Origin of the sequence: Aquincola sp. J276 (assembly GCF_024700035.1) — a bacterium.
Classification (GTDB): Bacteria; Pseudomonadota; Gammaproteobacteria; order Burkholderiales; family Burkholderiaceae_C; genus Aquincola; species Aquincola tertiaricarbonis.
In genome coordinates this window covers 837,880-895,042 of record NZ_JAJONC010000002.1, presented here as the reverse complement: position 1 = coordinate 895,042, position 57,163 = coordinate 837,880, and the positions used below count along the sequence as shown (strand labels likewise).

47 protein-coding genes and 1 pseudogene (2 of these 48 running past the window's edge) are annotated in these 57,163 nt (G+C 70.9%); 19 read left to right on the top strand and 29 right to left on the bottom strand.

Annotated elements, in window-relative coordinates; genetic code table 11:
* The 4 genes in view from LRS14_RS22005 to LRS14_RS21990 are tightly spaced (at most 47 nt apart) and all read right to left on the bottom strand, a layout consistent with a single transcriptional unit that may run on beyond the window.
* Positions 1-574, bottom strand: the start of a protein-coding gene (locus LRS14_RS22005) for a hypothetical protein (protein ID WP_257801114.1). Its footprint begins 2,150 nt before the window's first position; only the first 574 of its 2,724 coding nucleotides appear in the window; its start codon is at positions 572-574; its stop codon lies off the left edge, out of view.
* Positions 575-621: 47 nt separating this feature from the next.
* Positions 622-5,673: a hypothetical protein gene (locus LRS14_RS22000; RefSeq protein ID WP_257801113.1), complete on the bottom strand. Its 5,052-nt coding sequence runs from the start codon at positions 5,671-5,673 to the stop codon at positions 622-624.
* A gap of 23 nt (positions 5,674-5,696) precedes the next feature.
* Positions 5,697-8,318 carry a hypothetical protein gene (locus LRS14_RS21995; RefSeq protein WP_257801112.1) on the bottom strand — a complete coding sequence of 874 codons (2,622 nt, stop codon included), beginning with the start codon at positions 8,316-8,318 and terminating at the stop codon, positions 5,697-5,699.
* Between the two features lie 11 nt (positions 8,319-8,329).
* Positions 8,330-8,794: a hypothetical protein gene (locus LRS14_RS21990; protein WP_257801111.1), complete on the bottom strand. Its 465-nt coding sequence runs from the start codon at positions 8,792-8,794 to the stop codon at positions 8,330-8,332.
* A gap of 378 nt (positions 8,795-9,172) precedes the next feature.
* Between LRS14_RS21990 and LRS14_RS21985 the strand changes: the two genes are divergently transcribed.
* A complete protein-coding gene (locus LRS14_RS21985) occupies positions 9,173-9,817 on the top strand; it encodes a response regulator transcription factor (protein WP_257801110.1) in 645 nt (214 codons plus the stop codon).
* Positions 9,818-9,855: 38 nt separating this feature from the next.
* Here LRS14_RS21985 and LRS14_RS30400 read toward each other — a convergent pair whose 3' ends face one another.
* The 18 genes from LRS14_RS30400 to LRS14_RS21890 form a co-directional block, all read right to left on the bottom strand.
* A complete protein-coding gene (locus LRS14_RS30400; RefSeq protein ID WP_310740866.1) occupies positions 9,856-12,078 on the bottom strand; it encodes an ATP-binding protein in 2,223 nt (740 codons plus the stop codon).
* Between the two features lie 47 nt (positions 12,079-12,125).
* Positions 12,126-12,932: a hypothetical protein gene (locus LRS14_RS21970; protein WP_257801109.1), complete on the bottom strand. Its 807-nt coding sequence runs from the start codon at positions 12,930-12,932 to the stop codon at positions 12,126-12,128.
* A gap of 84 nt (positions 12,933-13,016) precedes the next feature.
* A complete protein-coding gene (locus LRS14_RS21965; protein ID WP_052736206.1) occupies positions 13,017-13,397 on the bottom strand; it encodes a hypothetical protein in 381 nt (126 codons plus the stop codon).
* Between the two features lie 549 nt (positions 13,398-13,946).
* Positions 13,947-14,732 carry a crotonase/enoyl-CoA hydratase family protein gene (locus tag LRS14_RS21960; RefSeq protein WP_046112488.1) on the bottom strand — a complete coding sequence of 262 codons (786 nt, stop codon included), beginning with the start codon at positions 14,730-14,732 and terminating at the stop codon, positions 13,947-13,949.
* Between the two features lie 24 nt (positions 14,733-14,756).
* Positions 14,757-15,581 (bottom strand): acyl-CoA dehydrogenase family protein, encoded by an 825-nt coding sequence (locus LRS14_RS21955; RefSeq protein WP_257801108.1) that lies wholly within the window; start codon positions 15,579-15,581, stop codon positions 14,757-14,759.
* A 20-nt stretch (positions 15,582-15,601) separates the two neighbouring features.
* Positions 15,602-16,753: an acyl-CoA dehydrogenase family protein gene (locus LRS14_RS21950; RefSeq protein ID WP_257802198.1), complete on the bottom strand. Its 1,152-nt coding sequence runs from the start codon at positions 16,751-16,753 to the stop codon at positions 15,602-15,604.
* 15 nt (positions 16,754-16,768) lie between these two features.
* On the bottom strand, positions 16,769-17,992 hold the full coding sequence (locus LRS14_RS21945; RefSeq protein WP_257801107.1) for a CaiB/BaiF CoA-transferase family protein: 1,224 nt from the start codon (positions 17,990-17,992) through the stop codon (positions 16,769-16,771).
* 3 nt (positions 17,993-17,995) lie between these two features.
* The gene (locus tag LRS14_RS21940; RefSeq protein WP_257801106.1) at positions 17,996-18,799 is read right to left on the bottom strand and encodes an SDR family NAD(P)-dependent oxidoreductase; all 804 of its coding nucleotides are present in this window, start codon (positions 18,797-18,799) and stop codon (positions 17,996-17,998) included.
* A gap of 11 nt (positions 18,800-18,810) precedes the next feature.
* Complete coding sequence (locus tag LRS14_RS21935; protein WP_257801105.1) at positions 18,811-19,908, bottom strand: CoA transferase; 1,098 nt, start codon at positions 19,906-19,908, stop codon at positions 18,811-18,813.
* A gap of 5 nt (positions 19,909-19,913) precedes the next feature.
* Complete coding sequence (locus LRS14_RS21930) at positions 19,914-21,251, bottom strand: phenylacetate--CoA ligase family protein (protein ID WP_257801104.1); 1,338 nt, start codon at positions 21,249-21,251, stop codon at positions 19,914-19,916.
* Positions 21,205-21,882 carry a TetR/AcrR family transcriptional regulator gene (locus tag LRS14_RS21925; protein ID WP_257801103.1) on the bottom strand — a complete coding sequence of 226 codons (678 nt, stop codon included), beginning with the start codon at positions 21,880-21,882 and terminating at the stop codon, positions 21,205-21,207. The genes LRS14_RS21930 and LRS14_RS21925 overlap by 47 nt, the downstream gene beginning before the upstream one ends.
* A gap of 26 nt (positions 21,883-21,908) precedes the next feature.
* Positions 21,909-23,072 (bottom strand): acyl-CoA dehydrogenase family protein, encoded by a 1,164-nt coding sequence (locus LRS14_RS21920; protein ID WP_257801102.1) that lies wholly within the window; start codon positions 23,070-23,072, stop codon positions 21,909-21,911.
* On the bottom strand, positions 23,069-24,094 hold the full coding sequence (locus tag LRS14_RS21915) for a branched-chain amino acid ABC transporter permease (RefSeq protein ID WP_257801101.1): 1,026 nt from the start codon (positions 24,092-24,094) through the stop codon (positions 23,069-23,071). The genes LRS14_RS21920 and LRS14_RS21915 overlap by 4 nt, the downstream gene beginning before the upstream one ends.
* Positions 24,094-24,963: a branched-chain amino acid ABC transporter permease gene (locus LRS14_RS21910; RefSeq protein ID WP_046112480.1), complete on the bottom strand. Its 870-nt coding sequence runs from the start codon at positions 24,961-24,963 to the stop codon at positions 24,094-24,096. The genes LRS14_RS21915 and LRS14_RS21910 overlap by 1 nt, the downstream gene beginning before the upstream one ends.
* A complete protein-coding gene (locus LRS14_RS21905) occupies positions 24,960-25,691 on the bottom strand; it encodes an ABC transporter ATP-binding protein (RefSeq protein ID WP_257801100.1) in 732 nt (243 codons plus the stop codon). The genes LRS14_RS21910 and LRS14_RS21905 overlap by 4 nt, the downstream gene beginning before the upstream one ends.
* Positions 25,688-26,482, bottom strand: a complete 795-nt coding sequence (locus LRS14_RS21900; RefSeq protein WP_257801099.1) for an ABC transporter ATP-binding protein — start codon at positions 26,480-26,482, stop codon at positions 25,688-25,690. Before LRS14_RS21900 ends, LRS14_RS21905 begins: the two co-directional genes overlap by 4 nt.
* A gap of 2 nt (positions 26,483-26,484) precedes the next feature.
* Complete coding sequence (locus LRS14_RS21895; protein ID WP_257801098.1) at positions 26,485-27,642, bottom strand: ABC transporter substrate-binding protein; 1,158 nt, start codon at positions 27,640-27,642, stop codon at positions 26,485-26,487.
* 19 nt (positions 27,643-27,661) lie between these two features.
* Complete coding sequence (locus LRS14_RS21890; protein WP_257801097.1) at positions 27,662-28,822, bottom strand: ABC transporter substrate-binding protein; 1,161 nt, start codon at positions 28,820-28,822, stop codon at positions 27,662-27,664.
* A 196-nt stretch (positions 28,823-29,018) separates the two neighbouring features.
* On the opposite strand from LRS14_RS21890, the gene LRS14_RS21885 reads away from it, so the two are divergent.
* From LRS14_RS21885 to LRS14_RS21840, 10 genes are read left to right on the top strand one after another with little or no spacing between them, the layout of a single operon-like run.
* Positions 29,019-29,786, top strand: a complete 768-nt coding sequence (locus LRS14_RS21885; RefSeq protein WP_257801096.1) for an SDR family NAD(P)-dependent oxidoreductase — start codon at positions 29,019-29,021, stop codon at positions 29,784-29,786.
* A gap of 16 nt (positions 29,787-29,802) precedes the next feature.
* Entirely contained in the window at positions 29,803-30,570 is a 768-nt protein-coding gene (locus tag LRS14_RS21880) for a crotonase/enoyl-CoA hydratase family protein (RefSeq protein WP_257801095.1), read from the top strand.
* A 5-nt stretch (positions 30,571-30,575) separates the two neighbouring features.
* The gene (locus LRS14_RS21875; RefSeq protein WP_257801094.1) at positions 30,576-30,977 is read left to right on the top strand and encodes a Zn-ribbon domain-containing OB-fold protein; all 402 of its coding nucleotides are present in this window, start codon (positions 30,576-30,578) and stop codon (positions 30,975-30,977) included.
* A complete protein-coding gene (locus tag LRS14_RS21870) occupies positions 30,974-32,128 on the top strand; it encodes a thiolase (protein WP_257801093.1) in 1,155 nt (384 codons plus the stop codon). The genes LRS14_RS21875 and LRS14_RS21870 overlap by 4 nt, the downstream gene beginning before the upstream one ends.
* Positions 32,129-33,004 carry a MaoC/PaaZ C-terminal domain-containing protein gene (locus LRS14_RS21865; protein WP_257801092.1) on the top strand — a complete coding sequence of 292 codons (876 nt, stop codon included), beginning with the start codon at positions 32,129-32,131 and terminating at the stop codon, positions 33,002-33,004.
* The gene (locus tag LRS14_RS21860; protein WP_257801091.1) at positions 33,001-34,254 is read left to right on the top strand and encodes a CaiB/BaiF CoA-transferase family protein; all 1,254 of its coding nucleotides are present in this window, start codon (positions 33,001-33,003) and stop codon (positions 34,252-34,254) included. Before LRS14_RS21865 ends, LRS14_RS21860 begins: the two co-directional genes overlap by 4 nt.
* Entirely contained in the window at positions 34,251-35,231 is a 981-nt protein-coding gene (locus tag LRS14_RS21855) for an NADPH:quinone oxidoreductase family protein (RefSeq protein ID WP_257801090.1), read from the top strand. The genes LRS14_RS21860 and LRS14_RS21855 overlap by 4 nt, the downstream gene beginning before the upstream one ends.
* A gap of 1 nt (position 35,232) precedes the next feature.
* Positions 35,233-36,315, top strand: coding sequence for an SDR family oxidoreductase (locus LRS14_RS21850; RefSeq protein WP_257801089.1), 1,083 nt, complete (start codon positions 35,233-35,235; stop codon positions 36,313-36,315).
* Positions 36,316-36,364: 49 nt separating this feature from the next.
* Positions 36,365-36,583, top strand: a complete 219-nt coding sequence (locus tag LRS14_RS21845; protein ID WP_046112469.1) for an AbrB/MazE/SpoVT family DNA-binding domain-containing protein — start codon at positions 36,365-36,367, stop codon at positions 36,581-36,583.
* On the top strand, positions 36,580-36,987 hold the full coding sequence (locus tag LRS14_RS21840; RefSeq protein WP_257801088.1) for a PIN domain-containing protein: 408 nt from the start codon (positions 36,580-36,582) through the stop codon (positions 36,985-36,987). The genes LRS14_RS21845 and LRS14_RS21840 overlap by 4 nt, the downstream gene beginning before the upstream one ends.
* A 13-nt stretch (positions 36,988-37,000) precedes the next feature.
* On the opposite strand, the gene LRS14_RS21835 is transcribed toward LRS14_RS21840, so the two are convergent.
* From LRS14_RS21835 to LRS14_RS21815, 5 genes and pseudogenes are all read right to left on the bottom strand, one after another.
* On the bottom strand, positions 37,001-37,987 hold the full coding sequence (locus LRS14_RS21835) for a tripartite tricarboxylate transporter substrate binding protein (RefSeq protein WP_257801087.1): 987 nt from the start codon (positions 37,985-37,987) through the stop codon (positions 37,001-37,003).
* An 8-nt stretch (positions 37,988-37,995) separates the two neighbouring features.
* Positions 37,996-39,018 (bottom strand): cyclase family protein, encoded by a 1,023-nt coding sequence (locus LRS14_RS21830; protein WP_257801086.1) that lies wholly within the window; start codon positions 39,016-39,018, stop codon positions 37,996-37,998.
* A 132-nt stretch (positions 39,019-39,150) separates the two neighbouring features.
* Positions 39,151-40,167, bottom strand: a complete 1,017-nt coding sequence (locus tag LRS14_RS21825) for a TerC family protein (protein WP_257801084.1) — start codon at positions 40,165-40,167, stop codon at positions 39,151-39,153.
* Between the two features lie 257 nt (positions 40,168-40,424).
* A pseudogene (locus LRS14_RS21820) lies at positions 40,425-40,997 on the bottom strand (MFS transporter); the annotation flags it as partial.
* 61 nt (positions 40,998-41,058) lie between these two features.
* Complete coding sequence (locus LRS14_RS21815) at positions 41,059-41,979, bottom strand: LysR substrate-binding domain-containing protein (RefSeq protein ID WP_257801082.1); 921 nt, start codon at positions 41,977-41,979, stop codon at positions 41,059-41,061.
* A 111-nt stretch (positions 41,980-42,090) separates the two neighbouring features.
* Here LRS14_RS21815 and LRS14_RS21810 point away from each other — a divergent pair, with 111 nt between their 5' ends.
* The 8 genes from LRS14_RS21810 (at position 42,091) to LRS14_RS21775 (ending at position 50,272) form a co-directional block, all read left to right on the top strand.
* Positions 42,091-42,840, top strand: a complete 750-nt coding sequence (locus LRS14_RS21810; RefSeq protein ID WP_046112464.1) for an SDR family NAD(P)-dependent oxidoreductase — start codon at positions 42,091-42,093, stop codon at positions 42,838-42,840.
* A 28-nt stretch (positions 42,841-42,868) separates the two neighbouring features.
* On the top strand, positions 42,869-43,858 hold the full coding sequence (locus tag LRS14_RS21805) for a TRAP transporter substrate-binding protein (RefSeq protein WP_257801081.1): 990 nt from the start codon (positions 42,869-42,871) through the stop codon (positions 43,856-43,858).
* 15 nt (positions 43,859-43,873) lie between these two features.
* Positions 43,874-44,389 carry a TRAP transporter small permease gene (locus LRS14_RS21800; RefSeq protein WP_257801079.1) on the top strand — a complete coding sequence of 172 codons (516 nt, stop codon included), beginning with the start codon at positions 43,874-43,876 and terminating at the stop codon, positions 44,387-44,389.
* A gap of 16 nt (positions 44,390-44,405) precedes the next feature.
* A complete protein-coding gene (locus tag LRS14_RS21795) occupies positions 44,406-45,665 on the top strand; it encodes a TRAP transporter large permease (RefSeq protein ID WP_046112461.1) in 1,260 nt (419 codons plus the stop codon).
* 20 nt (positions 45,666-45,685) lie between these two features.
* Complete coding sequence (locus LRS14_RS21790) at positions 45,686-46,540, top strand: transketolase (RefSeq protein ID WP_257801077.1); 855 nt, start codon at positions 45,686-45,688, stop codon at positions 46,538-46,540.
* A complete protein-coding gene (locus LRS14_RS21785; RefSeq protein ID WP_257801075.1) occupies positions 46,537-47,541 on the top strand; it encodes a transketolase family protein in 1,005 nt (334 codons plus the stop codon). Before LRS14_RS21790 ends, LRS14_RS21785 begins: the two co-directional genes overlap by 4 nt.
* Before the next feature lie 86 nt (positions 47,542-47,627).
* Positions 47,628-49,859, top strand: a complete 2,232-nt coding sequence (locus LRS14_RS21780) for a catalase (RefSeq protein ID WP_257801074.1) — start codon at positions 47,628-47,630, stop codon at positions 49,857-49,859.
* Between the two features lie 116 nt (positions 49,860-49,975).
* Positions 49,976-50,272: a hypothetical protein gene (locus tag LRS14_RS21775; RefSeq protein ID WP_257801073.1), complete on the top strand. Its 297-nt coding sequence runs from the start codon at positions 49,976-49,978 to the stop codon at positions 50,270-50,272.
* Here LRS14_RS21775 and LRS14_RS21770 read toward each other — a convergent pair.
* Both LRS14_RS21770 and LRS14_RS21765 read right to left on the bottom strand, forming a co-directional pair.
* Positions 50,220-52,268 (bottom strand): response regulator, encoded by a 2,049-nt coding sequence (locus LRS14_RS21770; protein ID WP_257801072.1) that lies wholly within the window; start codon positions 52,266-52,268, stop codon positions 50,220-50,222. The two genes, LRS14_RS21775 and LRS14_RS21770, sit on opposite strands and share 53 nt — an antisense overlap.
* Positions 52,265-57,163, bottom strand: partial view of a HAMP domain-containing protein gene (locus LRS14_RS21765; protein WP_257801071.1) — the 3' portion only. 1,647 nt of this gene lie beyond the right edge of the window; 4,899 of the gene's 6,546 nt are visible here — the last part of the coding sequence; its start codon lies off the right edge, out of view; its stop codon occupies positions 52,265-52,267. The genes LRS14_RS21770 and LRS14_RS21765 overlap by 4 nt, the downstream gene beginning before the upstream one ends.

Here is a 57,163-nt window from a genome sequence, read left to right as displayed (position 1 = left end):
TGCCCGACAGGCCCACCGGCACCGGCGTGGTCAACAGGTTGCGGTGGTTGTAGAGCTGCACCGCCCCTGTCACCAGCGCCAGGGCGTTGATGCGTGTCTCGCCCAGGCCGCCATCGGTCACCAGCAGGTCGCCCAGCCGCAGCGTGCCGGCCGCCAGCGCCAGCTGAGGCTGCAGTGCACCGAGTGCCGCGGCCACGCCGGTGTGGCCGCTGGCGGTGGCGGCGCTGGCGGCAGCGGCCAGCACCTGGCCCAGGCCGATGCTGCTGTGGAGGGCGGTGGTGGGCGAGGACACGCCCAGCTGCGCCTGCAGCGCGCCCAGCACTGGCAGCAGGTTCAGCTCGCCGCTGGCCAGGGCCTGCCAGTCGGCCACGCCCAGGTTCACGCTGCTGCCGGCGAGCTGGCCGAGCAGGCCGTTGAGCAGCACCGCGCGCGTGCTGCTGATGCTGGCCAGCCGAGGGCCGGCCGACACGCAGCCGCCATCGGCGCAGGCCTGGGCCGGCGGGGAGAGCAGCGCCAGGCACAGCAGCCAGGGCAGCAGCCACAGCGGCAACGCCAGGCGCAGGCCATGCCGCAAGCGTCGGGAACCGACGTGTGGAGGGCGGTGATGGGCCGCGGCCGGCATCAGGAATCCCCTCCGGCCAGCAGCCGCTCGTCGAATTTGAAACGCAGCTTGAGGTAGCTGCCGCGGCGGGTGGTGTCGGCACCCGACAGGTCGCGGTCGTGGAAGCCGCGCAGGTTGTGGCCGACCGACAGCCACAGGTTGTCCTGCAGCTGCCAGCCCAGCTCGCCTCCCACGGCGGTGGCGCGCTGGTTCAGCCGGGCATCGCCCAGCATGCTGCCGGCCAGGCTGGCGTCCCAGCGCGGCGCAAAGCTCCAGCTCACGCGGCCGCCGATGCGCTGGGCGTTCGCCTGCAGCCGCCGGCCGTCCACCTGCTCCTGCGCATGCTTGGCGGCGTAGTGCCCGCTGAGCACCCAATCGCGCGACAGCTGCCGCGCCGCATGCACCGAGAGGCTGTGGGCGCTGCGCTCAGCCGACGGTTGCGCTGCGGGGCCCGCGACGGCGGGGTCGGTGGCAGGCAGGCTGCCGGCGGCCAAGCCCTGCTCACGCTTGAATTCATAGCGGGCCAGCGCGTCCAGCGGGCGTGCGCCGGTCTGGCGATAGGCGGCCCCCAGCTGCAGGCGCTGCTGAAGCCGCTGCGGCGGCGCGCTGCCCGCCTCGGCGCCGCGTTCGGATTGCGCATGCACCAGGCGGCCCAGCAGCGTCCAGTCCTGCGACAGCTTGCGGGCCAGGCCCAGCGAGCCCAGCAGGCCGTCGCCGCCCGCGGCACGGCGCCACTCCAGCCGTGCGGTGCCCTTCCACAGCGGGCTGGCGGTGTAGGCCACGGCGGCGGTGGCCGCGGTGGCAGCGGTGGAGGCGAGGTTGGCGGCGGCGGGCGTGCCGCCGCCGGCCAGCGGATGCACGCGCTCCAGGCTGGTGTCCAGCCGCAGCCCTTCGGCCAGCGGCCAGCGGTTGCGCAGGCCGATGGCGGCCTCGGCCTCGCGGCCGCTCAGCGCATCCCGCGCGCGGTACTCGCCGAAGCCGCGGCCCTCGCCACCGGCCGGCGCGTCGATGCCCAGCAGCGTGCTGTGGCGGCGCTGCGTCGCATCCAGCGCATAGGGCCCGGTGAGGGAGGACACCAGCTCATGCCGGGCATACAGCCGCGCCTGGTGCGGCAGCGCCAGGTCGCCGCCCACGGCCAGCAGGCGGCGGCGGGCGTCGTGCACGTCCTGCTCGGCTTCCAGGAAGGCGGTGGCACCGGTGAGCACCGGCAGCGCGCCGGAGAGCTTGGCGCGCACGGTCTGCGTGCGTGTGTCCTGCGGCGCGGTGCCGTCGCCGGTCATCGCCGCGCCCCGTGCCTCCACATGGCGGGCCCCGACCTCGAGCTTCATCTGGTGGTCCAGGCTGCGCTCGATGCCAGCCAGCATGCCGTGCCGCTGCGCATCGCTGCTCGCATCGGCGGTGTGCAGCAGCTCGGCCAGCAGCCGGGTGCGGGCATCCAGCGCCCAGGCGGCTTTCACCCCGGCCTCGCTGCGGCCGGCGCTCAGCGTGGCGGAGGCATTGTCGAAACCCTGCTGGCTGCGGCCGACATGCGCGCGCAGCTGCAGCTGCGGGCCCTGGTGCTGCAGCTCCAGGCGGGCGGCATCGCCGCTGCGGCGGCCTTCGTCGGCAGTGTCTTGCCCGGTCGGCAGGCCCAGGCCGATGTCGTCGGCCTGGCTGCGGGTGCGGGCCGCCTCGGCCAGCAGCTGAGTGTTCGGGCCCAGCCCCACGCTGCCGTGCAACCCTGCCATCTGGAACGGCGCCAGCGGATTCCAGTCGCGCACCACCGTGCCGCCCACCTGCGCCTGCTCGCCCACTGCCAGCCGCGCTTCCACCCCGGCCACGGTGAAGGCAGGCCCGCCTTGCTCCACCTCCAGCGTCACGCGCAGGAACAGGGGGTTCAGGTCCGCATCCAGGCTGGGCAGCGGCGTGCGCAGCAGCACGGTGGCACCGAAGGCATCGAAGTCGTAGTCGACGAAGCGCTGCAGCGGCGTGCGGCGCAGCACCAGCGACGGCTGGTGGCGGTCGCGCACCAGCACCTCCAGCTGCTCGCCATTGGCGCGCGGCAGGCCGGCCAGCCGCAGCGCGTAAGGGCCGGAGGTGCCGTTGCCGCGCATCTCGATCACCTGCTGGCGGGCGTTGTCCCGGCTGGCAAAGGCACTGCCGCGCAGCGCGCCCTGCTCATGCTGCAGCCGCAGGCCGGTGAGGCTGCGCTGGTAGGCGGCCAGCTGGCGCGCCGGCTGCTGCATCGGCTGGGTGTTGAAGTCGCCATAGAGCACCGACGAGCCGCCGCGCTCCAGCTTGACGTACAGCGCGCCGGTGGACTGCGCATCGAAGCCCTTGACCGAGGCATCGCCATACACCGGGTAGAAGGCATCGGGCTGGATGTCGCGGAACAGGCGTTCCTGGCTGCGCTTGTCGCTGTCGTAGGCGAGGGTCAGCAGCGCGTCGCCACGCACCTGTCCTTTGAGGTAGAGGGCAGCGCGGCCGCCGCTGCGTTCGTCGGCGGCCTGCGCCTGCAGCGCCTGGGCGAAGCCGTCGTCGGCGCTGGCCGGCCGCAGCGCACCGGCGCCCAGGCGGCGCAGGTCCAACGTGCCTTCCACCAGGCCCACCGCCAGCAGCGGCCGCAGCGTCGGCACGAACGGCAGCCGCAGCCGTTGCTGCAGCCCGCCAATCTGCACCAGCAGCTCGGCCTCGCCGGCCTCGGCAGGAGCCTGCAGCGCCAGCGTGGCCTGGCCGCCGTCGATGAAGGCCTGCACGCCCGGCGTGGCGGCGTCCAGGTCGGCCAGCGCCCAGTGACCATGGCTGGCCTGCAGCGTGACGGCATGGCGGCCGCTCACCGGCAGGCCTTCGGCATCCAGCACCGACAACGCCAGCGGCAGCAGCCCGCCATCGGCCCGCAGGGCGCCGGCCGGTGCCTCCAGCTGCAGCCGGGCCGGCGCGCCGGGGGCCCGCACCACGAGGGATTGGCGCGCTCGTTCGTTGCCAAAGGCATCGGTCTCGGTGAGCAGCAGCTGGTTGGTGCCGGGCTGCAGCTGCACGCCCACGTATTCGCGCAGCTCGATGGCGCGGGCCGCATGCAGCACGCGCTCGCCGATGCGCTGCTCCGGCACCGGCACGCCATTGACCTGCAGCGCCAGCAAGGCGCCGGCGCGCAGCTTCACCCGCAGCAGCAGCGTGCGGCCGGCCACGGCTTGGCCATCCTGCAGGTCGATGAAGCCGGGTGCGGGGTCCAGGCGCTCGGCCAGGGCTTGCAAGGTGTCGGCATCGGCCTGGGCCGGGATGTCGTCGTCGAGCGGCGCCCGGGCAGCCACCGCCGGCTGCGCGGCCGTGACCGGGGCGAGGGCTTCCGGCGCCACGGCGCCCAGGCCCACCACGCCGGCGGCGGGCAGCGCGCGCCGGTCGACCGGTGCACGGGGCTGGCCATCGGGCGTCAGCTCGCTGCGCAGGGCGGCGTCCAGCTCGTCCGCTGCGTGCTGTGCGGCTAAGCGGGTGGCCAGCACTGGCTGCAGCGCCGGGCTGCAGCCGGACAGCGGAAAGTCGGCCCGCTGCAGCTCGCCGGGCCGCGGGTCGAGGAAGCGGCTGCCGCCGTCGCCGGCATGGCGGGCCTCGGTGGCCAGCGGCTGGGTGCCGGCGGGCAGGCTGGTGCGGTCGATCTTCAGCACCTGGGTGCGCGCGCGCAGGCCATAGAGGCTGTAGCGGCCGGCACCATCGGTGCTCACGCGGGTGCCGTCCTGCAGCACCAGGCGCACACCCGGCACGCCCGGCTCGCCGTCGTCGGCCAGGCCGTTGGCATTGCAGTCGGCGAACACGCGGCCCAGCACCATGGCCTGGTCGGTGAACACGCCGGGCTGCACCTCCACCCGCACCCGCGCCGTATTGCTGCGGGTGGGCCCGGGCTGCTCGGCCGTGGCCTGCAGCGCATGGCGGCCGTCACCCTGCAAGCCGAGGGCGCCGATCAAGGCGCGGTAGGTGAAGGTCTGGCTGCTGCCGGGGGCCATGGCGCCGAGCGGCCACTGCAGCAGCGGGCCAGGCCCGGGCTCGGGCGGCGTGGCGCTGACGCCGCTGGCCCGCAGGCTGCCGGGTACGTAGGCAAAGCCGGTGGGCAGACGGGCTTGCAGCCGCACGCCGTCCAGCGGTGCATCGCCCGCATTGCGCACGGTGGCGGTGTACACCACCGATTCGGCCACCTCGGCCACGGCTCGCGAGGCGCTGAGCTGCACCCGCAGCACGCGCGGCAGGGGGTCCAGCGGCACGTCCACCAGCGGCGTCATGCCATCGGCCTGCACCTCGAACACCGCGCCGTAGGAGGCCTGGGCATGCAGCCGGCGGCGGCTGGCCGCAGCGGCATCCGCCTTGGCCGGGTAGCTGTGGGCGGCCGCCTGCAGCTGCAGCGCATACCGCCCGGGCACCACCTGCGGGAAGCTGAAGCGGCCGTCCGGCGCGGTGGTGGTCTCGCTGGGCGCGGGGCTCACGCCGTCGTGCGCCAGCACCTGCGCCGGCGCGCCGGGCTGGCCGCCATTGCCCACGCCATCCACGTCGATCAGCCGCACCCGCACGCCGCCCAGCGGGCTGTCGGCCTCGCTGTCGAACACGATGCCGGCCGGCTCCACCAGCGTGCGGGCCTCGGCCTGCACGCTGCAGCCCTGCAGCGTGGCCGACAGGGTGTCGTCCACCATCACCGCGCTGCCGTCGGTCCAGCCGCGGAACACGCCGGAGCCGCTGGCGGTCTCCATCGCCTCGATCGGCCCGCCCCGCTGCAGGCCTTGCGAGAACAGCTGCAGCTGAACCGCATCGGCACCGCTGCTGGTGTTGCAGGAGGGTGCCTCGGCCTGCAGGTAGATGCGCTGGTTCAGGCCCACGCTGCCGGCCACGCGGCTGAAGCTGGCATCGGTGAAAAAGCGCACCCGCGCACTTGGCGCGGCCAGCATCGCCATCACCCGGTTGGACACCAGCGCGCTGCGGGCCTGGCCCTGGCCGTCGGTGTAGTCGGCGTGCGCCGCCGCCTCCACGTGGCGGCCGTGGGCCGGAGCGGTGCCCGCCAGCGCGCACGCCAGCAGGGCCGCCAGCGCCGCGGCCTGGGTCCGGAGCCTCATCAGCCGCCGCCGCTCGCCTGCCGTCAGGGCAGGATGCGCACGCCGAAGCGCAGCACCACCGACTGGCCCGGGGCCAGCGAAGCGACCGCCACCTGCACGAGGCCAGCGCTGCCGTCGGCCGGCGCGGTGATGGTGCCGCTGCTGCCGCTGGCCGCCAGCGTGGCGCTGTAGACGGTGTAGGCCGGCACGGCGTCGCTGAGCACCAGGTCGGTCACGGCCACCGGGCCGGCGTTGGTGGCCGTCACCTCGTAGCGCAGGCACATGCCTGGCTGGGCACCGGCGGTGATGGGCGCCACCGCGTACGGGCCCTCGGGCGTGCCGTCGCAGTTGGCGTCCAGCGCCTGCTGCTTGAGCAGCGTCACGTGGGAGCTGATCACGGTGGTGGCCGAGGTGGCCACCGCCGCGGCGGGCGCCGCCACGCCGGCCAGCGCACCCACCGCCGCCGCGGTGACGGTGGTGGTATTGGCGGTGCCTGCCGCCGCACCGGCCGGCGTGGTCACCTTGACCAGCAGGCGCACGCTCTCGCCGGCGTCCAGGCCGGCGGCGGTGCTGGCGCCGTTGCTGCCGCCGCTGAGTTGCGACAGGTCGGTGACCACCGGGTCGGCGGGATCGAGCACGCCGTTGTTGTTGCGGTCCCAGTGCAGCACGGCGCTGAAGCCTGGGGCGCTGTTGGCCACCGTCAGCGGCACGTTGCCGGCCACGCCGTCGCCTTCCAGCGCACCGCCGGTGTTCACCAGCATGTGGCTGTAGACGATGGTGCCCCCGGCCGTGGCCTGGCCGCTGTGGTCGGGCGTCAGGGCCAGGCCGCGCTGCAGGCCCACCACCACCGCGTCGTGCAGCCGGTCTGCAGCGCCGGTGGTGGGCGAGACCACGCGGAAATACAGCGCGGTTGTGCCGGGCAGGGCACCGGAGGGCAGGGTCACGTCGGCATGCACGGTGGCCTGGCCGCCGCTGGCCACCATGCCGGTGTTGTCCACCACGGCGCCATCGGCCCGCTTGAACACCACGCTCCAGCCCGCGGGCAGCACGCGGGTGGCGAAGCTGGGGTCGGTGCTGGCCTGCAGCTGGTAGCTGTCGGCCACGCTGGCGCCGTTGGCGGCCACCAGCGTGAAGCGCACGGTGGCGCCGGGCGCGGCCGGCAGCAGCAGCACCGGCGCGGGCTCCAGGCCCGGGCCGTGGCCGGGCGCGGTGGGCGCGGCGCTGTTGTTGCTAAGGTCGACGCCGCTGCTGCTCACAGCCTGCAGGGTGTTGGTGGCGGTGGCCTTCACCGCCGTGTCGTTGCCCGAGGTGGCCTGCGCCACCATGGCATAGGGGCCGCCGCTGGCGCCGGGCGGCAGGGTGGCCCGGACCACGATCGCCAGGCTGGCGCCGGGGGTCAGCGGGCCGGTGTCGGGCGACTGGTTGCCGTTGGTGTCCAGCAGCGGCGTCAGGCCGCCGGGCTGGAAGAACTGGAAGGTGGTGCCGGCCGGGAAGTTGCTGCTCAAGGTGGCCAGGTCGAAGCTGTCCACCGCATTGCCGGTGTTGGTGACCAGGTCGGTGAACTGCACCACGCCGCCCTGTGGCACGGCGGTGACGGTGCTGCCGCTGAAGGTGAGCGCGGCGCCGGCCTGCACCCGGTACTGCACCGTGTTGGCGGCGGCCGGCGGCAGCAGCACCGCGCCGTCGTGGTAGCCGTAGCGCACGGTGGCGGCGGTGGCCGGCAGCGCGCCGGCGGGCAGGCCGGGTGCGATGTCCACCCGGAAGCTCAGCGTGCCGGTGGCACCTGCCGGCACCGAGGCGATGGTGGCGGTGACCCGGTTGCCCAGCGTCGCGCCGAAGTCGTAGACGATGCCGGACTGGTTGTCGGCCGCATCCGCATCGGTGAGCACCGTGGCGCCAGTGGAACTCCAGCGTGCGCTGCCGGGCACGTACTGCATGCCGGCGGGCAGGGCCTCGGTCAGCAGCAGGCTGCCTGCGGCGGTGTTGCCGGTGTTGGAGTAGGTGATGGTGATGATGCGGCCGGCCGATGGCGATGGCCCGGCGGTGACGTCCAGCGCCTGCGTGACGCTGAGCACCGCCTGCCCGGTGACGGTGGTGGTGTCGGTCACCGCCGCCTGGGCGCCGGGCGTGAGGCTGCTGCTGGCGGTGATCACCAGCGCATTCACGTTGCCCGAGACGGCCGACGACGGCACGCTGCCCACCGCCACGAAATGCACCGCCTGGCCCATGGTCAGCGTGCCGGTGCTGGTGATGGGCGTGGCGTTGTCGGGCACGCCGTCTCCGTTGGCGTCGGCAAAGAACTGCAGGCTGGCGAAGGCCAGGCTGCCGCTCTGCACGCCGGCCAGGTTGAAGCTGTCAGGCCCGTTGCCAGTGTTGACCAGGGTGTGGGCATACACCACCTGGCCGCCGACCGACACCGTCTTGGCCGCGTTGGCCGCCAGGCTGACGCTGGCCACCTGCTGCACCGTGGTAAGCACGGTGTTGGAGGTGACGGTGCGGGTGACGCTGCCACTGTCGGAGTAGGTGGCCGTGGCCTGGTTGCCGATGGTGATGCCGGCGGGGGCCGCGGCGCCGGCCTCGTGGCCCACGCACAGGGCCAGCAGGCCCACCAGCCACAGCGCCGCCACGTCGGCCAGCGCGCGGCGCAGGAATTGGATCCAGCTCATCTCGGGTTCCTTCAGCGGGCCATCTGCATGCGGGCCCGCACCGTGCGGGTGGCGCCGGCGGGCACGTCGCCCAGCTGCCAGCGCAGGTAGCGGTAGTCAGCCACCGGCACGGGGCGCAGCACGCGTCGGCCGTCGGGCAGGGTGTGCGGGCGCAGCAGCGGCAGCGGCTCGAAGCGCTCGCCGTCCAGGCTCGCCAGCGTGGGCGCCGGCTCGGCGCTGCTGCCCGGCGCTGGCGGCAACCAGGCCAGTCCCTGGGCCGGCACCGGGATGGTGAGCTGCACGCCGCGCGCCACGGCAGCGGCGCCGTTCACATAGGTGGCGTGGTATTCCACCCGGTCGCCCGGCTGCACCCGCTGCAGCGGCTCCAGCCGTTCGGCACCGGGGTCGGCGCCCCGGGCCGGCTCCGCCACCACCTGCCACCCGGTCAACCGCACCTCGGCACCGGGCGGCGCCGCGTGGGCCGCCAGCGCCAGCATCCCGGCCATTCCTGCAAAGACAAACCGCTCGAACAACACCGTCTCCCGCGGCGGACACGGTGCCCACCTTCATGGGCCGCCAGTGTTTTGGAAACGGCCTGCCGGGGTTATCCGAAACCGGCTGATGCGGCCGTCTCGGCGCGGCTGCGAACCCGCGGAGCAGATGGCCCGCGCAGCCTTGGGAAGTTTTCCCGATGCACCGAACAGGGTTGGAAATACCGGACAGACGCCGCCGTCCAAACCTTGCTCAGCACCGCGAAGTTCTCATGAGCCGCATCAGCATCCGCGGGGTTTCCAACAACTGCATCTGGTAGATATTTGCCAGCGGGGAACTTAGATCGCCGGTCGTCCACCACCCCCAAACTAAATTGGAGACCGATGAATGCGCTGATCGTCGAAGACCTGGCCATCGTCCGAGCGGGCCTGCGCCGCATCATCGAGCTGCGCTGGCATGCCGCCACGGTGTGGGAGGCTGCCAGCCTGGCCGAAGGGCTGGCGCGGCTGGGCGAGCTAAAGCCCGACTTCATCCTGATGGATTCGTCGCTGCCCGACGCACAGGCCGCCGAAGGATTGGAACGGCTGCATGCAGCAGCCGATGGCACCCCCATCCTGATACTCAGCCTGAACAAGGATCTGACTTTCGCCCAGCAGCTGATGCTGCGCGGCGCCGCCGGCCACCTGGGCAAGGACACCACCGGCGAGGAACTGGTGCGCGCCATCGAGCGAATACTCACCGGGCTGAAATACGTCTCACCGGAATTGGCAGAGCGCATGCTGGCGCATTTGGAACAGGGCCGATCATTTTCCACCCAGCCGCATGAGCGGCTGACGGCCCAGGAATTCCGGGTGATGCTGCTGATCTGCGAAGGGCAGAAACCCGGCGAAATCGCCGCGGCGATGCGGCTGTCGCCCAAGACAGTTTCGAACTACCGCACCCGCATCCTGGAGAAGACCGGCTGGCGCAGCGATGCGGAGGTGGCGCGTTACTGCCTGCTGCACGGGCTGGTGGCGGGGCCGCGCTGAGCGCGGGCAGCCCCGCGAGGGCCGGCGCGGGTAGGTGCTCAGGGCCGGGGCGCCGGCTGCGGCCCGACGGCCGCCTGCTGCAGCGCGGCCAGCAGCGCGTCGATGGCGTAGGGCTTGCGCAGCACCCGCAGCTCGGTGTCCAGCGCCTGCGCGGTGAAGCCGGTGGCCACCAGGGCCGGCAGCCCCGGGCGGGCCTGGCGGGCCCAGCGCACCAGGTCGATGCCGTCCATGCGGCCCGGCATCACCACGTCGGTGAACAGCACGTCGAAGTGCTCCGGGCCCTCCAGCACCGTGCGGGCCAGGTCCGCGTTCTCGCACAGCCGCACCTGGTGGCCGGCCTCGGCCAGCGCCGGCATCACCACCGAGGCGGCCAGCGTGTCGTCCTCCACCATCAGCACCGCCAGGCCGCGCTCGGCCTGGCCGGCAGGCTGCGCCGCGGCGGGTGCGGCCGGCGCTGGCGGCGCCATGCCGCTGCGGGCCTCTGCCTGCGCCACCGGCAGCACCAGCATGGCCTGGGTGCCTGCACCGGGCGCGCTGGCCAGCCGCAGGTCGCCGCCCGACTGCCGTGCGAAGGCGCGCACCTGCGCCAGCCCCAGGCCGCTGCCCTGGCCCACCGGCTTGGTCGTGAAGTAGGGCTCCACTGCCTTGGCCAGCGTGTGCGCGTCCATGCCCTCGCCGGTGTCGGAGACGGTCAGGCTCAGGTACTCGCCGGGCGCCAGGCCCTGGATGTGCGCCGGCTCGGCGCGCTGGGCGGCCAGGGTCAGCTGTCCACCCTGCGGCATCGCGTCGCGTGCGTTGAAGATCAGGTTCAGCAGCGCCAGCTCCAGCTGCGTGGGGTCCACCAGCAGGGCCGGCAGCCCGGGCGGGATCTGCGCCTGCAGCGTGATGCGGTCCTGCAGCGACTTGCGCAGCAGCTCCTGCGCGCCCAGCAGCCAGTCGGCCAGCCGCACCGGCCGCGCCTCGGTGGCGGTCTCGCGGCCGAAGGCCTGCATCTGCCGCACCAGCCCGGCGGCCTTGGCGCTGGCGCCCAGCGCGGCTTCCAGGGCCCGCCGCTGCGGGCCTTCGGGCAGCTTGCGCAGCGTGAGCTGGATGCCGGCGCTGATGGTCTGCAGCAGGTTGTTGAAGTCGTGCGCAATGCCGCCGGTCAGCCGGCCGATGGCCTCGTGCTTCTGTGCATCCAGCAGCTTGCGCTGCGCCTGCTGGGCCTGCTGCACCGCGTCGGCCACGCGGCTGCGCAGCTCCTGCCGCGCCCGCTGCGAATGCACGCCGGCCCGGTGCAGCGCGCTGGCCACCGCATCGGCCTCGCGCACGCCGGTGGACAGCGGCGGCGGAACCGCGTCGTCTTCCAGCTGCCTGGCGGCGTCGCGCAGCTGCTCCATCGGCCGGCTGATGCGCCGGCTGGCCAGCAGCGCCACCGCCAGGCCCACCAGCAGCAGCGCGGCCGACGCGGCGGCGCCCTGCACCGTCAGCCGGTTGGCGGTCTGCGCCAGCGTGGCCAGCGGCAGCCCCACGGCGATGGTCCAGCCATGCCGGTTGGGCGGGCTCAGGTAGGTGAGGGAGGCCACGCCGTCCAGCGTCACCGATTCCGCGAAGCCCGACTGGCGCGCCTGCAGCCGCTGCAGCAGGCTGGCGTTGACGGGCATGCCCACCCAGCGCGCCGGATCGCGGTTGCGGGCGGCCACGGTATGGAACTGGTCGATGACCGCGGCCACCGCGCCGGCAGGGGTCTGGCTGCCTTCCAGCAGCGACTGCAGCACCGCCGCCCGGAAGCCCACGCCGATCTCGTAGCGCGGCTGCGGCGACATCTCGGCCGCGAACACACCCACCACCGGCTCGGTGCTCAGCGGCCCGCGGCGTGCGAAGCGCACCTGCGGCGGGCCCGGCAGCAGCGCGCGGCCCGGGTTCAGCCGGGGCACGCCCTCGCTGTCGAACGGGAAGCGGGTGTTGAGCAGCTGGCGGTCGCTGGAATTGAGCAGCACCCAGCTGTCGGTGCCGCGGGTAGCATCGCCCGCCTCGGCATGGAAGGCGCGCAGCGCATCGGCCCGCAGCGCAGCCGAAGCGCTCAGCGTGCGCGCCATCACCACCCGCAGGTCCAGCTCGCGTTCCACCTGCGCATTCAGCCGGTCGGCCTGCTGCTGGATGCGCTGCTGGGCGGCATCGGCCTCGCGCAGGTAGGTGCTGCGCGCCAGCAGGCCGAAGCCGGCGGCGGCCGGCAGCCAGGCGGCGAAGACGAGGAGGAGAAGGCGGGTGCGGATGCTCACGTGGACGACGGCGGGCCGTGGCGAAGCGCGCAGTGTCGCCGCGAGGCTCAGGCCGCCCGGCCGGCGCCGAGCAAGGCCTTGGCCGCCTCGATGCGCAGGGCCAGCGGTGCGGCGCCATCGTCCATCACCGAGCGCAGGAACCGCTCGGCCGCCGCCGGGGCGCCGTCTCCGCAGGCAGCGGGCGCCAGCGCGGGGGCGGAGGCGGAGGCGGGCAGGTCGCGGTTGGCCGGCGCGGGCGACCCGGCGGGCGGTGCCAGCGTCTGCAGCGCGGCCTGCCAGGCCTGCGGCGGCAGGCTGCGCAGGCCGGCCAGCAGGTCGGCCTGGCCTTCCGCGCTGGGCTGCAGGTCCAGCCAGGGGGTGTCTGCGAACACCGCGGCCAGGTCGGGCGCGATGAAGGCAGGCCAGCAGCCCGGCGACTGCGCCTGCTGGGACAGCACCGCGGCCGCGTTGCCCCAGTGCGGCGCTGCCCCGGCCGCGGCATCGGACGCGCGCGGCAACAGGGCCAGGCGCGGCGCCGCCACTTCGGACAGCCAGCGCCGGCGCAGGCCCTGCAGGAAGGCCTGGGCCTGCTCCACCGGCACCGGCTGCACCAGCGAGAACCACAGCTGCAGGCCTTCGCTGCCGTTGACGGCCACGGCCGGCGCCGGCAGGCCCAGCTCGGCCTGCACGCCCTGCCACACCGCGGCCAGCGCCGGCCAGTCGGCCGGCCGTGCCAGCTCCAGCACCAGCGCGCGCACCCGGCCCTGGTCGTCGGCCAAGGCGGAGGTGTCGACGGGGCTGCCCGGCGGGCGGGCTTCCGCGACCGGCGCGGCGGGCTGGAAGAGGCGGCGGAACTCGTCGTGCAGGCGGCTCATGTCAGGGCGCCGGAGGGCGCGGCGGCAACGGAGGACGGGCTGCACTGTAGCCAGCCCCGGCGCGCCTTGCCGGCGGCCGGCCGACTACAGCGGCGGATAGGCCGACAGCGGCTCGCCGGCCAGCACCTCGTAGGCGCCATGGTTGGCCAGGCTGAGCACCTGGCGGCGCGTGTACACCTGGTGCGGGCCGGGCACGAACACGCCGGCCGGCACCTCGGGCGCGCCGCCCATCGCCTCACGCGCGCGGAAATCGATCACGTAGCCGGGGTACTGCCAGCCCAGCTCCACCCACCAGTGGTTGGACAGCGTGCCCACGCCCTGCACGGCCAGCTCGCCGCGGCAGGTGCTGTGGGCCAGGCCTTCGCGCTGCAGCAGCGTGGAAGTCACCTGGGCCATGCCGTCGCAGCCCACCCGGAAACGCGAGGCGCGGGCCAGCCAGGCTGTGATTTCTTCGATGGTGGGCATGGGCGGGCATCCTCGGTTGGTAGCCGCCGCACGCAGCAACGGCCATGCCCTGCCACCCCCTAAATTGCCGGCGTGGCAGGCACGCCAAGTAGGCAGGCCACCTCCGCCAGGCTCACGGCAGGGTGCGCAGCCCTCGGGCGATGGTGGCCGACTGGCTGAGCAGCGCGTCCGCCGCCGTGGCGGTGAGGCGGCCGCCGGTGGCGGGCCGCCAGGGCCAGCGCATCGAAGCGCTGCAGCGCCGCCGATGCGAAATTGACGCTGTACGGCGCGGCCGGACCTGTCTCGGTGCCCGCCTGGGCCACCCGTGAAGGGCACCCACGCACCGATGTTGCCGCACTGCAGGCCATCAGCGCGGGCCACCGGCACGTCCGCCATCGCCAGGCGTCGGCAATGCTCGCCGTCGAAGCCGTCGGTGACGTCCAGCCATTCCACGACCCCGGTGCCGTTGAACCTGGCCGGTGGCGACCACGTTGGCATTGGCGGCACGGTGCTGGTCACCGTTGCGTCATAGGTCTTGGCCTGGCCTTCCAGGTTGAACTCGTCCTCCACCTACTTGCGCGAGCGGTTGACGAATCCCATGACCGCCGCCTTGTGCTCTGCCGTCTTGTGGGCCAGCGCCTGCGCGCCGGCCGACAGCTCCAGCACCGTGTCCAGGTTGTGCTGCTGGCCTTCGCGCAGCAGCCGCTTGGTCAGGCGCAGCGTGGGCCCGGGGTTGGCGGCGATGCGCTCGGCCAGCCTCATCGCCTCGGCCCGCAGCGCATCGGGCGCCACCACCCGCGAGACCAGGCCGCATTGCAGTGCCTCGGCCGCGCCGATGGCGTCGCCGGTGAAGCTCATCTCCAGCGCCTTCGACAGGCCCACCACCCGCGGCAGCAACCAGGCCCCGCCGTCGCCGGGCACGATGCCCACCTTGATGAAGCTCTCGGCAAAGCTGGCGGTGTCGCTGGCGATGCGGATGTCGCACATGCAGGCCAGGTCGCAGCCGGCGCCCACCGCCGGGCCGTTGACGGCGGCAATGGTCGGCACCTCCAGGTTGTAGAGCGCCTTGGTCAGCCGCTGGATGCCGAAGCGGTACTCGTCGCGGATCATCGCGGGCGTGATGGCGTCGTCGAAGAAGCGCTGCATGTCCTTCACGTTGCCGCCGGAGGAAAACACCGGCCCGGCGCCGGTGAGCACCACCACCTGGATGCCGGCGTCGCGCGCCACCTGCTCGGCCAGCGCGACGAACTCGGCCACCGCGCTGTTGCCGGTGAGCGCATTGCGCGTCTCGGGCTGGTTCATCGTGACGGTGAGGATGCCGCCGGCTCGTTCGGTGTGCAGGAAGGGTAGGGTCATGGGTGACTTGTCTAGACAGGTGATTCAGAGGACCGCGGCGCGGGCCGTGGTGGCCAGCACGAAGTCGACCGCGGGCGGGCCGCCGGCGGCCTGCCAGTGGCGGGCCACCTGCTGGGCCCAGTGGCCGGGCGAGCCGGCCGCGGTGCGCCAGGCCAGCAGCCGTCGGGTGTAGAGCTGCAGGTCGAACTCGGCGGTGACGCCGATGGCGCCGTGCACCGCATGGGCGCTGGCGGCCAGCACCGCGGCGGCTTCGCCGGCCACGCTCATCGCCATCGCCGCCAGCGTCCGGTCGGGCCGGATGCCTTCGGCGGCAAACGCCATCTGCGCGGCCATGCGGGCGCTGCAGGCCTGCTCGGCCATCACGGCCAGCTGGTGCTGCACCGCCTGGAAGCTGCCGATCGGCTTGCCGAACTGCACCCGCTGCTGCGCATGGGCGATGGCCATGGCCAGCACCTGGGCGCCGGCACCGGCGATCAGCGCGCTGTGGATCGCCGCCTGCAGCAGCCGGCGTTCGTCGGCGGCCAGCAGGTCCGCCGCAGCGTCGAGGCTCAGCGGGCCGTCGGGCGCGCTGCGGCCGGCCTGGGCGAACAGCGCCCGCACCAGCATCGTCTCGGAAAAGGGCAGCGGCAGCGCATGGCGGCCGCAGGCCTGCACCAGCGGGCCCACGTCGCGCAGGGCCAGGCCGGCGCCGCCCTGGGCCTCGGGCACCAGCGCATCGGCAAAGCCGGAGTCGTGCAGCGCCTGCCACAGCGCGTCGGTGGGCCCGCCCGCGTCGATGCGGCGAACCGCGTCGGGCGTGCACACACCGGCCAGCAAGGTGTCGAAGGCAGCTTCGAATTCGTCGTGCATGGGTTGTCCTTGCAGGCGCTTCAGCGCAGGCCGAGGCCGCGGGCGATCATGCCGCGCAGCACCTCGCGCGTGCCGCCGCGCAGTGAATAAGTGGGTGCGATCTGGGCCACGTAGGCCAGCGTGCGCAGCAGGCCGTCGGGCAGCACCGCGTCGGGCTCGTCGCCCAGCACGTCGGCGATGGCCTCGGGCAGCAGCTGTTCCAGCGTGGTGCCGGCGTCCTTCACCAGCGCAGCCTCGATCACCGGGCTGTGGCCCTGCGCCAGCAGGCCGTTGACCGAGACCGACAGCCCGCGCAGCACCGTCATGGCCGACAGCACCCGGCCGGCCAGCGCCATCGAGCGCTGCGACGGCGTGGGCTGCGTGCGCAGGTGCTTCAGCCACTCGTCCAGCAGCACCACGCTGGAGTAGATGCGCTCCGGGCCCGATCGTTCGTAGGCCAGCTCCGAGGTCACCTGCATCCAGCCGTCGCCCTCGTTGCCGATGAGCGCGTCTTCGGCCAGTTCCACGCCGTCGAAGAACACCTCGCAGAAGTGCGCATCGCCGGTCAGGTCGGTGATCGGGCGGATGGTGATGCCCGGCAGCTTCAGGTCCACGATCACCTGTGAAAGGCCCTGGTGCCGGCTGCCGGCATCGCCCGAGGTGCGCACCAGCGCGATCATGTAGTGCGAGTGATGGGCATTGGTGGTCCAGATCTTCTGGCCATCGAGCCGCCAGCCGCTGGCGGTGCGGGTGGCGCGGGTGCGCACGCTGGCCAGGTCCGAGCCGCTGCCCGGCTCGCTCATGCCGATGCAGAAGAAGGCCTCGCCGCGGCAGATGCGCGGCAGGTAGAAGGCGGCCTGCGCGGGCGTGCCGAACTTCAGGATGTGCGGAGCGCTTTGCCGGTCGGCGATCCAGTGCGCGGCCACCGGTGCGCCGGCGCGCAGCAGTTCTTCCACCAGCACGAAGCGCGCGAACAGGCTGCGGCCGGCGCCGCCGTGTTCCTTCGGCAGCGTCAGGCCGATCCAGCCGCGCTCGCCCAGTGCGCGGCTGAAGGCGGCGTCGAAGCCGCTCCACGAGCGTGCGCGGCGCTCGGGCGGCATGCCGGCGGTGGCTTCTTCAAGAAAGGCCCGCACCGGCGCGCGCAGCGCTTCGTCCTCGGCGGGCAGGGCGGTGAGGCCCAGGTTGTCGAACATCATGGTCGGGGCTCTTCAGATGACTTTTTGCGCACGCAGCGCGTCGATGCGAGCGGGCTCCAGGCCCAGCGTGTGCTGCAACACCTGCGTGGTGTGCTGCCCCAGCGTGGGCGGCGCCTGCCGGTAGTCCACCGGCGTGGCCGAGAGCTTGATCGGGTTGGCCACCAAGGGAATAGGGCCGGCGGTGGCATGCGTCACCTCGACCTTCATGCCCCGCTGTTGCACCTGCGGGTCGGCGAACACCTGGGCCATGTTGTTGATCGGGCCGCAGGGCACCTCGGCGGCCTCCAGCGCGGCCACCCAGTCGGCGGTGCTTCGCTCGAGCGTCAGCTCGCGCAGCAGCCGCACCAGCTCCACCCGGTTCGCGACCCGGGCCAGGTTGGTGGCAAAACGTTCGTCCTTCGCCCACTCGGTCCGCCCCAGCACGCCGGCCAGCCGCGCGAACTGCGCATCGTTGCCCACCGCGATGATCACGTCGCCATCGGCGGTCGGAAAGTCCTGGTACGGCACCACGTTCGGATGGCCGTTGCCAAGCCGGCGCGGTGGCGTGCCGCCGTACAGGTAGTTCATCGCCTGGTTGGCCATGCAGGCCACCTGCACGTCGAGCAGGGCCAGGTCGATGTGCTGGCCTTCGCCGGTGCGGTCCCGGTGCGCCAGCGCGGCCTGGATGGCGTTGGCGGCATACAGGCCGGTGAGGATGTCGGTCACCGCCACGCCCACCTTCAGCGGGCCGGCGCCTTCCTCGGCATCGGCGCGGCCGGTCACGCTCATCAGGCCGCCCATGGCCTGCACCAGGAAGTCGTAACCCGCGCGCGGCGCATAGGGCCCGGTCTGGCCGAAGCCGGTGATCGAGCAGTACACCAGCCTGGGGAACTCGGCTTTCAGCGAGGCGTAGTCCAGCCCGTACTGCGCCAGGCCGCCGAGCTTGTAGTTCTCGATCAGCACGTCGGCCTGCGCCACCAGCGCACGCACCAGCTGCTGGCCTTCGGGCTGGGTGATGTCGATGGTCACCGACTGCTTGTTGCGGTTGGTGCACAGGTAGTAGGCCGCGTCGCGGGTGGGCTGGCCCTGGCTGTCCTGCAGGAAGGGCGGGCCCCAGCTGCGGGTGTCGTCGCCCACGCCGGGGCGTTCCACCTTGATGACTTCCGCGCCCAGGTCGGCCAGCAGCTGGGCCGCCCAGGGGCCGGCCAGCACGCGGGACAGGTCCAGCACCTTGAGATGGGAGAGTGCGCCGGCCATGCGTCAGGCCGCCAGCATGTGCAGGCCGCTGCCCAGGTGGGCCGCACCGTCGATCTGGATGAGCTGGCCGGTCATCAGCTTGCCCGCCGGGCTCGCGAGAAATGCCACCAGCTCGGCCACCTCGTCCACCTGCGTGGGCCGGCCCATCGGCGTGGCCTTGACCAGTTGGTCGAGCATGGCCTGCGCGGCTTCGCCGGCCAGCCCTTCGGTGATCACCGCGCCGGGGCCGATGCAGTTGAGCGAGATGCGGTCGCAAGCCCATTCCAGCGCCAGCGTGCGCATCAGGCCCAGCACGCCGGCCCGCGCGGCGATGGAATGGGCGATGCCCATTGAGCCGCGGTCCACACCCGACAGCGAGATGTTGACCACCGCACCCTGCCGCGCCTTCAGGTACGGATAGGCCGCCTTGGTGACGACGAAGATGGCCGACAGGTTGACGTCGATCACCGCATCCCAGCCGCGGCGGCTGATGCCGGTGGCCGGCGCGAAGAACTGGCCGCCCGCGTTGTTGACCAGCAGGTCGATGCCGTGCGCCTCGCCCACCTGGCGCACCAGCGCCTCGATGGCCTCGGTCTCGCGCACGTTGCACGGCGCATGGCGGAAGGTGCCGGGCAGGCCGGCGGCCAGATCGGCCGTCTCGGCCAGCGCCTCGGGCCGGCGGCCGGTGCCGAACACGTCCATGCCCAGGCCCAGCAGCCGCAGCGCGATGCCGCGGCCGATGCCGGAGCCGGCGCCGGTGATGAAGGCGCTGCGGCCGGCATGCAGGCCGGGGCGCAGCACGTGGAAGTCGGTCGGGATGTCGGTCATGCTCGGTTCCTTCAATCCAGATCAGGCAGCGGCCGGCGTGGGCCGCCGATGGCAGGCGTGGCGCTGCGCGGCAGGCGCCGGCCATCGAAGAGGGCGGGCGCGGCGGGCACATGCTCGCCGCTGGGCAGCGCCTGGCTCACGGCGCCCGGTCGCATGGCACGGATGAGCTGCAACGCTTCTTCCGGCGGGCGCACGTTGCCGGCCGGAATCTGCAGCGCCTGCATGCGGCGCAGCACGTCTTCGCGCGCTTGCGGCAGCGTCCAGGCTTCCACCAGCGCATCGAACTCGCCGGCGCGGTGGATGCGTTCGGCAATCGGGGCGTCAGCCGCATCGGGCGCCACCAGCGGCTTCAGCCGCGCCCAGTAGGCATCCAGCCCGCCCAGGATGTAGACGAAGCCGTCGGCGCAGCGGTAGATGCTGGAAGGTGCCGAGGCGCGGTCGCGGTTGCCCATCGGCGGCGCCAGCGCATCGCCTTCGCTCATGGCCAGCACCATCGGGCCGACCATCATCGCCACCGCGGCTTCCATCATCGACAGGTCGATCAGGCAGCCGCCGCGGGCCGGGTCCAGCATCGCCATCGCGCAGACGAAGCCGGCATACAGGCCGCTGAACATGTCCACCGGCCAGCCGGTGGCCAGGCGCGGCGTGCCGTCCTCGTTGCCGTTGAGCAAAGCGAAGCCCGATTCGCATTGCGCGATGGTGTCCATGCACACGCGGCTGTCCTGCTGGCCGTAGCCGGAGATCAGCACCACCACCAGGTGTGGAAACCGCGCCCGCAGCGTGGGCCCGTCCAAGCCCAGGCCCTGCAGCGAACCGGGTGCCAGGTTGCAGACGAAGGCGTCGGCTTCCTGCAGCAGCGCATCGAAGGCCGCGCGCTCCGCCGGCTCGCGCAGGTTCAGCACCCGGCTTTGCTTGCCGGTGTTAAAGCTGCGGGCGTAGTAGCTGCCGAAGGCATTGCCCGGCAGCGTTCGCGCGCCGTCACCGGCAGCGGATTCCACCTTGGTGACCTCGGCGCCGAAGTCGGCGAGGTACATCGCCGCGGTGGGCCCGGCGATGAACTGCGACAGGTCGACCACCTTGCGGCCGGCCAGGGTGCGGGGCAGCGGCATGCGGCCTACTCGTGGATGACGCGCTTGGCCTTGTGCACCGTGCGCGGCAGCGTGCCGGTCGGCACCACCTCCACATGGAAGCGCACCTGCAGCTTCTCGCGCAGCCGCTGCGACAGGCGTTCGCCCAGGTCGGCGCTGGGCTCGCCGGAAGCGGGCTCCACCCGCAGCTTCACCCCGGTGAGGAAGCCGGTCTTCGGGTCCTTCACGCTGGCATCGGTCACCAGCAGGTATTCATTGCTCAGGCCGGGGAAGGCCCGCACGATGTCTTCCACCGCGGTGGGAAACAGGTTCACGCCGCGGATGATCATCATGTCGTCGGCGCGGCCCAGCACGCCGCCCTTCAGCCGCGCATGGGTGCGGCCGTCGGGCGCGGTGCCGCTGTCGCGCACCACCATGTCGCCGGTCCACCAGCGCACCAGCGGGCAGGCCTGCTTGTCGAGGTGGGTCAGCACCAGCACGCCGCGTTCGCCGTCGGCCACCGGCTCCTGGGTGTCGGGGTGCAGGATCTCGACGTAGATGAAGTCCTCGGCCAGCGTGGGGCCGAGCTGCAGTGCGGTGTCCCAGCCGATGGGCTGGCATTCCAGCGCGCCGTAGCAGTCGAACATCTTCGCGCCCCATTGCCGCTCGATGCGCTCGCGCGTGCCGGGGATGCTGGCGCCGGGCTCGCCGCCCACGCACACCATCTTCACCTGCGAGGTGGTGAGGTCGCGGCCCAGCTTCTCGGCCGCCTCGGCCATGTGCGCCATGAAGGACGGCGTGCCGATCACGCAGCGGCTGCCGTAGTGGAAGATGCTGTCGATCTGCCGTTCGGTGTCGCCGGACGAGGCCGGGATCACCAGCGCGCCCAGGTGCTGCGCGGCCAGCGTGGCGCCCAGGCCGCCGACGAACCAGGCGTAATTGAACATGCACTGGAACACGTCGCCGCGGCGCAGGCCCTGGGCGTAGAGGTAGCGGGCGTAGAGGTCGGCCCAGCGGTCGATGTCCGCCTGGGTCCACAGCACCGGCGCGGGTGCCGCGGTGGTGCCGGAGCTGAAGTGCACCCGCACCGCCTCGCCGGGTTGGACGGCGGCCAGGTTGCCGAAGGGCGGCTCGGCGGCCAGGCCGGCCACGTAGTCGGACTTGCGGGTGAAGGGCAGCTTGCGCAGGTCGGCAAAGCTCTTGAAGTCGCCGGGCTGGAAGCCGTGGTCGGCGAACACCTTCCTGTAGTGCGTGCTGGTCTGGCCTACACGCTGCAGCTGGTGGCGCAAGGCATCGAGCTGGAAGCTTTCGATGCGGTCGCGCGACCAGGTCTCTCGTTCATCCCAGATCGTGTCGGAGAAGGGGGCTTTGTCGTGCTGCTTCATGGGGTGGCACTTTCAGGAGCCCGCGCAGCGCATAGGCGGCGAGCACATGGGCGATCTCGTCGATGGCTTCGGCGCTTTGCAGCCGGCGCTGGCTGAACCACACGGTGGCCCAGTTCAGCGCCCCGAAGAAGGGCTTGGTGGCCAGCTTGGCCGGCAGGTCGATGAACACGCCTTCGCGGATGCCCGCGTCGATCACCTCGGCGAACAGGGTCTCGTAGTCGTCGCGCATCTTCACCACCGAGCGCAGCCGCTTGGTGGCGGCCGAGGCGCCCAGCAGGTGGCGCTCCAGGCCCTGCACGGCCACCTTCTGCATCGGCAGCTCGTTCAGGATGATCTGCGTGTGGCGCAGCGCCATGGCCGACAACCGCTCGATCGCGCTGCCGGCGCTGCGGGCGATCGGCTCCACCTCGTCGTTCAGCCGGGTCATCGCGGCCACCTGCACATCGAAGAACAGGTCGGCCTTGCTGCGGTAATGGTGGTAGATGCGGCCCTTGGTGGCGCCCAGCTTCTCGGCCACCGCGTCGATGGAGGTGGCGGCGAAGCCGTACTCCATGAAGAGTTCGGCCGCCGCGCGCAGGATCTCCTCGCGCGAATCGTTGCCCGTTGCCTTTTGCAGCGCCTGTTCCGCCATGTTCGCTTCGCCTGTGGTGTCGTGGGTCAATGGGCCCGTTCTTCGGCCTCCTTGCGCACCGCGCGCGACAGCACGAGCCGCTGGATCTCGGAGGAGCCCTCGTAGATCTCGAGGATGCGCTGGTCGCGGTACAGCCGCTCGGCCACCGTCGGCTTGCAGTACCCCAGCCCACCCCAGATCTGCACCGCATTGTCGGCCGCCCGGTGGGCCACCTCGCTGGTGAAGAGCTTGGCCATCGCGCCCAGGTTGGACACGTCCTCGCCGCGGTCATACGCCCGTGCGGCCTCGTACAGCACCATGCGGGCGGCGGAGATCTCGGTGGCCATGTCGGCCAGCTTGAAGCCGATGCCCTGGTTCTCGCCGATCGGCTGGCCGAAGGTCTTGCGGGCCACGGCGCGGCTCGAAGCCTCGCGGTAGGCGGCCAGCGCCAGGCCCAGGCTCTGGGCCGAGACCATGATGCGGCCGACGTTCAGCGTCTGCAGCGCGAGCCGCAGCGCGCGGTTGGGCTCGCCGATGCGGGCACTCTCGGGCACCACCAGGTCCACCTTGAGGTTGCTGGTCTGGGTGCCGCGGATGCCCATCTTGTCGTTCAGCTCGTCGATGACGGCGCCGGGCTCTTCCTTGTCGACCATGAAGGCGCTGATGCCCCGGCCGCCCGCGGCCGGGTCGGTCTTGACGAACACCACGTAGTAGCGCGATGCACCGCCGTTGCCGATCCAGTACTTCTCGCCCTTCAGGCGCCAGCCGTCGCCTTCCTGCGTGCCGGTGGCCTCGATGGCCGCGGCGTCGGAGCCGGCGATGCGCTCGGACAGCGCGAAGCTGGTGGCGCGGCCCTGCGTCATCTCGCGCAGGTAGAAGTCCTTCTGCGCATCGGTGCCGGCCAGCAGGATGGGGAAGGCGCCCAGCTGATAGGCGCACATGATGGCGGCGGTGGAGGCACAGTGCATGCCCAGCGTCTCCACCGCGGCCACGGTGGCCACCAGGCTGGCGCCTTCACCGCCCCACTGCCTGGGCAGGAACAGGCCGGTGAACTTGTGCTCCACCAGCGCCTCGATGGTTTCCCAGGGGTAGCGCTGGTCGCGGTCCAGCTCGGGGGCCAGCGGTGCGAAGCGTTCGCGGCCGAGCTGGTCGGCCAGCGCTTGCCAGCGCGCCGAGGTGTCGTCGAGGGCGGGTTTCCAGATGACGCTCACTTGAGTTCTCCAACGGGGGGTGGGGTGGCGGCCGTGCGGGGTGCCGCGGGGCGCGGGCCGAACAGGCGCTTGAGGGGCCGCGCCAGGCCCATCAGGCCCTGCGGGAAGAAGGCGAGCACGGCGATGAGCACGGTGCCCAGGATGATCTTGTCGACGTAGCCGCCCAGCGAGAAGAACTTCTCCTGCACCAGCACCAGCGCGGTGGCCAGCAGCGGCCCCAGCAACTGGCGGCGGCCCACCAGCACCACGGCGGTGAGCATCAGGATGAGGAAGTAGTTCTCCAGCACGTCGGCGCTGACGTAGGCGCGCTGGTAGGCATACAACCAGCCGGCCGCGGCGCTGATCGGCGCCGACAGCAGGAACACCTGCAGCCGCACCCGCGCCGGGTCGATGCCGCCCATGGTGGCCAGCCGCGGATTCAGGTGGGTCATGATGGCCGCCGCGCCCAGCCTTGAATGGCGGAAGCGGTCCACCAGGTACACCGTGGCCAGCAGCAGCGCAAAGGCATAGGGCCACAGCTCGCGGTCGTTGCGCGCAGTGAGCGTGAGGCCGGCGAAGGAGAGGTCCAGCAGCGGGATGCCGCGCAGACCGTCGGAGCCGCCGAGGAACTGCCAGTTGGCCGCCAGCGACATCGCCACCACCGCCACCGCATAGGTGACCAGCGAGAACACGAACTCGCGCAGCCGCAGCGTCACCAGGCCGATCAGCAGCGCGAGCAGCAGTGCCACCACGATGGTGCCGCCCAGCGTGGCCCAGGCACCGAAGCCGCCGCGCGTGGCCAGCAGTGCGGTGGTGTAGCTGCCCGAGGCGAAGAACACGGTGTGCGCCAGGCTCACCTCGCCCAGGTCGGACACCACGATGTCCAGGCCATAGGCCATCACCGCGAAGATGGCGATCAGCACCGCGGCGCTGTAGACCGAGCCACTGCCGCCGAACAGCATCGGCGCGGCCAGCACGAGGGCGGCGGCCAGCGGCAGGCCGACGGTGCGCGCCATGGAGCGCGGGTGTTGTGCGTGCTGCATCAGTGCGCTCCTGCCGGGCCGGCGCTCAGGCCGCGGGGCCGCAGCACCAGCAGCGCGATCAGCACCAGGAAGGCCGCGGCGGTGGTGTAGGCGGGTGACACCAGCGCACCGAACAGCGCGGTGAACAGGCCCAGCGCCACGCCGGCGAAGTAGCTGCCCTTGACGCTGCCGATGCCGCCGAACACCACCACCACGAAGGTCATGATCACTTCCTCGAAGCCCATGGAGGTGAGGATGGGCGTGCGCGGCGCCACCATGCCGGCGGCGAAGGCCACGGCCGCCCCTTCGAAGGCGAACACGCCGTAGTACACCCGCCGCACGTTCACGCCGGCCAGCTGCGCCAGCTTGGGGTCCTCGGCCACCATGTGCACCAGGCGGCCGATGCGGGTGCCGTCCAGCAGCCACTTCAGGCCGATGAACACCACGATGGCGGCGATGACGATGGCCGCGTCCTGCCAGGTGAGCCACAGCTCGCCGAAGTTGATCTCGCGGCGCGACAGCGGCGTGTCCAGGATCTGCCCGGTGGAGCCGAAGATGAGCGCCGCCGCGCCGTGCAGCACATGGCCGAAGCCCAGCGTCATGATCATGATCGACACCAGGTTCTGCTCGAAGGTGGCCTTGAGCATCACCCGCTGCATCAGCAGCCCGAACAGCGCGCCGATGACCATGGCCACGGGCACCGCCAGCAGGTAGGGCACGCCGGCCTTGGCCACCGCCCACCAGGTGACGAAGGCGCCCAGCATGTACATCTGGCCGTGGCCGAAGTTGACCAGCCGCGCCACGCCCAGCAGCAGCGTCCAGCCGATGGCCACCAGCGCATAGGCATGGCCCAGCACCAGGCCGTTGATGACTTGTTGCGAGAGGTTCATGCGTGCGCCCCCAGGTAGGCCTGCGCGATGCGCGGGTCGCTGCCCATCGTGGCGGCGGGGCCTTCCAGCACCACGCGGCCGCGTTCCAGCAGCACCAGGCGGTCCACCACCTCGATGGCGGCGCGCACGTTCTGCTCCACCAGCAGGATGGTCAGGCCGGCGGCGGCCAGGGTGCGCAGGGTCTGCAGCACCTGCGCCACCAGCTGCGGCGCCAGGCCGATGGAGGGCTCGTCCAGCAGCAGCAGCTGCGGGCCCATCATCAGCGCACGGCCGATGCCCAGCATCTGCCGCTCGCCGCCCGACAGCTGCGACCCGAGGTGGCCACGGCGTTCCTTCAGCCGCGGGAACAGCATGTAGATCTCGTCGCGGCTGTAGATGCGCCGCCCTTCGGCCGCCACCGGCGCGAAGGCGGTGGACAGGTTGTCCTCCACCGTCATGCGGCTGAACACCAGCCGGCCCTCGGGCACCAGCGCCAGCCCGGCGCGGATGCGCTCGTGCGGCGCCCAGCCGTCGATGCGGCGGCCGGCCAGCGACACCTCGCCGCCCACCGTCGGCTCGCCGCGCGACCAGCCGGCCAGCGCGTTCACCAGCGTCGACTTGCCCGCGCCGTTGGCGCCGACCACGCCCACCACCTCGCCGCGCTGCACCCGCAGGCCCGCCACGTCGAGCGCCTGGTTGCCGGCATAGGCCACCTGCAAACGCTTCACCTCCAGCAGCGGGCCGTTCATGCCGCCACCTCTTCGGCCCGCGGCGTGGCGGCGCCCAGGTAGGCTTCCAGCACGCGAGGGTCGTTGCGCACCTCGGCCGGCGTGCCGTAGGCCAGTTGGCGGCCGAGGTCGAGCACGCAGATGCGGTCGGCCACGGCCATGATCAGCTCCATGTGGTGCTCGATCACGACCAGCGCCACGCCCTCGCGCTTGAGCTCGCCCAGCAGCTTCACCAGCTGCGCCATGTCCTCGCCGCCCAGGCCGGCAGCCGGCTCGTCCAGCAGCAGCACGGCCGCGCCGTCGCCATAGGCGAGCGCGATCGACAGCATGCGCTGCACGCCGTAGGGAATCTCCTTCGGGCTCATCGCGTGATAGGCCTCCGGCACGCCGAAGCGCACCAACTGCCGGGTGGCGAAGTCGGCCGCGGCATGCCGGCGGCGCGCCGCCCCGACCGGGTTGAACACGCTGCCCGCCAGGCCGGCATGGGCGCGCTGGCCCAGCACGGCCACCAGGTTGTCGCGCACGCTCAGGTCGTCGAAGAAGGCGTTCTGCTGGAAGGCGCGCTTCAGTCCCAGCGCGGCCAGGCCATAGGGCGGCACGGCGGTCACGTCCTGACCGCCCAGCGTCACCCGGCCGACGCGGCGCACCATCGCCGTCACCGCGTCGTAGCAGCTGCTTTTGCCGGCGCCGTTGGGGCCGATGATGCCGAGCAGCTCGCCCGGCGCCACCGACCAGCTCACGCCGTCCAGCGCCACCAGCGCGCCGTAGCGCACGCCCAGGCCTTCCACGGCCAGGGCCGTGGTGGAAGGCATGCTCACTTCTGCACCACCATCTTGCCGCCCTGCACCGTGAACAGGTAGTGCTGGGAGCTGAGCTGACCGTTCGGCTCGAAGGTGACGTCGCCCATCACCGTGCCCTTGAAGCTGCCGCCGCGGATGCGCTTGGCGATGGCCTCGCGCTCCAGCGTCTTCAGCTCGTTGGCGGCCATGGCCCACACCTGCAGCGCGGTGGCGCCCAGCGCCATGAACTTGTCGGGCGTGTACTTGAACATCTCCTGCGTCTTGGCCACGAAGCGCTGGTTGGCCGGGTTGGAGGCAAAGGGCTCCACCGCGGGGAAGTAGATGTCGGCGCCGATCAGGCCGTTGGCCGCATCGCCGGCCACCTCGAGCACGCTGGGCGCCACCGTGCCCACCGCGGCCACCAGCGCGCCGGGCAGCCGGCTCTGGCGGGCCTGGCGGATGATGGCCGGCATGCCCAGGCCCTCGTTGGCATTGATGGCCACCGTCAGGTCCGGGTTGGCCGCGCGCACGTTGGTCATCGCCACGCGGAAGTCGGCCTGCGCGAAGGGAAACTTCTCCTCGGCCACCTTCTCGTAGGCGTGGTTCAGCTTCTTCAGCTCGGCCTCGATGGAGGCCTGCGCACCATTGCCATAGGCATCGTTCTCGGTGAGGAAGGCCACGCGCTTGGCCTTGGCCACGTTGGCGATGTAGTTGGCGATCACCGCGCCGTCCTGGCTGTTGGAGCTGTTCAGCCGCACCGCCAGCGGATTGCCCTCGCCCGACAGGATGGGGTCGGCCTTGCTGATGGCGGTGATGTCGAGGATGCCGGCTCGCGCCAGCACCGGCTGCATCGCCAGCGTGACCGGGCTGTTCCAGCCCTCGATCACCACCGACACGCCGGCGCTGGCCAGCTCGGTGGCGCGCGAGATGCCCACCGCCGGCGTCGATTCGTCGTCGCGCGAGACGATCTCGATCTTGCGGCCCATCACGCCGCCGCTCTCGTTGATCACCGCGGCCATGGCCTGGATGGCCTGGGTGACATGCTGGCCCTGCGGCCCGGCGCCGCCCGACAGCGGAAAGATGGTGCCGACCTTGACGGGCGCGCCGCCGGCAGGCTGGGCCTGCGTGGGCGCGGTGCCGGCCAGGGCCAGGCCCAGGGCGGCGGTGGTGAGGAGCGTGCGGATCAGCTTCATGCGGTGGTCTCCTGCTTGTCTACTTCTGTACGACGATGCGGCCGTCGCGGACCTGGAACACGTGGGTGCGCGACTGCAGCTGGCCATCGGGCGCGAAGCTCACGTCGCCGAACACCGTGCCCTGGAAGCTGCCGCCGCGGATGCGCCGGGCGACCGGCTCGCGCTCCAGCGTCTTCAGTTCGCTGGCGGCCATCGCCCACATCTGCAGCGCCGCGGCGCCCACGGCCATGAACTTGTCCGGCGTGTTGCCGTGCAGCGCCTGCACCTTGGCCACGAAGCGCTTGTTCACCGGGTTGGAGGCAAAGGGCTCGACATCCGGGAAGTAGATGTCCACGCCCATCGCGCCGTTGGCTGCGTCGCCCGCCACCGAGATCACGCTGGGCGCCACCGTGCCCAGCGCGGCCAGCAGCTGGCCTGGCACGCGGCCCTGCTTGAACTGCCGCAGGATGGCCGGCATGCCCAGGCCTTCGTTGGCGTTGATGGCCACCGTCACCTCGGGGTTGGCCGCGCGCACGTTGGTCAGCGCCACGCGGAAGTCGGCCTGCGTGAACGGAAACTTCTCCTCGGCCACCTTTTCATAGGCATGGCCCAGGCGCTTCAGCTCGGCCTCGATCGAGGCCTGCGTGCCGTTGCCGTAGGCATCGTTCTCGGTGAGAAAGGCCACACGCCTGGCCTTGAGGCGGCCTGCGATCACCTGGGCCACCGCGGCACCGCCTTGCGTGTTGCTGGCATTCAGCCGCATGGCCAGCGGATTGCCTTCGCCCGACAACATCGCGTCGGCACTGGCGAACAGGGTGATGTCGAGCACGCCCGCGCGATGGATCACCGGCTGCATCGCCAGCGCCACCGGGCTGTTCCAGCCCTCGAGGATGACCGCCACGCCCTGGCCCACCAGTTCGGTGGCGCGTGACACGCCCACGGCCGGCGTCGATTCGTCGTCGCGCGCCACGATCTCCAGCGGCCGGCCCAGCACGCCGCCGTCCTCGTTGATCAAGGCGGCCATCGCCTGGATGGCCTGGGTGACATGCTGGCCCTGCGGCCCGGCACCGCCCGACAGCGGAAGGATCACGCCGACCTTGATCGGGCCGGCGGCCTGTGCCCATGCAGCGCCGGCCGAGGCCCAGGCCAGCGCGGTGGCGCCCAAGGCGGCCAGGCCCAGCTTGCGGCGGTTCCGGTTCATGCGTTGTCCCTTCTGCATGGACCGGAACATACCAGTACGTATGTCGCATGGTCAACGCGGGTCAGACCCGTAGATCGTCAGTGTTTACCCATGGAGTTGCCTCACCAAGGCTGCAACCGGATGCTTTGCCGTTTGCGGAAATACTTATCGGTATGTACGATCGTCCGCAACCTCAAGTGCAACGGAGATGCCTCGAATGAAGACTCAAGGAATCACGGCTCTGGTGACCGGCGGTGCGTCGGGCCTGGGCCTGGCGGCCGCGCGCCGGCTGGTGGGCGAGGGCGCTCGCGTGGTCATCGCCGACCTGCCGCAATCGGCCGGCGAGAGCGTGGCGCGCGAGCTGGGCGAGGGCGTGCGCTTCGCCCCGGCCGACGTCACCAGCGAAGCCGACATGGCCGCCGCCTGCGACCTGGCCGCATCGCTGGGCGAGTTCCGCGTGCTGGTGCACTGCGCCGGCCGCGGCGGCCCGGTGCGGCTGCTCGACAAGGAGGGCAACCCCGGCTCGCTGGAGACCTATGTCGACATCGTGCGCATCAACCTGATCGGCACCTTCAACACCGTGCGCATGGCGGCCAGCCGCATGGCCCGCAACGAGCTGACGGATGAAGGCGAGCGCGGCGTGTGCGTGCTCACCGCCTCGGTCGCGGCCTATGAAGGGCAGATCGGGCAGATCGGTTATGCCTCGTCCAAGGCCGGCGTGGTGGGCATGACCATCGTGGCCGCACGCGACCTGGCCAGCAAGGGCATCCGCGTGTGCACGATCGCGCCGGGCATCTTCGACACGCCGATGCTGGCGCGGGTATCGGCCGATGCGCGCAAGACGCTCAGCGCCTCGGTGCCGCACCCGGCGCGGCTGGGCACGCCCGACGAATACGCCCGCCTGGCGATGCACATCGTCAGCAACCCGATGCTCAACGGCGAAACCATCCGGCTCGATGGTGCGCTGCGCATGGCCCCCCGTTGAAGAAGAAGGACACCGCATGACCACGGCCGAAGTGCTCGTCGATGCCGAGGACGGCATCCTCACCATCACCCTCAACCGCCCCGAGGCGCGCAATGCAATGACGCTGGCCGCGGCCCGCCTGATCGCCGAGGCACTCGACCGGCTGGACGCCGACGACAGCCTGCGGCTGGGCATCCTCACCGGCGCCGGCGGCAGCTTCTGCGCCGGCATGGATCTGAAGGGCTTCCTGCGCGGCGAGCGGCCCAGCATCCCCGGGCGCGGCTTCGGCGGGCTGACGATGCAGCCGCCGAAGAAGCCGCTGATCGCCGCGGTCGAAGGCTACGCGCTGGCCGGCGGCTTCGAGCTGGTGCTGGCCTGCGACCTGGTGGTGGCGGCCGACAACGCGCAGTTCGGCGTGCCCGAGGTCAAGCGGGGCCTGGCCGCCACCGCCGGCGGGTTGGTGCGCTTGCCGCGCCAGTTGCCCTACCGCATCGCGATGGAACTGGCGCTCACCGGCGACATGTTCCCGGCCGCACGCGCCCATGCCTACGGGCTGGTCAACCGCCTCAGCGCACCGGGCCAGGCGCTGGCCGAAGCACGCAAGCTGGCGCAGACCATCGCCGGCAACGGGCCGCTGTCGGTGGCCGCCAGCAAGCGGGTGATCGTCGAATCGCAGGACTGGCCGGCCGACGAGCTGTGGACCCGCCAGGCCGCGATGACCGAGCACATCTTCAGCTCGGCCGATGCGCGCGAAGGCTCGGCCGCGTTTGCCGAGAAGCGCAAGCCGGTGTGGCAAGGTAAGTGACGCGCATGGCCACCGACACGCGATTCGACGGGCCCGGCCCCGATGCGCAATACCGCCAGGCGCTGGAAGAGGGGCGCTTCGTGCTGCAGCACTGCGAGGACTGCGCAGCCACGCGCTTTCCACCCGCGCTGGTGTGCCGGGTGTGCGGCAGCCCGCGGCTGGCCTGGCGCGCCGGCCCGGCCGAGGCCGAGGTCTACGCCGCCACCACGGTGCGCGACCGCGCCGGCGACTACAACGTGGTGATCGTCGAGCTGCCCGGCGGCGCACGGATGATGAGCCGCGTGGATGGTGCCGATGGCAGCACGCGGCCCGAGGTGACCATCGGCCTGCGGGTGCGGCCGCACATCGCGGGCCAGGGTGCGGAGCCGCACGTGGTGTTCATCGCCGACGAAGGAGCCGCGGCATGACGGCGCATGCCTTGCGCGGCGCGGCCGCCATCGTCGGCATTGGCAACACCCGCCGCTGGAACGCACCTGACCGCTCGCCCTTCGACCAGTTGCAGGAAGCCGCAGTGCTGGCGCTGGAGGACTGCGGCCTGGGACTGAAGGACGTGGACGGCCTGTTCTGCGCGATGTCCACCTCCGGCCTGCCAGTGCTCAACGTGGCCGAGCGGCTGGGCCTGCAGGTGCGCCATGCCGAAGGCACGATGGTGGGCGGCGCCAGCTTCCTGTTCCACCTGCAGTCGGCGATGTCGGCGCTGGCGCATGGACTGTGCGACGTGGCGCTGGTGTGCTACGGCTCCAACCAGCTCACGGCTGGCGGCAAGCTGGCCTCGATGCCCGACCCGCAGCCCTACGAGAACCCGTACAAGCCGCGCTACCCGATCAGCAGCTATGCGCTGGCCGCGGCCCGCCACATGCACGAATACGGCACCACGCGCGAGCAGTTGGCGGCCGTGGCGGTGGCGGCGCGCGACTGGGCGCGGCTGAATCCCGATGCCTTCATGCAGGAGCCGCTCACGCTGCAGCAGGTGCTGGCCTCCCGCATGGTGAGCGACCCGCTGAGCAAGGCCGACTGCTGCCTGGTGACCGACGGCGGCGCGGCGCTGGTGATCACCCGCGCCGACCGTGCGCGCGACCTGCCCCAGCGGCCGGCCTACCTGCTGGGCACCGGCGTGGCCGTCACGCACCGGCAGATCTCGGCCATGCCGGACCTCACCACCACCGGCGCGGTGCAGTCCGGCCAGCGGGCCTATGCGATGGCCGGCGTGGGCGCCAAGGACATCCAGCATGTGATGCTGTACGACGCCTTCACCATCAACACGCTGCTGTTCCTGGAAGACCTGGGCTTCTGCGCCAAGGGCGAGGCCGGCGCCATGGTGCAGGCCGGTGCCATCTCGCCGGGCGGTGCGCTGCCGGTCAACACCAATGGCGGCGGGCTGTCGTGCAACCACCCGGGCATGTATGGCCTGTTCACCGTGATCGAGGCGGTGCAGCAGCTGCGCGGCGAATGCGGCGCGCGCCAGGTGCCCGGCGTGCAGCTGGCCCTGGCCCATGCCAACGGCGGCGTGCTGTCCAGCCAGGCCACGGCCATCCTCGGCACGGCGGAGGTGCTCTAGATGATCGATCCACGACGCCTGCTGGCCGAGCCGCTGCCGGTGATCGAGCAGCGCATCGGCTGGCGCGACTGCATCCTTTATGCGCTGGGGCTGGGCGTGGGTCTCGACCCGATGGACGAGGCCGACCTCGCCTTCGTCGACGAGACGCGGCTGAAGGTGCAGCCCACGATGGCCAACGTGATGGGCTATCCCGGCTTCTGGATGCGCGAGCCGCGCTTCGGGCTGGACTGGGTGAAGACGGTGCATGGCGAGCATGCACTGCGCATCCACCGCCCGCTGCCGGCCGAAGCCACGGTGCGCGGCACCAGCCGCATCGTGGGCCTGGTGGACAAGGGCGCCGACAAGGGTGCGTTGATCTACGTCGAACGCGAGATCGTCGATGTGGACCGTGGCGAGCTGCTGGCCACGGTGCGGCAGACGGTGTTCTGCCGCGGCGATGGTGGCTTCGGCGGTGCGGGGGCCCATCCCCCGCCCGTCGAAGCCACCGGCCCGCAGGCCGTGCCCGAGCGGCCGGCCGACGACGCCGTCACGCTGCCCACCTCTGCGCAATCGGCGCTGGTGTACCGGCTGTCGGGCGACTACAACCCGCTGCACAGCGACCCGGCCACCGCGCGCGCGGCCGGCTTTCCGCGGCCCATCCTGCACGGCCTGGCCACCTTCGGCGTGGTGGGCCATGGCCTGGTCAAGCGCCTGTGTGGCGGCCGGCCTGAGGGGCTGCAGGCCATGGGCGGCCGTTTCTCGTCGCCGGTGTACCCGGGCGAGGCGGTGCAGCTCGAGCTGTGGCGCATCGGCCCCGGTCGCGCCGCCTTCCGCGCTAGCGTGCCGGCACGTGGCGTGGTGGTGATGAACAACGGTTTCGTGGAGTTCACCGAATGACCGCATTGCTCGGCAACATCCGCGTGCTCGACCTGAGCCGCATCCTCTCCGGACCCTGGGCCACGCAGATGCTGGCCGACTTCGGCGCCGACGTGATCAAGGTCGAGCGCCCAGGCGCCGGCGACGACGTGCGCCACCAGGGCGCGCCGCTCAACGACCGCGACGGCCGGCCCACCAGCGACCGCAGCGTGTTTCTGGCGCTCAACCGCAACAAGCGCTCGATCGCCATCGACATGGCCACGCCCGACGGCCAGCAGTTGATCCGCCGGCTGGCCGAGACGGCCGACGTGGTGGTGGAGAACTTCAAGGCCGGCGACCTCAAGCGTTATGGTCTAGACGAAGCCTCGCTGCGTGCGATCAACCCACGGCTGGTGTATTGCTCGATCAGCGGCTTCGGCCAGACCGGGCCCTACAGCGCGCTGCCCGGCTACGACCTGGTGTTCCAGGCGATGAGCGGCCTGATGAGCCTGACCGGCGTGCCCGACGGGCAGCCCGGTGCCGGGCCGCAGCGCACCGGCTACCCCATTTCCGACACCACGGCGGGCTTCTATGCCTGCATCGGCATCCTGGCCGCGCTGCACCACCGCGACACCGTGTCGGGCGAAGGCCAGTACATCGACCTGGCGATGCTGGATGCGCAGGTGGCCGCGATGTCGTCGATGGCGATGAGCTATGTGGTGGCGGGCGTGATGCCGCAGCGCGTGGGCATCCGCTCGCAGCTCACCTGTCCGTACCAGGACTTTGACTGCGCGGACGGCCAGGTGATGATTGCCGTCGGCAACGATCGGCAGTTCCAGCAGCTGTGCACCGCTGTGATCGGCCGGCCCGAGCTGGCCACCGACCCGCGTTATGCCGACACGCCGCTGCGCGTGGCCCACCGCGACAGCCTGGTGCCGGTGATCGCCGACATCCTGCGTGGCAACACCGTCGACCACTGGATGGCGCGGCTGCGTGCGGCCAACGTACCGGCGGGGCCGATCAACCGCTTCGACCAGGTGCTGGCCGACCCGCAGATCCAGCACCGCGGCCTGCTGCAGCAGGTGCCGCACACGCTGGCGGGCAGCATGCCCATCATCGGCAACCCGCTGCAGTTCTCGGCCACGCCGGTGGTGCACCGCAAGGGTCCGCCGCTGCTGGGGGAGCACACCGCCGAGGTGCTGCGCGAGTTGCTGGACCTGGAAGATGACGACATCGCCGCCCTGCAAGCGCAAGGCGTGATCGAACAACAAGCTGCAGGAGATCAACCATGAGAGCCGTGTTGTGCAAGGCCTGGGGCCCGCCCGAATCGCTGGTGGTGGAGGAGCGGCCGACGCCGCAGCCCGGACCCGGCCAGGTGCTGGTGGGCGTGAAGGCCTGCGGCGTGAATTTCCCCGACACGCTGATCATCCAGGGCAAGTACCAGTTCAAGCCCGAGCTGCCGTTCTCGCCCGGCGGCGAGGTGGCCGGCACCGTGCTGGCGCTGGGCGAAGGCGTGCAGGGCTTCGCGGTGGGCGACCGTGTGATCGCCGCCACCACCTGGGGCGGTTATGCGGAAGAGGTGGTGGCCGAGGCCGGCCGGCTGATCCCGATGCCCGACGGGATGGACTTCCCGGTGGCGGCGGCTTTCACGCTGACCTACGGCACCTCGCACCATGCGCTGAAGGACCGCGCGAAGCTGCAGCCCGGCGAAACCCTGCTGGTGCTGGGCGCAGCCGGCGGCGTCGGCCTGGCGGCGGTGGAACTGGGCAAGGCCATGGGCGCGCGGGTGATCGCCGCAGCATCGAGCGAAGACAAGCTCGCGCTGTGCCGCGCCCACGGCGCCACCGACACCATCGACTACAGCCGCGAAGACCTGCGCGAACGCATCAAGCAGCTGACCGACGGCCGCGGCGTGGACGTGGTCTACGACCCGGTGGGCGGCGACTACAGCGAGCCCGCATTGCGCGGCATGGCCTGGAACGGCCGCTTCCTGGTGGTGGGCTTCGCGGCGGGGCGCATTCCCAGCCTGCCGCTGAACCTGCCGCTGCTCAAGGGCTGCGCCATCGTGGGTGTGTTCTGGGGCGCCTTCACCCGCAACGAGCCGCAGCGCAACGCGGCCAACCTGGCCGAGTTGATGCAGTGGATCGGCGAGGGCAAGCTGAAGCCGCATGTCTCGGCCACCTATCCGCTGGAGAGGGCAGCCGATGCGCTCAACGACCTGCTGCAGCGCAAGGTGCAGGGCAAGGCCGTGCTGCTGACGGGGCGCTGAGATGGCCGCAGTGAAGAAGATCCTGGTGGTGGGTGCGCTGGGCGTAGTCGGCCGCGCGGCGCTGGAGCGCTTCGCGGCGCAGCCCGGTGTGCAGGTGCTGGGCCTGGCCCGCCGCCGGCCCGACTTTGCGCCCGAGGCCGCCTGGCTGTCGGCCGACCTGCGCGACGCCGCGGGCACGCGTGAAGCGCTGGCGGCGCACCAGGACGTCACCCATGTGGTGTACGCCGCGCTGAACGAGCAGCCCGACCTGGTGCAGGGCTGGCGCAGCGCCGGCAATGCCGACCTCAACACCACGATGCTCGCCCACCTGCTCGACGCACTGCAAGGCGCGCCGCTGCAGCATGTGACGCTGATGCAGGGCACCAAGGCCTACGGCGTGCACACCGGCCGGCCGATGCCGGTGCCTGCCCGCGAGACCGATGCGCTGCGCGACCACCGAAATTTCTACTTCGACCAGCAGGACCTGCTGGAAGCGCGGGCGCAGCAACAGGGCTTCCAGTGGACCGGCTGGCGCCCGCAGATCGTGCTGGGCGTGGCGGTGGGCAGCGCGATGAACCCGGTGGCCGCGCTGGGCGCCTACGCGCTGCTGCGCAAGGAACAGGGCCTGCCCCTGGCCCCCGTCGGCCATCCGCACTTGCTGACCGAATGCACCGACGCCCGGCTGATCGCCGAGGCCATCGAATGGAGCTGGGGCGCGGCGCAGGCCCACGGCGAGGTGTTCAACATCGCCAACGGCGACATCATCCTGTGGGCCCGCCTGTGGCCGCGGCTCGCCGAGTTCTTCGACATGCCGCTGGGCGAGCCGGAGGATGTGCGGCTGGCCACGGAGATGCCCCCGCTGGCCGGCTTGTGGCGCCGCATCGCCGAGCGCGAAGGGCTGAAGGTGCCCGAGCTGGACACGTTGATCGGCCTGTCATGGCAATACGCCGAAGCCACCTTCGCCTCCCGCCGCCCGTTCCCGGTGCCGCCGCTGGTGTCGACGATCAAGCTGCGGCAGGCGGGCTTCGCCGCCTGCATCGCGACGGATGACTGCGTGCTGGCGCATCTGCAGGCGATGCGGGCGCAGGGGTACCTGCCGACTTGACAGTGCCGACTCCAGTCCTTACGATTGTAGAAAACGTAAGGAGCACACCATGACCTCGGAAGCCACGCTCACGTCCAAGGGCCAAGTCACGCTGCCCAAGGAGCTGCGGGCCAGCCTCGGGCTGGAGGCCGGTGCCAAGCTGAGCTTTTCGCAGCTCAGCGACGGCACGGTGGTGATGCGGGTCAAGCACCGCAAGCTCAGCGAACTGGCCGGCATCCTCACGCGGCCGGGCCAACCCTCGGTGCCGCTCAAGGACCTGAGCCGGTGAACGCCGGCATCGCCATCGACACCAACGTGTTGGTGCGGTGGCTGGTGCAGGACGACCCGGTCCAATCCGCTGTCGCCAGCCGCCTGATGGCCACGGCTGAAGAACGCGGCGTGCCGGTGATGCTGCTCTTCGGCGTGGTGCTGGAGACGGAGTGGGTGCTGCGCAGTCGCTACAAGCTCGACAAACACGCCATCGTCAGCGCCTTCACCCAACTGCTCGAAACCGATGGCCTGCAGCTCGAGGACGAGGCTGCGCTGGAAGAGGCCTTGTTCCGCTGGAAGGAATCGAAGGCCGGGTTCACCGACTGCATGCTGGCCGCCAAGGCCGGGCTGCTGCAGCGGCAGCCCTTCATGACCTTCGACGCGGCGGCCGCCCAACTGCCGGGCGCCCAGCTGCTGCGTTGAATCGCCGCGCCCCTCACTCCGCCTTGATGTTCAGCCGCTTGATCAGCGCTCCCCACTGCTGGCTCTGCGCCAGCGTGGTCTTGCGCAGGTCGGCCGGGCTGCCGGTCTGCGGCTCGTTGCCGATCTTGCGCATGGCCTCGGCGAAGCTGGGCGAGGCGGTGATCTTGCGCACCGCGGCGGCCAGCTTGTCGACCACCGGCTGGGGCGTACCCACCGGCACGAACACGGCATACCAGGTCTCGCCCACCACGTCGGGGTAGCCCAGCTCGCGGAAGGTGGGCACGTCGGGCATCAGCGGCTGGCGCTCGGCACTCAGCACCGCCAGCGCACGGTACTGGCCGGCGTTGACGTTGGGCACCGCGTTGGTCAGCGCCTCCACGTTGGAGTCGATCACGCCGCCGATCATGTCCATGGTGGCGGGGGCGGCGCCCTTGTAGTGCACCTGGGTCATCTTGGCGTCCAGCCCGGTGGCGATCAGCTCGCCCAGCAGGTGCACCATGCTGCCCTGGCCGTTGGTCGCGTTGTTGATCTTGCCGGGGTTGGCCTTGGCATAGGCCGCGTACTCCTTCAGCGTCCTGGCCGGGAAGTCCTTCTTCACCACGAAGGCGAAGGGCACGGTGCACACCGGCGCCACCGGCTCGAAGTCTTCCAGCTTGTACTGCAGCTTGTCGTTCAGGTGCGGGTTGACGGTGAAGGTGGTGCCGGCCGACAGCAGCACGGTGTAGCCGTCCTTCGGCGCGCGGGCCACCAGCGTCGCGCCGATGGCGGTGGCGGCGCCGGCCTTGTTGTCGACCACCACCACCTGGCCCAACTCCTCGCGCAGGCGCTGGGCGAGCTGGCGGCCCACCACGTCGCTGGTGCCGCCGGGCGGGTAGGGCACCACCATGGTGATCGGCTTGCTGGGCCAGTTGTCCTGGGCCTGCGTGGCGGCCGGCGCCAGCGAAGCGGCGAGGGCGGTGCAGGAGGCGGCCAGCGCCAGGATGTGTCGGCGTGCGTGCATGGTCGTCCTCATACGGTGGCCACCGGTGTGGCAGGCGAGCCGACGGCGCCGGGCAGGCGCAGCGGCGGTGCGGTCAGCAGGAAGGTGGAGCGGCGGTTCGCGCGCAGCCACTGCGCCAGCTCGGCGAAGTACCAGAGCTCGCCCAGGTTCAGGCCCAGCTTGAAGAGGCAATGCGCATGCAGCGGCAGGCCGGGGTAGTGATCGCCCTGGCCCGGCTGGGCCGGGTAGGCCTCCACCGCGAAGTTGTCGGCGCAGATGGCGACGATGCCCGAGTCGGTGATCCACTGCAGCAGCTTCTCGTCGCGGCCATCCAGCACCGCGCAGCTGTTCTTCAGCCGGTCACCGTCAGGCTGCTTGTTCATCTCCAGGATGAGGTCGGCGAAGCCGGTGTACAGGCACAGGAAGTCGCCCGTCTCCACCGTGGCGCCCTGCCGCTCCAGCGCGGCCATCAGGCCGTCGTAGCCCACCAGCGCCCGCTCGCGGTGGTGGATGGCTTCCAGGTCGACCAGCACGCCGCGGCCCTGCACGCCGGCGGTGGCCAGGCGCTCGATGCCGATGGCGTGGGCGCCGTAGTCGTCGTCCACGTCGTCGGGGCCCACCACCTCCACGCCGGCGCGGTAGCCGTTGTAGTAGACCTTCTCGGGCAGGCCGTCGCCGTCGGCATCGAACATCTGGCCCACATGACCCAGGCCGTCCCATTGGGTGCTGTACTGCGTGTACAGCATCACCGCATCGTCCGACACCACGTCGGAGAAGCAGCTGCAGACGCTGGAGAGCTTGAAGTTGAAGTTGAAGCCCTCGCCGCGCCGCTCATGGAAGAAGCGCGGCGCCTTCCGGTGCTGGAAGAGGGTGTTGCCGCCGGGATAGTCCAGCGGCAGGCTGAGGCAGAAGGTCTGCCCGTGCTGCACCGTGCGGATGGCCGCCAACCGCCGCTCGGGCGTGAGCAGGTTCATGCGGCCGATCTGGTCGTCCGCGCCGAAGTCACCCCAGTTCGAACCCTCGGGCCGCTGCTTCCATCGGGAATTGCTCATGCGCACTGCTCCTTCGTTGGAAGGAACATACCAGTAGGTATGAGTGCGCCGGTATCGGTGTTTTCACTGCGCAGCCGCAGCAGTGAACGGTCCTACATACCTGTGAGTATGTAGGGCCGACCGCAGAGGAGATCAGCGGTGCTCGTCGGTCTTCTTCTTCGAGCCGAACGGATAGGCGCCGCCCTGCTGCGCACCCTTGGGCGGGATCTTCAGCGACAGGATCATCGTGACGGCCAGCGTCAGCGCGGTGAAGCCGAGCGACACCGCCACCGGGATCTTGTAGACGTCGATCAGCAGCATCTTGGCGCCGATGAACACCAGCACGATGGCCAGGCCGTAGCTCAGCAGGTGGAAGCGCTCATGCATGTTGGCCAGCAGGAAGTACATCGCGCGCAGGCCCAGGATCGCAAACACGTTGGAGGTGAGCACGATGAAGGGGTCGGTGGTGATCGCGAAGATCGCCGGGATGCTGTCCACCGCGAACACGATGTCCACGATGCCGATCAGCAGGATGACCACCAGCAGCGGCGTGGCCATCTTCACGCCGTCCACCATGGTGAACATCTTCTCGCCGTCATAGGTGGGCGAGATCTTGAAGCGTCCGCGGATCCACTTCAGCGCCGGGTTGTTGTCCAGGTCGGGTTCCTGGCCGGCGGCCCACCACATCTTGATGCCGGTGAACAGCAGGAAGGCGCCGAACACGTACAGGATCCAGTGGAACTGCGCGATCAGCCAGGCGCCCACCAGGATCATCACCGCGCGCAGGACGAGTGCGCCCAGGATGCCGATCATCAGCACCCTCTTCTGGAACTCCGCCGGCACCGCGAAGTAGGTGAACAGCATCAGGAAGACGAAGATGTTGTCCACCGCCAGCGCCTTCTCGATCAGGTAGCCGGTGAGGAACTCCAGGGACTTGTCGTTGGCCACCGCACGGGCGGACTCGTCGGTGCCGGTGCCGCCGAGGTACCACCACATCCAGCCCATGAACACGAAGGACACGCCCACCCAGACCAGCGACCAGATGGCCGCCTCCTTCGTGCTGACGCGGTGGGCGCCCTGCTTGCGCATGGCAAAGAAATCGACGAACAGCGCGACGAGCACGAACGCCGAGAACAACGACCACATGAGTGGCGAACCGATGGATTCCATGACCTGCCTTTGAAGTGAGTTGCGAGCGCCGACACACCGCTTGCCGAAGCATGAGGCGGTGGAAGACATCAAGGACCCAAGGCTGGTCTTGCCTTGCCGACGATGGAGGGGCCAGGGCGACCCACATCGTGGCCAGCAGTGCCGGGGGTGCAGTGAGGGCCACTACACCCGTATTGACGACACTGCGCCGGAATGACGTCCTGACTGCGACGTGACCCGGTGGCTACTCCCCAACACAAGTGGGGCGGAGTCTAGCAGCGTGCTGCAGGAAATGTCACCGTTGTGATTCCTGTGCAACTGGCCGTGGCACGGCGGCCAAGGCCGCGGCCGCCAGCAGGCCGATGGCGCCCGACAGCATCAGGGCGCCCGCGCCCCAGGCGTCCAGCGGCAGGCCCATCAGCAGGTGCAGGCCGGCCGACGCCATGCACGCGCCGCGCCAGCCCAGCTCCGCCTCCAGCAGCGTGGCAGCGGCCAGCCCACGGTGCTGGCAAAGCCCGCCACCAGCGTGATGCCGGTGATCGCGGCACGCGACTGCGGCCCGTACAACCGCACCAGCGCCGCGCCGGCCGCCTCGTACAGGCCGCCGCCCATGGCGACGCCCATCACCACCCAGGTCGCGAACAGCCCGGCTGGCCCTTGTGCCCAGGCCAGGCCAGCCAGGCCGAGACCACCAGCGCCACCGGGAAAGCGGCAAGGACCGTGGGCACGCCGACGCCCAGGTCGCGTGCCATCGGCCCGGTCAGCATGGCCGGCAGGTAATAGCTGGAGGCCCAGGCCAATGTCCGCGCCGTGCCCAGCGCCGCGATCGTGCCGTTGCGGCCCAGCGCCATCGTCAGCCGCAGCAGCCGGCCACGGCCACGGCCGCGGGTGCGGGCCGCTGCAATCGCGCCGCTAGCGCGCCGACCGCGGCGAGGGCCCGCGCACGATGCGCGTGCGGCTGGCCTCGCTGTGCAGCCAGGCGAGGAAGGCCACCACCGCCGGCCGGCGGGCATGGCGCGCCGGATACACCGCGAAATGCGCCTTCACCTTCAGCGCCTTGTCGAAGCCGAACACCGGGCGCAGCTTGCCGTCGGCCAGGTGGCCGCCCGCATTGATGGCGCTCTCCAGCGCCACGCCCAGGCCCTGGGTGGCGGCGTCCAGCGACATCTGTGCGCGGTCGAAGCGCACCGCGAAGCGCTCCGGCGCTCGCTTGTCGCTGAAGGCGCGGAACCAGTCCGACCACTGCACGATGCTCACGTTGCTCTGCACCAGCGGCACGTCCAGCAGCTGCTCCACGCGCTTGAGCCGGTGCTCGCGGATGAAGGCAGGGCTGGCCAGCGGCAGCACCGGCTCCTCGAACAGCGGCTCCACTTCCAGGTCGGGCCATTGCGGCACGCCGTAGCGGATGTCCACGTCGGCCTGGCCCAGGCCGAAGTCGCTGTGGGTATGGGCCGCCGACAGGTTCAGGCTGATGTCGGGATGGGCCTGGGCGAAGCCGCGCAGCCGCGGCATCAGCCACAGGCTGGCCAGGCTGGGCGCGGAATGCACGTACAGGCTGTTGCCCACGCCCTGCTTCAGGTCCTCGGTGGCGGCCACCAGCGCGGTGAGGGCGCCCGCCACGCGGGCCAGGTACAGCTCGCCGGCCTGGCTCAGCCGCACGCCGTGCGCGCTGCGCTCGAACAGCCGCACGCCCAGCTGCGCCTCCAGCTTGGTGATCTGGTGGCTGACGGCCGATGCGGTGAGGTGCAGCTCGGCCGCGGCCAGCGCGAAGCTGCGGCGGCGGGCCACTGCCTCGAAGGCCAGCAGGTTGGCGACGGGAGGGACGGCGGCCATAGGGTGAACCCCATCGTTGGATGACGATTCGTCATCATAGGTTGACAACTCGTCGCTTGTGCTCAGGAGGTGCCCCCACGAAGATTCGGCCACCCCATCAAGGAGACGAAGATGTTGCTCAAGGACAAGGTGGCCGTCATCACCGGCGGCGCAGGCCTCAACGGCCTGGGCTTCGCCACGGCGCGCCAGATGGCCGCGCAGGGCGCCCGCGTGGTGCTGCTGGACCTGGAACGCGCCGCGCCGGCGGCCGCCGCGGCGCAGCTGGGCCCGGCGCACCTGGGCCTGGTGGCCGACGTGACCGACAAGGCCTCCTGCGATCGGGCCATCGCCGCGGTGCTGGAGCAGTTCGGCCAGGTGGACGTGCTGGTCAACAACGCCGGCATCACCCAGCCTGTGAAGACGCTGGAGATCACCGGCGCCGACTACGACCGCATCCTGGACGTGAGCCTGCGCGGCACGCTGCACATGTCGCAGGCGGTGCTGCCCTCCATGCAGGCCCGCCGCAGCGGCTCGATCGTGTGCATCTCGTCGGTGTCGGCGCAGCGTGGCGGCGGCATCTTCGGCGGCCCGCACTACTCGGCCGCCAAGGCCGGCGTGCTGGGCCTGGCCCGTGCGATGGCGCGCGAGTTCGGCATCGACGGCATCCGCGTCAACTGCATCGCGCCGGGCCTGATCGAGACCGACATCACCCAGGGCAAGCTCACGCCCGAGCGCAAGAAGGAGATCGCCGACACCATTCCGCTGGCGCGGCTGGGTGCGGCTTCCGACGTGGCCGGTGCTTGCGTGTTCCTGGCCAGCGACCTGTCGGCCTATTGCACCGGCATCACGCTCGACGTCAACGGCGGCATGCTGATCCACTGACCGCCGCCACCACAACAGGAGACAAGCCATGCAACGCAAGACCTTCCACCGCCTGGCGACCGCCGCCGCCTTCGCCCTGCTGGCACCCGCGCTGGCCGGGGCCCAGCCGGTCAAGCTCACGCTGGGCCACGGCGCCGCGCCGGGCAATCCGCGGCATGAGGCCGCGCTCAAGTTCGCCGAGGTGCTGAAGACGAAGACCGCCGGCCGCATCGAGGTGCAGGTGGCGCCTTCGGCCCAGCTGGGCGACGACGCCGCGATGGTGACCGCTGTGCGCACCGGCGCGCTGGACATCACCGCCAACTCGCAGGGCGCGGTGGCCACCGCGGTGCCGGAGTACGCGGCCTATGGCATGCCCTTCCTGTTCGCCAGCTCGGCCCAGGCCTTCAAGGTGCTGGACGGCGCGCTGGGCAAGGAGCTGGCCGAGAAGTCGGCCGCCAAGGGCATGGTGGTGCTGGGCTACTGGGACAACGGCATCCGCCACATGACCAATGCCAAGCGGCCGATCGCCAAGGTGGAGGACGTCAAGGGCCTGAAGATGCGCACGCCGCCGGACGCGGTGCTGGTCGACATCATGCAGGCGCTGGGGGCCGAGGCGCAGCAGATCAAGTTCGCCGAGCTGTACGTGGCGCTGCAGCAGGGCGTGGTGGACGGCCAGGAGAACCCGCTGGCCAACTTCCACGCCAGCAAGCTCTACGAGGTGCAGAAGCACCTGGCCCTGACCAGCCACATGTTCCAGATGACGCCGCTGCTGATGAGCAAGCGCAGCTGGGACCGCCTGTCCGAGGCCGACCGCAAGGCCGTGACCGAGGCCGCGGCCGAGGCCACCACGCTGCAGCGCACGCTGTCGCAGGAGGCCGACGAGAAGCTGCTGGCCGACCTCAAGGCCAAGGGCGTGCAGGTCACCACCGTGGACAAGGCCGGCTTCGAGAAGGCCACCGCCAAGGTGGAGGAGAAGTGGGCCGCCGGCCCCATCGGCCCCTATGTGAAGAAGGTGGTTGCCGCCGCCCGCAGCAACTGAAGCCGGAGGCCCGCGATGAACGCAGTCGAACGCGCGGTGGTGGCGCTGTGCCGCCTCGTGCTGTGGATCAGCACGTCCGTGATCTTCGTGATCCTGGTGGCCAACACGGTGCTGCGCTATGCCACCGGCGCCAGCCTGCAGTGGGCCAACGAGGTGCCCGAGCTGTTGTTCCCGTGGCTGGTGATGGCCGGCGTGGTGCTGGCCGCGGCCAGCGGCGCGCACATCACCACCACCTTCCTGGTGGAGGTGCTGCCCGAGCGCGCGCGGCGCTGGGTGGCGGTGGCCAGCTGGCTCATCGTGGCCGGGCTCTATGCCACGCTGGGCTGGGCCACCTTCCAGATGCTGGAGATCGTGCACGACGAGCGCACGGCCATCCTGCAGATCCCCGGCTCCATCACCTATGCCTGCGTGATGGTGGGCATGGCGCTGCTGGCGGTGCTGGCGCTGCAGTCCGCCGGGTCGGCGCTGCTGGCAGGCCCGCCGGCACCGCAGGCCGAGGGCGAGCAGCCCGTGCCTTCCGCCCACTGGTAGCCCAGGAGACGCCGCCATGACTGCCTTGATCCTGTTCGTGTTCCTGGGTGGCGCCGTGATCGCCATGCCCATCGCCCATGCGCTGCTGGTGGCCGCACTGGCGGCCGCCGCCAGCTCCGACCGCGTGCCGCTGGACCTGCTGGTGCAGCAGATGGTGGCGCAGGTGCAGAGCTTTCCGCTCATCGCCATCCCGTTCTTCATGCTCACCGGCTCCCTGATGATGGGTGGCAAGCTGGGCGAGGCGCTGATCGGCGTGCTGTCCACGCTGATCGGCCGCTTCCACGGCGGGCCGGCCCAGGTGGGGGTGATGTCGTCCACGCTGTTCGGCGGCGTGTCGGGCTCGGCAGTGGCCGATGCCTCGGCCATCGGTTCGCTGCTCATCCCCTGGCACAAGCGGCTGGGCTATCCGGCGGCCTTCTCGGCGGCCACGCTGGCGGCGGCGGCCACCATCGACATCCTGATCCCGCCGTCGATCCCGCTGATCCTGTTCGCGCTCAGCGCCAATGCCTCCATCGCCTCGCTGTTCGTGGCGGGCGTGCTGCCCGGCATGCTGATGTGCGGCGGCTTCATGGCGGCCTGCTGGTGGGTGGGGCGGCGGCGCAACTTCCCGCGCGACACATCGCCGTTCAATGGCCCGGCCTTCCGCCGCCATCTGCTGTACGCGCTGCCGGCGGTGGTGCTGCCGGTGCTCATCATCATCTTCCTGCGCTTCGGCATCGCCACGCCCACCGAGGTGGCCGTGCTGTCCACGCTGTACGCCGGCCTGGTGTCGGCCGTGATCTACCGCGACCTGGGCTGGAAGCGGCTGAACGATGCGGTGGTGCATGCGGGCCTGGCCACCGGGGTGGTCCTGCTGGTGATCATGGCCTCGGCCGCCATCGGCTGGCTGCTCACCTACGACCAGATGCCCACCGGCGTGGCCAACTGGGTGCAGCAGAACGTGCATGCGGCCTGGCTGATCGTGCTGCTGATGAACCTGATGATGCTGTTCCTGGGCATGTTCATCGACCTGCCGGCGGCGGTGCTGCTGCTCACGCCGGTGTTCGTCCCGATGGCCAATGCGATCGGCATGGACATGACGCAGCTGGGAATCATGATGGTGGTCAACCTGGCCATCGGCCTGTACACGCCGCCGGTGGGCACCACGCTGTTCATCACCAGCGCACTGGCCAAGGTGAAGGTGGGCCAGACGGTGCGCGAGCTGGGCCCGTTCTACCTCGTCGCCTTCGGCGTGCTGGCACTCGTGTCCTACGTGCCGGCGTCCATCCTCAAGTAACTCCCTTCCGGAGACGTTCCATGACTGAGCAAGAACACTTGCTGGCGCGGCTGCGCCAGAGCGCCTGGCGCATCCGCCGCTATGCCCTGCGCATGGGCGAGGTGCAGGGCCAGGGCTACATCGGCCAGGCCCTGGGCTGGGCCGACGTGCTGGCGGTGGCCTATGCCCATGCGCTGAAGCTGCGCCCGGCCGAGCCGGAATGGGAAGGCCGCGACCGCTTCCTGCTGTCGCACGGCCATTACGCCATTGCGCACTATGCGGCGCTGATCGAGGCGGGCACCATCGCCGAGGAGGAGCTCGAGACCTACGGCAGCGACGACAGCCGGTTGCCGATGTCGGGCATGGCCACCTACACGCCAGGCATGGAAATCTCCGGCGGCTCGCTGGGGCAGGGCCTGCCCATCGCGGTGGGCATGGCGCTGGCGCTGCGCCACAAGGGCAACCCGGCCTTTGTCTACAACTCCATGTCCGATGGCGAGCTGGACGAAGGCTCCACCTGGGAAGCCGCGATGGGCGCCGCCCACCACCGGCTGGCCAACCTGGTGTGCCTGGTGGACATCAACAACCAGCAGGCCGACGGGCCTTCGGGCAAGGTGCTGGGCTTCGAGCCGCTGGCCGACAAGTGGGCCGCCTTCGGCTGGCATGTGCAACGGGTGGATGGCAACGACCTGGCCGCGGTGCTGCGCGCCTTCGATGGCGCGCGCCACCTGGCCGAGCCGCGTCCGCGCGTGATCCTGTTCGACACGCTAATGGGCAAGGGCGTGCCCTTCCTGGAGCAGCGCGAGAAGAACCACTTCATCCGCGTCGATCCGCCCGAGTGGCAGCAGGCGCTGCAGATCCTGGACCAGACGCAGCCCGAGGAGGCCGTGCAATGAACACCGTCGCTGACAAGAAGCCCCGCCTCACCACCTCGGCGATGATCGCCTCCATCGCCAGCGAGGGGCAGCGCGTCAAGGCCGCGCCCTTCGGCAAGGCCCTGGTGGCGCTGGCCGAGCAGCGGCCCGAGATCGTCGGCCTGACTGCCGACCTGGCCAAGTACACCGACTTGCACCTGTTCGGCCAGGCCTATCCCGAGCGCTTCTTCCAGATGGGCATGGCCGAGCAGCTGCTGATGGCCGCCGCCGGCGGCATGGCCAAGGAAGGCCTGCTGCCATTTGCCACCACCTATGCGGTGTTCGGCACCCGGCGCGCCTACGACTTCATCCACCAGGTGATCGCGGAGGAGAACCTCAACGTCAAGCTGTGCTGCGCGCTGCCGGGCCTGACCACCGGCTACGGCCCCAGCCACCAGGCCACGGAAGACCTGGCGCTGATGCGCGGCATCCCCGGCCTGACCATCGTCGACCCTTGCGACGCGCTGGACATCGAGCAGGCAGTGCCGCAGATCGCGGCCCACACCGGCCCCGTCTACATGCGGCTGCTGCGCGGCAACGTGCCGCTGGTGCTGGACGAATACGACTACCGCTTCGAGCTGGGCAAGGCCAAGCTGCTGCGCGACGGCAACGAGGTGCTGGTGATCGCCAGCGGCTTCATGACCATGCGCGCGCTGGAAGTGGCCGAGGCCTTGCACGCCGACGGCATCGGCGTGGCGGTGCTGCATTGCCCCACCATCAAGCCGCTGGACGAGGCGGCCATCGTGGAAGCGGTGCGCTACAAGCACCGGCTGGTGGTGGTGGCCGAGAACCATTCCGTCATCGGCGGCCTGGGCGAAGCGGTGGCCAGCACGCTGCTACGACACCGCGTGCAGCCAGCGGGCTTCCAGCTGGCGGGCCTGCCCGACCGCTTCCTCGATGCCGGCGCGCTGCCCACGCTGCACGACCGCTACGGCATCAGCACGCCCACGCTGTCGGCCCGCATCCGGGCCTGGCTGGGCTGAGGCCGCGCCAGCCGCTGGTGGCTGACCGGTCGCGGCATGCGCATTGCCACTGCGCGACGCGACATGCGTTCACCACCAGAGGCTTCATGACCGATTCCACCGATCCCCGCGCCGAGGCGCCTTCCCGCCGCCGCTTCCTGGCCGCTGCCAGTGCTTCCACCGCCGGCGTGGCCGTGTCCCCGTTGCTGGCCGCCGGCCCGGCCGCGGTGCAGCCCTCGGGCACCCGGCCCACCGACAAGGCCGGCGACCTGGCGCACGAGACCACCGTCGACGCGGGCCAGCAGCTCACCAGCAACCAGGGCCTGAAGATCGCGGACAACCAGAACACGCTGAAGGCCGGCGTGCGCGGCCCCAGCCTGCTGGAAGACCAGCTGTTCCGCGAGAAGATGACCGCGTTCGACCATGAGCGCATCCCCGAGCGGGTGGTGCATGCCCGCGGCGCCGCGGCCCATGGCTACTTCCAGGTGTACGAGCCGATGGCCCGCTGGACGCGCGCCGGCTTCCTGAACGACCCGCGGGCCCGCACGCCGGTGTTCGTGCGCTTTTCCACCGTGGCCGGCTCGCGCGGCTCGGCCGATACCGCGCGCGACGTGCGCGGCTTCGCGGTGAAGTTCTATACCCAGGAAGGCAACTTCGACCTGGTGGGCAACAACATCCCGGTGTTCTTCATCCAGGACGCGATCAAGTTCCCGGACCTGGTGCATGCGGCCAAGCCCGAGGCCGACCGCGAGATCCCGCAGGCCTCCACCGCGCACGACACCTTCTGGGACTTCATCTCGCTGATGCCCGAGTCCACCCACATGATCATGTGGATCATGTCGGACCGTGCCATCCCGCGCTCCTACCGGATGATGGAGGGCTTCGGCGTGCACAGCTTCCGCTTCGTGGATGCGCGCGGCACCAGCCGCTTCGTCAAGTTCCACTGGAAGCCGCTGAACAACGGCGTGCACGGCCTGGCCTGGGACGAGGCGCAGAAGCTCGGCGGCAAGGACCCCGACTTCCACCGCCGCGACCTGGCCGAGGCCATCGACGCCGGCGCCTTCCCCGAATGGGAGCTGGGCGTGCAGGTGGTGGAGGAGGCCGATGCCGAGCGCCTGGGCTTCGACCTGCTGGATGCCACCAAGATCATCCCGGAAGAGCTGGTGCCGGTGCGGCCCATCGGCAAGATGGTGCTCAACCGCAACCCGGACAACTACTTTGCCGAGACCGAGCAGGTGGCCTACCACGTGGGCAACCTGGTGCCGGGCATCGACGTCAGCGAAGACCCGCTGCTGCAAGGGCGCATGTTCTCGTACGTGGACACCCAGCTCACCCGGCTGGGCGGCCCCAACTTCCACGAGATCCCGATCAACCGCGCGGTGGTGCCGGTGCACAACATGAACCGCGACGGCTTCCACCGCCAGACCATCAGCAAGGGCCGCATCAACTACGAGCCCAGCTCGATCGATGCGCCGCCGATCAAGGAGGTGCCGGCCAACCAGGGCGGCTTCGCCAGCGCCGCGGTGCCGGTCAGCGGCACCAAGCTGCGCAAGCGCTCGGAATCCTTCGGCGACCACTATTCGCAGGCCACCCTGTTCTGGCAGAGCCAGACGCCGGTGGAGCAGCAGCACATCGTGGAGGCGCTGCAATTCGAGCTGGGCAAGGTGGCGGTGCCGGCGGTGCGCCAGCGCATGCTGGCCAACCTGGTGAACGTGGATGCCACGCTGGCCGCCCGCGTGGCCGAGGTGCTGGGCATGCCGGTGCCGCCGGCCAGCCCGCGCACGCCGGCCCGCCGTTATGCGCCTTCGCCGGCGCTCAGCATGCTGGCCCGCAACAACCCCAAGAGCATCGCCGGCCGCAAGGTGGCGGTGCTGGTGGCGCCCGGCGTGGATGCCGCCGGCCTGCAGGCGGTGAAGTCGGCGCTGATGAGCGCCGGCGCCAAGGTGCGGGTGCTGTCCAGCCGGCTGGGCGAGGTGCGGGATGCGGCCGGCGGCAGCGTGCCGGTGGACGATCTCATCGTCACCCAGCCTTCGGTGGTGTTCGATGCGGTGCTGGTGCCGGGCGGCGCGGCCAGCGTGGCCGCGCTCAAGGGCTCGGCCGATGCGGTGCACTTCGTGCGCGAGGCCTTCAAGCATGCCAAGCCCATCGCCGCGCTGGGCGAGGGCGCGGACCTGCTGGCCTCGGCCGGCGTGCTGCCGCCGCAGGCGCCGGGCGCCCGCCGTCCCGGCATCCAGCTGGCACCGGCCGACGGGGCCGGCGCGCTGGCCCAGGCCTTCGTGGCCGACATCGCGGTGCACCGCCACTGGGACCGTGGCGGCAAGGACGTGATCGCGGCCTGATGCGCACTTGAGGCCGAAGTGCGGCCCGGTTGGGGCCCTGTTCCGCGGCTTGCCCGCGGACGGGGTTGGCCATGATGGCGGCCAGGCGTGCGTTGTGCCCGCCACGAGGCCCACCCATGCTGAGCAACACCCCCATCCGCACCGCCTTCGACTACGTCCGCATCGACGAGGGCGGCCTCCAGATCGACCCGGCCGTGGCGCACTACCTGCGCCATGTGCTGGCGCCCACCCGCGATCCGCAGCTGCAGCTGCAGCACCTGGAATGGCTGCTGGGCGTGCTGGGCGACGGCGCCGACCTGCATGAGCAGGACGACCGCCTGCTGCTGCATGCGGTGCAGCAGCTGAAGACGGCCATCCAGCTCAGCGCCGGCGCGCCAGGCCGTAGACCGTACGCGCCAGCGACACCGCATTGACCGGCTTCTGCACCACCGTCTGGTAGCCGCTTTCCACCGCATTGCGCTTGTCCTCGGCCCGCACGAAGGCCGTCACCGCCACCGCCGGCAGCTGCTCGGCACCCAGGCCCAGTTCGCCGCGCACCAGCTCGATGAGCCGGTAGCCGTCCATGCCCGGCATGCCCAGGTCGCTCAGCAGGATGTCGAAGCGGTGCTGGCGCAGTGATTCCAGCGCCTGCTCGCCCGAGTTGGCGGTGCTCACCACCGCGCCGCGGTCTTCCAGGAAGCGGCGCTGCACCTCCAGCACGTCGGCATGGTCGTCCACCAGCAGCACCCGCAGCCGCTGCAGGCTCACGTCGTCGATGCCCAGGGCCGCGGCCTCGGCCGCCTCCCAGGGCTCGGCATCGGACACCGCCGCCGCCGGCGGCGGGCCCGCCGTGCGGGCATCGGCCCGCGCCCGCGGGAATTCCACGGTGAACAAGGTGCCCTGGCCCACGCCGGGGCTGTGGGCGCTGATGCGGCCGCCATGCTGCTCCACGAGGCTGTGGGCGATGGACAGGCCCAACCCCAGGCCGCCATGGGCCCGCGCGGCCGAGCCGTCGGCCTGGCTGAAGCGCTCGAACACATGCGGCAGGAACTCCGGCCGGATGCCTTCGCCGGTGTCGCACACCTGCAGCCGCACCACCGCGCCCTCCTGCGCCGTGGACACCTGCACCCGGCCTCCGGCCGGCGTGAACTTCAGGGCGTTGGCGATCAGGTTGGACACGATCTGGTGCAGCCGTGCGGTGTCGCCCATGATCTCCAGGGGCGGCGCCTCGGCCAGCTGCAGCGCGATCTCCACGCCCTTGTTCTGCGCCGCCGGCCGCGCGTTGTCCACCGCCGCGGCGGCCACGCCGTTCAGGTCCAGCAGCTCGAAGTTCATGCGCAGCTTGCCGGAGACGATGCGGCTTTCGTCCAGCAGGTCCGACACCAGTTGCGACTGCGCCCGCGCATTGCGCGCGATGACCTCGATGCCCCGCTGCAGCATGGCCGCATCGGTCTTGGGCCGGCGCAGGATGGCCGTCCAGCCCAGGATGGCGGCCAGTGGCGTGCGCAGCTCGTGGCTCAGCGAGGCGAGGAAGGCCTCCTTGGCCCGCGCCACGCGTTCCACTTCCTCCCGCGCGGCCTGCTCGGCGGCGAACAGTCGCTCGCGCCGCACGTCCACCTCGCGCCGCTCGGTCACGTCCAGGAAGTAGATCGACAGGCCGGCTTCCGACGGATAGCAGTGGCACTGAAACCACTTGTCCACCGGCTCGAGGAAGTATTCGTCGAAGGACAGGGTGCGGCCTTCCTCCCGCGCGCGGCGGTACCAGCCGGCCGAATGCTCCGACACCCGCGCCGGCGGCTGCCACAGGCAGGTGCCGTCCAGCTCCTCGGGGCTGGCGCCCATCAGCCGAGCACCGCGCTCGTTGGCATAGGTGAAGCGCCATTCGCGGTCCAGCATCAGCAGGCCATCGGTGATGCTGCCCATCATCTCGCGCAGTTGGCGGTCGGCGCGGTGCAGCGCCTCGGTGCGCTCGGCCACGCGCTGCTCCAGCGTCTGGTTCAGGTCGCGAAGTTCCTGGTTGGCGCGGCTCAGCGCGCGGCTCTGCCGGTGCAGCTCCACGAACACCGACACCTTGGAGCGCAGCACCGCCGGGTTCACCGGCTTGTTCAGGAAGTCCACCGCGCCGGTGCCGTAGCCTTCCAGCACATGCTGGTCGCGGTCGTAGTAGGCGGTGAGGAAGATGATGGGCACGCCGGCCGTCTTCTTGCGCTCCTTGATCATCTGCGCCAGCTCGAAGCCGGTCATGCCCGGCATGCGGATGTCCAGGATCAGCAGCGCGAACTCCTCCTGCACCAGCGCCAGCAGCGCCTGGTCGGGCGAATCCGCGCGCACCAGCCGGTAGCCCGGATCGTCGAGCACGGTCTCGAGCACCACCAGGTTGGCGGGCTCGTCGTCGACGATGAGGATGTTGACGGGCTCGTGAGAGGTCATCGGAACAGCCACACCCGCATCAGCGACAGCAGCTGCGCGGTGTTCACCGGCTTGGAGATGTAGTCGCTGGCGCCGGCCTCCAGGCACTTCTCGCGGTCGCCCTTCATCGCCTTGGCCGTCAGCGCCAGGATCGGCAGGTTGCGCAGGCGCGGATGCTTGCGGATCTCGCGCATGGTCTCGTAGCCGTCCATGTCCGGCATCATGATGTCCATCAGCACGATGCCGATGTCGTCCGACTCCTCGATCAGCCGGATGGCGTCACGGCCGTTGGTGGCGCTCACCACCTCCATCTCCTGGTTCTCCAGCAGCGTGGTCAGCGCGAAGATGTTGCGCGCATCGTCGTCCACCACCAGCACCTTGTGGCCACGCAGCCAGTCGCTGGAGTGGTGCAGCCGCTCCAGCATCTGCTGCTTGTCCGGCGGCAGCGCGGTGACGGTGCGGTGCAGGAACAGCGCCGTCTCGTCCAGCAGCCGCTCGGGCGACTGCACGTCCTTCAACACGATGCTCTTGGCCATCGAGCGCAGCTGGGCGCGGTCGTCGTCGCTCAGCTCGCGGCCGGTGAACACCACCACCGGGATCTCCGCCAGCGTGCGGTCGGCCTGCAGCCGCTTGAGCAGCTCGAAGCCGCTCATGTCGGGCAGCCGCAGGTCCAGCACCACGCAGTCCACCGCCTGCGCGGACAGCGCGGCCAGCGCCTCGGTGCCGGTGCCCACGGTGTCGATCTGGATGTCGTCATGGCCCAGCAGGGCCTCGATGGCGGCGGCCTCTCGCTCGTCGTCCTCCACCACCAGCAGGCGGCGGGTGCGCGGCGCGGTGAACTGCTTGATGCGGTCCAGCCCGGCCTCCATGCCCTCGCTGGTGGGCGACTTCACCAGGTACGAGAAGGCGCCGTGCGCCAGCCCGTGGTTGCGGTCCTCGTCGGCCACGCTCAGCACCTGCACCGGGATGTGGCGGGTGCTCGGGTCCAGCTTCAGCTGGTTGAGCACGGTCCAGCCCAGCATGTCGGGCAGGAACACGTCCAGCGAGATGGCGGTGGGCAGGTATTCGCGCGCCAGCGCCAGGCCCTGCGCGCCCTTGAGCGCGACCAGGCCCTTGAAGCCGCGGTCGCGCGCGGCGCCCAGCAGGATGCGGGCGTAGTGCGGGTCGTCCTCGATGATGAGCAGCACCGCATCGTCGGGGCCGATGTTGCCGCGGTCGTCGGCCACCTGGGCGTCGCGCATGATGGGCAGCACGCTGAAGCCGTGCGGCACGATCACGTCGTCGGGCAGGCGGTCGGCCGGCGGCAGCCGCTTGGTCTCGCCGGCGGCGAAGGTCAGCGGCAGGTACAGCGTGAAGGTGCTGCCCTCGCCATGCACGCTGGTGAGCTTGATCTCGCCGCCCAGCAGCATGGCCAGCTCGCGGCTGATGGCCAGTCCCAGCCCGGTGCCGCCGTACTTGCGGGAGGTGCCGGCATCGGCCTGCTGGAAGGCCTCGAAGATCAGCCGCTGCTTGTCCGGCGGCACGCCGATGCCGGTGTCCTCCACCGCGAAGGCCACCACCTGCGGCGCGGTCTTCAGCACCGGATGGTCGCTGCTCCAGCCTTCGGTGGCATAGCCCACGCGCAGCTCCACATGGCCGCGGCTGGTGAACTTCACCGCGTTGGACAGCAGGTTCTTCAGGATCTGCTGCAGCCGCTTGCTGTCGGTCTCCAGCGTGCGCGGCAGGTCGTCGTCGAACAGCACCCGCAGCGGCAGGTTCTTGGCATCGGCCACGTGGCGGAAGTTGCGCTCGATGTTCTCGCGCAGCACCGCGAACGGGATGGGCTCCACCTCCACCGTCACCGTGCCCGACTCGATCTTCGACAGGTCCAGGATGTCGTTGATCAGGTGCAGCAGGTCGGAGCCGGAGGAATTGATGTTGCGCGAGAACTCGACCTGCTTCTCGGTCAGGTTGCCGCTGCCGTTGCCGGCCAGCTGCTGGCTCAGGATCAGGATGGAGTTGAGCGGCGTGCGCAGCTCGTGCGACATGTTGGCCAGGAACTCCGACTTGTACTTGGAGGTGAGCGCCAGTTCGGCCGCCTTTTCCTCCAGCGCATGGCGGGCCTGCTCCACCTCTGCGTTCTTGCGCTCCACCTCGGCGTTCTGCTCGGCCAGCAGCCGGGCCTTGGTGCCCAGCTGCTCGTTGGTTTCCTGCAGCTCGCTCTGGCGGGACTGCAGCTCCACCGTGAGCTGCTGCGACTGCGACAGCAGCCGCTCGGTGCGCATGGTGGCCTCGATGGTGTTGAACACCGCGCCGATGCTCTGCGTGAGCAGCTCCAGGAAGGCCAGCGAGCCGCTGGCGAACGGGCGGATCGCGGCCAGCTCGATCACCGCCTTGGTCTGGCCTTCGAACAGCACCGGCAGCACCACGATGCTGACGCGCCGCGCCTGCACCAGGCTGGTGGCGATGGTCACCTGCTCCGGCTCGATGTCGGACAGCACGATGCGCTTCTTCTCCAGCGCGGCCTGGCCCACCAGGCCTTCGCCCAGCGCGATGGACTGCGCCGCGCCCAGGTCGCCGCCCTGGGCATAGGCCGACAGCAGCCGCAGCTGGGCCTGCGGGCTCTCGCCGCCGCCCGCCAGGTGGTAGATGGTGCCCTGCTGCGTGTCCAGCAGCGGCGCCAGCTCGCTCAGCAGCATCTGGCTCACGGCCTGCAGGTCGCGCTGGCCCTGCAGCATGCCGGTGAACTTGGCCACGTTGGTCTTCAGCCAGTCCTGCTCGCGGTTGCGCTCGGTGGTCTCGCGCAGGTTCGAGATCATCGTGTTGATGTTGTCCTTGAGCTCCGACACCTCGCCCATCGCATCCACCTGGATGGAGCGGGTGAGGTCGCCCTTGGTCACCGCGGTGGCCACCTCGGCGATGGCGCGCACCTGCGTGGTGAGGTTGGCCGCCAGCAGGTTCACGTTGCCGGTCAGGTCCTTCCAGGTGCCGGAGGCGCCGGGCACGTTGGCCTGGCCGCCCAGCCGGCCTTCCACGCCCACCTCGCGGGCCACGTTGGTCACCTGGTCGGCGAAGGTGGCCAGGGTGTCGGTCATGCCGTTGATGGTGTCGGCCAGCGCCGCCACCTCGCCCTTGGCCTGCACCGTCAGCCGCTGCGTCAGGTTGCCGTTGGCCACGGCGGTCACCACCTTCACGATGCCGCGCACCTGCTCGGTCAGGTTGCTGGCCATGAAGTTCACGTTGTCGGTCAGGTCCTTCCAGGTACCGCCCACGCCGGACACCTCGGCCTGGCCGCCCAGCTTGCCCTCGGTGCCCACCTCGCGCGCCACCCGCGTCACCTCGCCGGCAAAGGCATTGAGCTGGTCCACCATGGTGTTGATGGTGTTCTTCAGCTCCAGGATCTCGCCCTTCACGTCCACCGTGATCTTGCGGTTCAGGTCGCCGCGGGCCACGGCGGTGGTCACCTCGGCGATGTTGCGCACCTGCGCGGTGAGGTTGGCGCCCATGGTGTTGACCGAGTCGGTCAGGTCCTTCCAGGTGCCGGCCACGCCGGGCACCACTGCCTGCACGCCCAGCCGGCCCTCGGTGCCCACCTCGCGGGCCACGCGCGTCACTTCCGATGCGAAGGAGCGCAGCTGCTCCACCATCGTGTTGATGGTCTCCTTGAGCTGAAGGATCTCGCCGCGCACGTCCACCGTGATCTTCTTGGACAGGTCGCCGTTGGCCACCGCGATGGTCACCTCCGCGATGTTGCGCACCTGGCCGGTCAGGTTGCTGGCCATGGAATTGACGTTGTCGGTCAGGTCCTTCCAGGTGCCGGCCACGCCGGGCACCGCGGCCTGGCCGCCCAGCTTGCCCTCGGTGCCCACCTCGCGCGCCACGCGGCTCACCTCGGAGGCGAAGGCGCCCAGCTGCTCCACCATGGTGTTCATGGTTTCCTTGAGCTGCAGGATCTCGCCCTTCACGTCCACCGTGATCTTGCGGCTCAGGTCGCCGCGGGCGATGGCGGTGGCCACGTCCGCGATGTTGCGCACCTGGCCGGTGAGGTTGCTGGCCATGGAGTTGACGTTGTCGGTCAGGTCCTTCCAGGTGCCGGCCACGCCGGGCACCTGGGCCTGGCCGCCCAGCTTGCCGTCTGTGCCCACCTCGCGGGCCACCCGCGTCACCTCGGAGGCGAAGCCGTTGAGCTGGTCCACCATGGTGTTGAGGGTGTTCTTCAGCGCCAGGATCTCGCCGCGCACCTCCACCGTGATCTTGCTGGACAGGTCGCCGCGGGCGATGGCGGTGGCCACGTCGGCGATGTTGCGCACCTGGCCGGTCAGGTTGCTGGCCATGAAGTTGACGTTGTCGGTCAGGTCCTTCCAGGTGCCGGCCACGCCGGGCACCACCGCCTGGCCGCCCAGCTTGCCGTCGGTGCCCACCTCGCGGGCCACGCGGCTCACCTCGGATGCGAAGCCGTTGAGCTGGTCCACCATCGTGTTGAGGGTGTTCTTCAGCTCCAGGATCTCGCCCTTCACGTCCACCGTGATCTTCTTCGACAGGTCGCCGTTGGCCACGGCGGTGGCCACGTCGGCGATGTTGCGCACCTGGCCGGTGAGGTTGCTGGCCATGGAGTTGACGTTGTCGGTCAGGTCCTTCCAGGTGCCGGCCACGCCGGGCACCTCGGCCTGGCCGCCCAGCTTGCCTTCGGTGCCCACCTCGCGGGCCACGCGGCTCACTTCGCCGGCGAAGGCGTTGAGCTGGTCCACCATGGTGTTGATGGTGTTCTTCAGCTCCAGGATCTCGCCGCGCACGTCCACGGTGATCTTCTTGGACAGGTCGCCGTTGGCCACGGCGGTGGTCACTTCCGCGATGTTGCGCACCTGACTGGTCAGGTTGGTGGCCATCGCATTGACCGAGTCGGTCAGGTCCTTCCAGATGCCGGCCACGCCGCGGCC

Bases quoted from the DNA above. Each gene is read 5' to 3' on its own strand.
- LRS14_RS21915 (WP_257801101.1), bottom strand. From the start codon at position 24,094: ATGCAGCACGCACAACACCCGCGCTCCATGGCGCGCACCGTCGGCCTG.
- LRS14_RS21845 (WP_046112469.1), top strand. From the start codon at position 36,365: ATGACCTCGGAAGCCACGCTCACGTCCAAGGGCCAAGTCACGCTGCCC.
- LRS14_RS21950 (WP_257802198.1), bottom strand. From the start codon at position 16,753: ATGTTCGACAACCTGGGCCTCACCGCCCTGCCCGCCGAGGACGAAGCG.
- LRS14_RS21835 (WP_257801087.1), bottom strand. From the start codon at position 37,987: ATGCACGCACGCCGACACATCCTGGCGCTGGCCGCCTCCTGCACCGCC.
- LRS14_RS21970 (WP_257801109.1), bottom strand. From the start codon at position 12,932: ATGAGCCGCCTGCACGACGAGTTCCGCCGCCTCTTCCAGCCCGCCGCG.
- LRS14_RS21785 (WP_257801075.1), top strand. From the start codon at position 46,537: ATGAACACCGTCGCTGACAAGAAGCCCCGCCTCACCACCTCGGCGATG.
- LRS14_RS21830 (WP_257801086.1), bottom strand. From the start codon at position 39,018: ATGAGCAATTCCCGATGGAAGCAGCGGCCCGAGGGTTCGAACTGGGGT.
- LRS14_RS21945 (WP_257801107.1), bottom strand. From the start codon at position 17,992: ATGGCCGGCGCACTCTCCCATCTCAAGGTGCTGGACCTGTCCCGCGTG.
- LRS14_RS21855 (WP_257801090.1), top strand. From the start codon at position 34,251: ATGAGAGCCGTGTTGTGCAAGGCCTGGGGCCCGCCCGAATCGCTGGTG.
- LRS14_RS21825 (WP_257801084.1), bottom strand. From the start codon at position 40,167: ATGGAATCCATCGGTTCGCCACTCATGTGGTCGTTGTTCTCGGCGTTC.
- LRS14_RS21905 (WP_257801100.1), bottom strand. From the start codon at position 25,691: ATGAACGGCCCGCTGCTGGAGGTGAAGCGTTTGCAGGTGGCCTATGCC.
- LRS14_RS21790 (WP_257801077.1), top strand. From the start codon at position 45,686: ATGACTGAGCAAGAACACTTGCTGGCGCGGCTGCGCCAGAGCGCCTGG.
- LRS14_RS21995 (WP_257801112.1), bottom strand. From the start codon at position 8,318: ATGAGCTGGATCCAATTCCTGCGCCGCGCGCTGGCCGACGTGGCGGCG.
- LRS14_RS21770 (WP_257801072.1), bottom strand. From the start codon at position 52,268: ATGACCTCTCACGAGCCCGTCAACATCCTCATCGTCGACGACGAGCCC.
- LRS14_RS21775 (WP_257801073.1), top strand. From the start codon at position 49,976: ATGCTGAGCAACACCCCCATCCGCACCGCCTTCGACTACGTCCGCATC.
- LRS14_RS21895 (WP_257801098.1), bottom strand. From the start codon at position 27,642: ATGAAGCTGATCCGCACGCTCCTCACCACCGCCGCCCTGGGCCTGGCC.
- LRS14_RS21960 (WP_046112488.1), bottom strand. From the start codon at position 14,732: ATGACCCTACCCTTCCTGCACACCGAACGAGCCGGCGGCATCCTCACC.
- LRS14_RS21935 (WP_257801105.1), bottom strand. From the start codon at position 19,908: ATGCCGCTGCCCCGCACCCTGGCCGGCCGCAAGGTGGTCGACCTGTCG.
- LRS14_RS21860 (WP_257801091.1), top strand. From the start codon at position 33,001: ATGACCGCATTGCTCGGCAACATCCGCGTGCTCGACCTGAGCCGCATC.
- LRS14_RS21875 (WP_257801094.1), top strand. From the start codon at position 30,576: ATGGCCACCGACACGCGATTCGACGGGCCCGGCCCCGATGCGCAATAC.
- LRS14_RS21805 (WP_257801081.1), top strand. From the start codon at position 42,869: ATGCAACGCAAGACCTTCCACCGCCTGGCGACCGCCGCCGCCTTCGCC.
- LRS14_RS21985 (WP_257801110.1), top strand. From the start codon at position 9,173: ATGAATGCGCTGATCGTCGAAGACCTGGCCATCGTCCGAGCGGGCCTG.
- LRS14_RS22000 (WP_257801113.1), bottom strand. From the start codon at position 5,673: ATGAGGCTCCGGACCCAGGCCGCGGCGCTGGCGGCCCTGCTGGCGTGC.
- LRS14_RS21795 (WP_046112461.1), top strand. From the start codon at position 44,406: ATGACTGCCTTGATCCTGTTCGTGTTCCTGGGTGGCGCCGTGATCGCC.
- LRS14_RS21885 (WP_257801096.1), top strand. From the start codon at position 29,019: ATGAAGACTCAAGGAATCACGGCTCTGGTGACCGGCGGTGCGTCGGGC.
- LRS14_RS21900 (WP_257801099.1), bottom strand. From the start codon at position 26,482: ATGCCTTCCACCACGGCCCTGGCCGTGGAAGGCCTGGGCGTGCGCTAC.
- LRS14_RS21910 (WP_046112480.1), bottom strand. From the start codon at position 24,963: ATGAACCTCTCGCAACAAGTCATCAACGGCCTGGTGCTGGGCCATGCC.
- LRS14_RS21800 (WP_257801079.1), top strand. From the start codon at position 43,874: ATGAACGCAGTCGAACGCGCGGTGGTGGCGCTGTGCCGCCTCGTGCTG.
- LRS14_RS21990 (WP_257801111.1), bottom strand. From the start codon at position 8,794: ATGCTGGCGCTGGCGGCCCACGCGGCGCCGCCCGGTGCCGAGGTGCGG.
- LRS14_RS21870 (WP_257801093.1), top strand. From the start codon at position 30,974: ATGACGGCGCATGCCTTGCGCGGCGCGGCCGCCATCGTCGGCATTGGC.
- LRS14_RS21955 (WP_257801108.1), bottom strand. From the start codon at position 15,581: ATGCACGACGAATTCGAAGCTGCCTTCGACACCTTGCTGGCCGGTGTG.
- LRS14_RS21850 (WP_257801089.1), top strand. From the start codon at position 35,233: ATGGCCGCAGTGAAGAAGATCCTGGTGGTGGGTGCGCTGGGCGTAGTC.
- LRS14_RS21965 (WP_052736206.1), bottom strand. From the start codon at position 13,397: ATGCCCACCATCGAAGAAATCACAGCCTGGCTGGCCCGCGCCTCGCGT.
- LRS14_RS21925 (WP_257801103.1), bottom strand. From the start codon at position 21,882: ATGGCGGAACAGGCGCTGCAAAAGGCAACGGGCAACGATTCGCGCGAG.
- LRS14_RS21890 (WP_257801097.1), bottom strand. From the start codon at position 28,822: ATGAACCGGAACCGCCGCAAGCTGGGCCTGGCCGCCTTGGGCGCCACC.
- LRS14_RS21930 (WP_257801104.1), bottom strand. From the start codon at position 21,251: ATGAAGCAGCACGACAAAGCCCCCTTCTCCGACACGATCTGGGATGAA.
- LRS14_RS21865 (WP_257801092.1), top strand. From the start codon at position 32,129: ATGATCGATCCACGACGCCTGCTGGCCGAGCCGCTGCCGGTGATCGAG.
- LRS14_RS21810 (WP_046112464.1), top strand. From the start codon at position 42,091: ATGTTGCTCAAGGACAAGGTGGCCGTCATCACCGGCGGCGCAGGCCTC.
- LRS14_RS21780 (WP_257801074.1), top strand. From the start codon at position 47,628: ATGACCGATTCCACCGATCCCCGCGCCGAGGCGCCTTCCCGCCGCCGC.
- LRS14_RS21815 (WP_257801082.1), bottom strand. From the start codon at position 41,979: ATGGCCGCCGTCCCTCCCGTCGCCAACCTGCTGGCCTTCGAGGCAGTG.
- LRS14_RS21880 (WP_257801095.1), top strand. From the start codon at position 29,803: ATGACCACGGCCGAAGTGCTCGTCGATGCCGAGGACGGCATCCTCACC.
- LRS14_RS21940 (WP_257801106.1), bottom strand. From the start codon at position 18,799: ATGACCGACATCCCGACCGACTTCCACGTGCTGCGCCCCGGCCTGCAT.